This window comes from Streptomyces sp. NPDC002884 (genome assembly GCF_040295245.1).
In the GTDB taxonomy this organism is placed as follows: Bacteria; Actinomycetota; Actinomycetes; order Streptomycetales; family Streptomycetaceae; genus Streptomyces.
This window is the reverse complement of the sequence record NZ_JBEOVB010000038.1, coordinates 1-57,671: the sequence shown is the minus strand read 5'-3', so window position 1 is coordinate 57,671 and position 57,671 is coordinate 1. Positions and strand designations below refer to the sequence as shown.

Below are 57,671 nucleotides of genomic sequence, written 5' to 3'. Positions count from 1 at the left end.
TCCTGGTCTCCACCCTGATCAACGTCGCCAGCGTCAAGCTCAGCACCCGGTTCGTCAACGCGGGTGTGGTGGCCACCCTTATAGCGTGTGCGCTGGTCACCGTGGGTGTCGTGGCCGCGCTGGTCTTCGGCGACGATCCGGTGCACGGTGCCGGCTACCTCTTCACCAGCGACGGCACGGTCAAGGGCTCGATCATCATGCCCCTGCTGTACGCGGCGCTGCTGCCGTGCATCGTGCTCAACGGCTTCGACGTGAGCGGCAATGCCAGCGAGGAGACCAAGGACGCCGCCCGTGCCGTCCCCAAGGCGATGGTGCGGGCCAATCTCGGCTCCTACGGGTTCGGCACGGTGGTCATCCTGCTGCTGATCCTGGCGATGGGCCGGGTCACCGACACGCTCGCCAGCGTTCAGCCCGTCACCTTCATCCTCTCGCCGGTGCTCGGCCACGACCTCGCCAAGATCTTCGAAGCGCTGGCCGTGCTGGGGCTGTTCGTGAGCGCGGTGGTGCTCCAGCTGGCCGGAGCCCGGGTTCTGTGGGCTCAGGCCCGCGACAACAAACTTCCCTTGAGCTCGCGCTTCGCCGCACTCAACAAGGAGCACGTCCCGGCCTTCGCGGTGTGGATCACAGCCGGTGTGGCGGTGCTGTCCACCCTGTGGAGCTCCCTGTACGTGGTGCTCATCGCGATGACGGTGGTGCTGTGGGTGGCCGGCTACGGCGTCCTGCTCACCGTCATGTGGATCGGCAAGCTGCGGGGCACCGTACCCACCGCGGCCTACCGGGTCCGGGGCTGGCGGGTGATCTTCCCGCTCACCATCGTCTGGTCGCTGTCGCTGTGCGTCGTGCTCATCTACCAGAACCCCCGGCAGGTGGGGCTGGGACTGCTCATCGCCTTCGTCGCCGGACTGGTCGTCTACGCCGTGAGCCCGGCGCGCAACAGCGGCCGGCACCCCGTCAGGCCCGTGCCTGTCGAGACGGGCCCGCCCGCAGACCGCTCCTAGTGATCCAGCAATCAAGACATACGAATCAGGGAGTACATCCGTCATGAGCGTCCACACCAGTGACCTCACCTGGAACTTCGTCGGTGGCAAGCCGACGCGGGCAACCGCCGACGGCGTTCTGTCCGTGGTCAACCCCGCGACGGGCCGGCGGATCGGATCCGTGTCGGCGTCCGACGCCGCCGATGTCGCCCTCGCCGTCTCGGCGGCGCGGGACGCGTTCGAGGGCTGGGCGGCCACCAGCCCCGCAGAGCGCTACCAGGCTCTTCATCAGGTGGCGGACCTCGTGGTCGCCCACTTCGACGAGCTGGCCGAACTGGAGGCGGTCAACGCGGGCAAGCCGATCACGGCGGTCCGGGACGGGGAACTGACCGGCGTCGTCGATGCCATCCGGCTCTTCGCGGCGACCGCGCGCAGCCTGCCCGGCATCGCCGCCGGGGAGTACGTGCCGGGCAACACCTCGTTCATCCGGCGTGAGCCCATCGGAGTCATCGCCGCCATCACCCCGTGGAACTACCCGCTGCTGCAGGCGGTGGCCAAGCTGGTGCCGGCCATCGCCGTCGGCAACACCGTGGTCCTCAAGCCGGCCGAGGCCACCCCGCTGACGACGCTGCGGCTCGCGGAACTCGCCGGTCAGGTCCTTCCGCCCGGCGTCCTCAACGTGATCACCGGAACCGGACCGGAGGCCGGCCAGGCCCTGGTGACCGACCCCGCAGTGGGGCTCGTGTCCTTCACCGGATCGGTGGCAGGCGGCTCCGCCGTGGCCGCGGCGGCGGCAGCCAACCTGAAGAAGACCGTGCTCGAACTGGGCGGCAACGCGCCTGCCGTCGTGTTCGAGGACGCCGACCTCGACCAGGCACTGGACGCCCTGCTGGTCGGCGGCCTCTACAACGCGGGCCAGGAATGCATGGCCTCCAGCCGCATCCTGGTACACCGCTCCCGGTACGAATCCTTCGTGGAGGGTCTCGTCGAGCGAGCCCGCGCCACCGTCGTCGGCGACACCCTGGACCCGGCGACCCAGCTCGGTCCGCTGATCTCGCAGGCCCAGCGCGAGCGGGTGGAGGGTCTTCTCACCCGGCGCGGCGCCGGCGCGCGGATCGCGACAGGTGGGGACCGGACGGACGCACCGGGGTACTTCCTCAAGCCGACCGTGGTCGTCGGAGTGGAGCAGGGCGACGAACTGGTCCAGGAAGAGATCTTCGGCCCGGTGTTCACGGTGCAGGCCTTCGACGACGACGAAGGCGCGCTGCGCATGGCCAACGACACCCGCTACGGACTGGCGGCGTCGGTGTGGACCCGTGACGTCGGACGCGCGTTCCGCATCACCAACCGGCTCACCTCGGGAACGGTCTGGATCAACAACCACCTGGCCTTCGGCCCCGACCTGCCGGTGAGCGGCCACGGCGACTCCGGATACGGCGTGGAGAACAACCTCCTCGGCGTCACCGAGTTCACCCAGATCAAGCACGTCGCCGTCAACAACGTCTGACCAACGCGCCGCACCGCAGCAACGACGGTGCGACATCAGAAACGGATGGGATTCACATGGCTGTCTTCTCCGGCGTCCACGCCGCACTGCTGACCGCGTTCGACGCCGAGGGCGCGCTGGACACCACCGCCACAGCGGCCCTGGCCACCGATCTCATCGACCGCGGGGTGCACGGTCTGGTCGTCAACGGCTCGACCGGTGAATTCGCCTCGCTGAGCACCGAGGAGCGCCGGCTCAACCTGGAGACCGTCATAGCGGCGGTGGGGGACCGGACGCAGGTCACCGCCCAGGTCGGGGCCATGACCACTTCGGACGCGTTGGCCAGTTCCGAGCACGCCCTCAAGGCCGGCGCGGTCGCGGGCATGCTGGTGTGCCCGTACTACGAGGCCATCGACGAGCGCGAGGTGGAGGCGTACTTCCGGACCGTCGCGGAGGTCGGTCTGCCCCTGATGATCTACAACAACCCGAGCGCCACCGGCTGGTCGATGCGGCCGGAGTTCATCGCCAAGCTGGCGTCGATCGACGGCGTGCGGTTCCTGAAGGACACCACCCCCGAGGTGGGCCGCCTGTTCCGCATCCGTCAACTGTGCGGGGACAGCATCGAGATACTCAGCGGGCAGGACTCCGTCGCCCTCGCCGGCTTCCTGGCCGGCGGAGCACAGGCCACCGTGTGGGGCGCCGTCAACGCCGTGCCCGAGGCCTGCGTACGGCTGTGGGAGCTGGCGGTCCTGGACCAGGACGCCGAGCGGGCACGCGAGTTCTGGTCGTACCTCTACCCCCTCGCCCGGTTCTTCGAGACCCACGGCTACGCCCAGGCCGTCAAGACGGCGACCAACCTGCGCGGCATCGAAGTCGGTTCGCCGCGCCTCCCGGCCCTGCCGGTCGAGGAGTCCGACTTCGCCGAACTCCGGCAGCTCCTGACGGTCGCGAACGAGGCCGTCGCACAGTTCGAACGTTCGCCCGCCACGCAGAGCGTCTGACGACGAACGGGATCCCCGAGAGGGAGAGAAGTTCATGAATGAATCCCCCGCGGCCGAGAGCTGTACGAAGGAACCCGCCGACGTCCTCGTCATCGGCGCCGGCCCGTCCGGTGCCGTGGCGGCCCGGTACCTCACCGAACACGGCTTCCGGGTCGTCTGCCTGGAGCAGGGGGACTGGGTCAACCCGACCGAGTTCCCCGGCGACAAGCCCGAATGGGAGCTGCTGTCGCTACGCCGGTGGCACCACGACCCGAACGTCCGCCGACGCCCGGCCGACTACCCGTGCGAGGTCAGCGAATCCGACATCCACCCGGTGATGTTCTCCGGGGTCGGCGGCAGCTCCCTGCTGTACGGCGGGCACTGGATGCGCCTGTTGCCCTCCGACTTCCGCACCGCCACCCTCGACGGCGTAGGCGACGACTGGCCCTTCACCTACGAGGATCTCGCCCCGTACTACGACCGGGTCGACGCTCAGGTCGGCGCGGCGGGCATGGAAGGCGACCCTGCCTATCCGACAGGGTGGGCGCCGCCGCTGCCGCCCCATCCGATCGGCAAGATCGGCAAGCGCGCGGCACGCGGTATGAACAAGCTGGGCTGGCACTGGTGGCCGGCGGTCAACGCCATCGCCTCGCAGCGCCACGGAAACCTCGCCCAGTGCGCGCGGATCGGCTCGTGCGAGTCGGGCTGTCCGCAGGGCGCCAAGGCGTCCTTCGACCTCACCCACTGGCCGATCGCCCTGAACCGGGGCGCCCGGTTGATCACCGGGGCGCGGGTACGGGAGATCCGCACCAACCGCCAGGGACTGGCGGACGGGGCGGTCTACCTCGACCGCGAGGGAGCGGAGCACTTCCAGCCTGCGCGGACGGTGATCGTGGCCGCCAACGGCGTGGGCACCCCCCGGCTGCTCCTGCTCTCGGCCTCCGGCAGGTTCCCGAACGGTCTGGCCAACTCCTCCGGCCTGGTCGGCAAGCGCCTCATGCTGCACCCCAACGCCGAGGTCACCGGCGTCTACGACGAGGACATGGACAGCTGGCTCGGCCCGGCCGGCCAGGCGATCTACTCACTGGAGTTCTACGAGACCGACACCACGCGCGGTTTCGTCCGTGGAGCCAAGTGGCAGGTCATGCCCACCGGAGGGCCGCTGCGGGCCCTGTCGCTGCACGACGGTGCCTCCTTCGACGAACGCTGGGGCGCACCGGTCCACGAGCTCATGCGCTCGACCCTGGGGCGGACCCTGCAATGGGGCATCAACTCCGAGGACCTGCCCGAGGAGTCGAACACCGTCACGCTCGACGCGACGCTCACCGACTCCGACGGAATTCCCTCCCCCAAGATCAACTATTCGGTCTCCGACAACACCCGACGGCTGCTGCGCTACAACCTCGACCGCGCCCACGAGGCGCACCGGGCGGCCGGAGCCGTGCGGACCGTGGAGACGCCCCTGTGGAGCGACCAGCCCGGCCACCTGCTGGGCACCGCCCGCATGGGCGACGACCCCGCGACCTCCGTCGTCGACCAGTACGGCCGGGCGCACGACGTTCCCAACCTGTTCGTCGTCGACGGCAGCGTGTTCCCCACCGGGGGTGCGGTCAACCCCACCGCGACGATCTGCGCGATCGCGCTGCGCAGCGTCGAACACTTGGTACAGCAGGCCCGCGACCAGGAGGTACCACTGCGATGAGCCTCACCTCTGTACAGTCCGCGACGCTGCTCGCGCTCGCCGGAGCCATCATCCCCGCCGGAGCGCGGGAACCGGCAGCCGACGCAGTCCTCGCCAACGGTCACTGGCTCGGCCGCGGTTTCGCCGCCGAACCGCAGCTGGAAGCGGTGGTCGCGCAGGCCTGCGACCGCCTTCGCGACGAGGACCCGGTCACTGCCCTGCGCTCACTGGCCGCCGAGCACCCGACCGAGTTCTACGCGCTCACGACCGCGGTGGCGGGGTCCTACTACATGGCGCCCGAGGTGCGAGCCGCCATCGGCTACCCGGGCCAGATCCGCAGGCCGGCGGGCCTCACCGAAGCGGTCGACGACCTCGAGGACGACCTGATCGCTCCCATGCTGGCCGGCGAACCACGCTATCGGCCCACCCCCGGGGCCGCCGGAGGGCCCTCCGCATGAGTACTTTCCGTTGGACGGCGCCGGCCCAGTACATCGGCGGCCGTTATCAGGACGGCTCCTCCACGCAGGAACTGACGGTGGCCGAACCCGCCTCGGGCGCCGTTCTGACGGCCTTCCCGGCAGCCTCCGCCGAGGATGTGGACCGTGCGGTCCGTGCGGCGCGGCGCGCCTTTCCCGAGTGGGCCGGGGCCGGCCCGGCAGAGCGCGCGGGCGCGCTCGCACGGCTGGCGACCGAACTGCACCGAGTGGCCGAAGAGCTGGCGGTCACCGAGACCCGTCAGGCGGGAAAGCCGATCAAGCTGACCCGGGAGTTCGACGTCCCGGGCAGCATCGACAACGTCGAGTTCTTCGCCGCGACGGCACGGCATCTGGAGGGCAGGGCGGCGGGGGAGTACTCGCCGGATCACACCTCGTCGATCCGCCGGGAGCCCATCGGTGTGGTCGGGTCGATCGCGCCCTGGAACTACCCGCTGCAGATGGCCGTATGGAAGATCCTCCCGGCCGTCGCGGCGGGCAACACCATCGTCCTCAAACCCTCCGAACTCACCCCGCTCACCTCCCTGCTGTTCGCCGAGGCCGCCACCCGCGCGGACATCCCGGCAGGTGTGGTGAACATCGTCACCGGGCCGGGGACGACGGCGGGCGAGGCGCTCGTGAGCCATGACGACGTGGACATGGTGTCCTTCACCGGCTCCACCCCCGTCGGCCTGAGCATCGCTCGGGCGGCCGCCGGCAAGCGGCTGCACCTGGAACTCGGCGGCAAGGCGCCGTTCCTGGTGTTCGACGACGCCGACCTGGAGGCCGCCGTGCACGGCGCGGTCGCGGGCGCGCTGATCAACACCGGCCAGGACTGCACCGCCGCGACCCGCGCCTACATCCAGCGTCCCCTGTACGAACAGTTCCTCAGCCGTACGGCCGACCTCATGGCGAGTGTCCGTCTCGGCGACCCGTTGGACCCGAGTACCGACCAGGGCCCCCTGATCTCCACCACCCACCAGCGGCGCGTGGCCGGCTTCGTCGACCGCGCCCGCGCCGCGGGCGCCAAGATCCTCCACGGTGGATCCGCCCCGGGCGGTGGTTTGGCGCACGCCCCCTATTACCTGCCCACCCTGGTCACCGGTGTTGCGCAGGACAGCGAGATCGTCCAGTCCGAGATCTTCGGCCCGGTCCTCGTCGTTCTGCCCTTCGACACCGACGACGAGGGCATCGCCCTGGCCAACGACACGCCCTACGGGCTCGCCGCGTCGGCCTGGACCACGGACGTGTACCGCGCCCAGCGCGCCTCCCGCGACATCCGGGCGGGCTGCGTGTGGATCAACGACCACATCCCGATCATCAGCGAGATGCCCCATGGCGGGTACAAGGCGTCCGGCTACGGCAAGGACATGTCGGCGTACTCCTTCGACGAGTACACGAACGTCAAGCACGTGATGTCGGACATCACCGGCACCGTCCGCAAGGACTGGCACCGCACCGTCTTCGGCGACCGGCCCTCCTGACACCCCCCGCCCGACCCGTAGGACAAGGAAGACCCGCATGCGTTGGAAGAGAGTCCTGAACGTCGTCGACTGTCACGCCGAGGGCGAGGTGGGCAAGGTGGTCGTCGGAGGCATCGGCGACGTGCCCGGCGAGACCATGTTCGACAAGAGGGTCCACCTGGAGACCGAGGCGGACCACCTGCGCAAGCTGCTGCTGTTCGAGCCGCGCGGCGCCGCCGTGCACAACGCCAACATCGTCCTGCCCTCGCGTCACCCCGAGGCGGACATGGGATTCGTCATCCTCGAATCCACCGAGTATCCGGCGATGTCCGGCTCCAACACCATGTGCGTGGCGACCGTGCTCCTGGAGACCGGCATGCTGCCCATGACCGAGCCGGTCACCGAGCTCACCCTGGAGGCCCCGGCGGGACTCATCAGGGTGCGCTGCGAATGCCGGGACGGCAAGGTGGTCAACGTACGGCTGACCAACCAGCCCGCCTTCGTCTACCACCTGCAAGTCCCGGTCGAGGTACCTGAGTTGGGCACCCTCACCGTCGACATCGCCTACGGCGGCATGACCTACGTACTGGTCGACCACAAGGCCATCGGGCTGGCGCTCGTCCCCGACGAGGCACGCGACCTGTGCCGGCTCGGCCAGATCATCAAGCAGGCGGCCGCCGAGCAGTACACGGTGGAACACCCCGAGAACAGCGCCATCCCCGGCATCACACAGACGCTGTTCGCCGGCGATCTGCACGAGGAACCCGGCCAGGACGGCGGCCTTCCCGCCCTGCGGTCCCGCAACGCCGTGGTCGTCTCGCCCGGACGCATCGACCGGTCGCCCTGCGGCACCGGAACCTCGGCGCGGCTGGCCGTCCTCCACGCCAAGGGCCGGATCGCCGCCGGCCAGACGTTCCTGCACGAGTCGCTCATCGGCACCGTCTTCGACAGCCGGGTCGAGCGGACCACGACCATCGGCCCGTACGAGTCCGTCGTGCCGAGCATCGCCGGCGGTGCGTGGATCACCTCGCTCAGCCAGCTGGGCCTGGACCCCACCGACCCCTTCCCCGAGGGCTACACCCTCTCCGACACCTGGCTGCGCGCCCTGTGATTCCCGACGCCGAGGAGTGACCGTGAGCTTGAGGATCGTCGTCCTCGTGAAGTACGTACCCGATGCGGCCGGTGAGCGGGGTTTCGCGGAGGATGCGACGACCGACCGCGAGGCCGCGGACGGCCTGCTGTCGGAACTGGACGAGTACGCCGTGGAACAGGCGCTGCGGATCGCCGAAGCCCACGGTGACGCCGAGGTCATCGCGCTGACAGTGGGCCCCGACGACGCCGAGGCCGCGCTGCGCAAGGCGCTGTCCATGGGGGCGGACAAGGCGGTGCACATCACCGACCCGGCCATCCGCGGCAGCGACGCGGTGGCCACGTCGGCCATCCTCGCCAGGGCGGTCGAACAGACCGGCTACGACCTCGTCCTGCACGGCATGGCCTCTACCGACGGCGCCATGGGCGTCGTCCCCGCGCTGATCGCCGAGCGGCTGGGCATCCCCCAGGTGACCCTGCTCTCGCGGGTGTCGGTGGCCGACGGCAAGGTCGACGGCCGCCGCGACGGCGACAGCGCCACCGAGCACCTCCAGGCGTCCCTGCCGGCCGTGGTCTCGGTGACCGACCAGTCAGGCGAGGCCCGGTATCCGTCGTTCAAAGGCATCATGGCGGCCAAGAAGAAGCCGGTGCGGACCCTGGATCTCGCGGACCTCGACATCACCGCCGATCAGGTCGGCAGCGTCGGCGCCCGGACCGTGGTGGAGACCATTGCCGCCCGCCCGCCGCGCCGGGCCGGCACCGTCGTCGTGGACGACGGAGAAGGAAGCCGGCGGCTGGCCGAGTTCCTGAGCGCGAACAAGTTCATCTGACCCCGAGCCCGCGCCACCCTCCTGGAGACCAAGAGCAATGGGTGAAGTACTCGTCCTCATCGACCACGAAGACGGCCGGATCCGTAAACCGGCTCTCGAACTGCTGACCCTGGCCCGCCGCCTCGGCACCCCGGCCGCAGTCGTCCTGGGCGCCGGCGAGGATGCCGCCGCCATCGCCGCCGTGGCCGGTGAGTACGGCGCCGCCACCGTGTACGTCGCCGATGCCCCGGAGTTCACCGACTACCTGGTGGTACCCGAGGCCGACGCACTGACCCAGATCGCCAGGACCGCCGCCCCGGCCGCCGTCCTGGTCACCTCCTCCGGGCAGCGCAAGGAGATCGCCGCCCGGCTGGCGCTGCGCCTGGGTTCCGGTCTGATCACCGACGCCGTGGACCTGGAGACGGACGACAGAGGTCCCTTGGCGGTCCAGGCGGTCTTCGCCGCGTCCTTCGCGGTCACCTCCCGGGTGACCCGCGGCACCCCGGTGATCACCGTCAAGCCGAACGCGGCCACCGCCGAGCCCGCGCCCGCCGCCGGCCGGATCGAGAACGTGACCGTGGAGTTCTCCCCGGCTGCCACGGGCACCAAGGTCGTCTCCCGCACGCCGCGCACCGCTTCCGGACGCCCGGAGCTCACCGAAGCGGCCCTTGTCGTCTCCGGCGGCCGTGGGGTCGGCGGCCCCGAGGGCTTCAAGGTCGTCGAGGAGCTGGCCGATGCGCTCGGCGCCGCGGTGGGCGCCTCCCGCGCCGCCGTGGACGCCGGCTGGTATCCGCATGCCCACCAGGTCGGCCAGACCGGCAAGCAGGTCGCGCCGCAGCTCTATCTCGCGGCAGGCATCTCCGGTGCCGTCCAGCACCGGGCAGGCATGCAGACCTCCAAGGTCATCGTGGGGGTCAACAAGGACCCGGATGCGCCGATCTTCGACCTGGCCGACTATGGCGTGGTCGGAGACCTGTTCGACGTGCTGCCCGAGCTCACCGACGAAATCGTCTCCCGAAAGGGCTGACGATCCCGCCCCCGGCCGTGGACAAGGAAGCGACCCATTGTGAAGATCTTGCTCGTCGGCGCCACAGGTCGCCTCGGCGCCGCTCTCGGTACGACGCTCGCGGAGCGTGGACACGACGTTCTCGGAGCGAGCCGCTCCCTCGCCGCACATCCGGTCGACCTCACCGATCCGACCTCCATCGAGGCGCTCTACGAGCGGATCGGCCGTGTCGACGCGGTGGCCTGCGCGGCGGGCAGCACGCCCTACAAGCCGCTTGACCAGCTCACCCGCGACGACTATCTGTCCGGCTTCCTCAACAAGGCGCTCGGGCAGATCGAACTCGTCCGTCTCGGGCTGTCCGCGATCGCACCGCGCGGGTCCTTCACCCTCATCACCGGCATCCTGGCACGGCAGCCGATCGTGACCTCGGCGGCCGCCGCGACGGCCAACGGGGCGGTGGAGGCGTTCGTACGCGCGGCCGCTCTGGAAGCCGCGCCGGTGCGCGTGAACGCGGTGAGCCCCACCGTCATCACCGAGGCGCTGGACACGTACGCCGACTTCTTTCCCGGCTTCGAGCCAGTGCCCCTGGAGCGGGTGGTCCAGGCCTACGTCCGGTCGATCGAGGGCGCGGAAACCGGCCGCGTCTTCGAGCTCGGCTGATCGCTGCCGGATCGTTCCGCTCGTCGCGGAGCCGGGGTCCGGCGGCGAGTGCAGGGGCGCCGTCGCGGGCCGCTGCGGTCCCGGTCGGCCGCGTCCCGTGCCAGGTGGCCGGGACGGTGGCGCTTGTCGAGCGGGTCGCATCCGAAAGCCCAGGTGGGATCGAAGTGTCGGCAGCGGCAGCAGTGGGTGAAAGTCGGCGAAGGAGGAGACCTCATGGCCAGGTGGACCCTGCGCCCGGACGGTGGCCGGCCGGAAGGGCGCGGATGCGCACACATCGAAACACCCGAACCGGAGCACGCCCCGCAGGGCGACGTGTGCCGGCAGTGCGCCGCTCTCGGCCACGACTGGGTCGGCCTGCGGGTGTGCCTCACCTGCGGCCACGTGGGCTGCTGCGACAGCTCGCGCCACGGCCATGCCACCGCCCACTTCGAGTCCAGCGGACACCCGCTGATGCGCTTCACCGAGGACGGCGACGAATGGGCCTGGTGTTTTGTCGACGAGGTGTACCTCCAGCCGCGTGACGACGGCTGAGCACCCGCCCGCGCGGGCTGCCGCGCCCGCCGACCGGGGAAGTCCGTGCTCGGCCCGCGCCCATGCGCTCCGAGAGCCACCCGAGCCGGCGTGGCCGTGCAATGCGGTGGATCGTGCGGGCCGCCCGGGCACAGGCGACCCGCACCGACTACAGAACCTGGGTCATGCGTCCTTGCCGGCTTCCGCGGAGGTGAGGAGTGCGGCGCGACCGCGCAGGCGTTCGGAGACCTCGAGGGCGTCGCCTTCGGGTGCGGTGGAGTTGCGGTCCGGCTTTGCTGTCAGGAGGTAGGCGAGGCCGACGGCAGAGACGACGAGGAAGCCGATGAGCGCGATCCAGCGGTCCACGAACGGGGTGCCGGCGTCGCCGGTGGGCCAGGCCAGGAGCGCCATGCCGAGGATGCCGTAGGCGAGAGCCGCGGTGTTGACCAGCAGGCCCCAGCGGCCCAGGGTGAAGGCTCCGGCGGGGCGCCAGCCCTTGAGGCGTATGCGCAGCGCGGCCAGGACGACCATCACGAAGGCGGCGTATCCGGCGAGCATCTGGAAGGCCGCGATCTTGACGAGGGAGTCGGGCGAGTAGTACACGAAGCAGAAGATCAGGAGCGGGGCGACGTTCACGCCGAGCAGCGCGTTCATGGGGACGCGGTACCTGCGTGAGATCTTGGAGAAGACGCGGGCGCCGGGGAACATGTTGTCGCGCGCGAAGGAGAAGACGATCCGGCTTGCGGCGGCCTGCTGGCTCATGACACCGGCGATGAACGAGGTGAGGATGACGACGAGGACCAGCTTCGTGCCGAAGGTTCCGACCGCGTTCTGCAGGATCGCGGGGATGGGGTTGGTGTCCTCCCCGGAGAGGATCGAGGCGAGGTCCGGGGCGGCGAGGGCGTAGCCGACGAAGGCGAAGAGGGCTGCCAGGCCGCCCACGACCACGGTCATCTGCATCGCGCGGGGGATGCTGCGGGCGGGGTTCGGGACCTCTTCCGCGACCTCGCCGCACGCTTCGAAGCCGTAGAAGAGGAACAGCCCGACGATCGAGGCGGCGACGAACGCCGCGAGGTAGCTCTCGTGGGTGGCGCTGCTTGCCTGGAAGAAGACCGAGACGGAGTTGTGCCGTTCGAAGGCCAGGAGGTAGAAGCCCACGAGGACGATGCCGATCAGTTCGGCAGCGAGTCCGATCTTGGAGATCAGGGCCAGCGTCCTGGTGCCGAAGCAGTTGCAGAGCAGACAGAGGGCTGCGACGGCGGTGGCGATGTACAGGCGCTGCGCGGGGGTTGAGCTGACGCCCGGCTCGTCCGCGGTGCCGGTGAAGAGGCTGGCGACGAAGTCCGAGCTGAACAGGGCCGTGCTGGTGATGCCGATGGTGATGCAGCAGATGTAGGTCCAGGCGGTGAACCAGGCGTAGCGGCCGTTCCACAGCCGTCGGACCCATTGGTAGAGGCCTCCGGCGAGCGGGAACTGTGAGACGACCTCGCCGAAGACGAGGGAGATCAGGAACATTCCGATCCCGACGATGCCTATCCAGAAGATGGACGGGCCGCCGGCGGTGGACAGGCCGACCGCGAAGAGTGCCACGACGCCCACGAGGGGCGAGAGGTAGACGAAGCCGAGGGCGAAGTTCGCCCACAGGCTGACTTTCCGATCGAACTTCTGCTCGTAGCCGAGTGCTGCGAGCAGTTCGGCGTCTTCGGCCGAAGACGCCGGGCGGGCGGCCCGGCTCGGGGTTCTGCCGTGATCGGTTCTGGACACGTGTGCATCCTTCTCTGTTGTCGACATGATGATCTTTGTGAGGCGAGGAGGGCGTGCTGATGTGCAGGGCGCGTGGCGGACGTCTCCGGAGCGCGTTCGGCCTTCGAAGGTGTGGATGTCAGCCGCTCCGCCGCGGCTCGCGCCGAGCCGGCCGGCGGAGGTGGTGTGTTTGCTTGCCTGATGGGTCACCGAGACGGGGACGCAGGCGATCAGGGTGGCAAGCACGCCGACGTCGTCACCGGGCCGGCGCGCGGCCGGTGCGCCCTCACCGGTCACCTGCGCCGACGTGCGGCACTCGATCGACCTGTTGGGGTCGCACGGCGACGACCTGCTGAAGGCTTTACCGGCGGAAATGGAGAAGGTGTTCGGCGAAGCGGGAGGACCTCGTGGGAGCTCAATCCGTTGACGGGCCCCGGAAGATGAGCACTGGCAGAACGGGGTGCGGCGCTAGCGCCAGCATCGGGTTTGCCAGTTCGCGAATGCCTCGACCGGGTTGCGCTGGATATGCCACGGCCATGGCGTGACGAGCCCCTGCACTGCGCGAAACGCGGCTGCGGCCTCGGTGAAACGGCGTGATGCGACCAACGCGAAAGTCAGGACGTTCAGATCGGCGACGGCGGCGGCATACCGCAGAAACCCGGGCTGGAGCCAGTAGCTCTGAGCTTTGTCGAGTGCAGACGCGACATCCTGGGTGTTCCAGTGGGAGTCCGCAATGATTTCGTTCAATCCACCTCGCCTTACGTTTCGTTGATATTTCTGGACCTCGGCCGTCAGCCTCAATCCCGAGGGAGGAGCTCCGGCAGGCATCTGGGAAAGTCTGGAATCGATGAAGTCAAGCACCGCCATGTGGGAACCCTGTTCCGTGGGAGACAGATATCCCAGCATTTCCAGGTGCGCCTCGCGGTGCCATGGATCGCGAGCGACGATTTCCCGCCAGATGGTGCGGACCTGCTGGAGGGGGCGCTGTTGCATCCTCATGAGGCTGAGGATGAGAACCCAGGGAGCGGGATCCTGCGGCCGCAGTCTTACCGCCTGGTAACAGTCCTCCAGTATTCCTGACTCGTCCGGCGCGGTGCCTGTCACCGTGGCGTCGCGAAGAGCCATCCGGCTGTGGAGGATCAAGGCGTCAGCACTGTTCGGCGCGCGCGTCAGCCAAGAGGCGGCGAGAGATGCATTCGGCAGGCAGGTTGCGAGAACCGAGAGACGATGGGCTCGACGGTCCCAGTTTTCTCCGGATTCCGCTATCAGACCGGATATCACATGGACCTGGATTCCCGGCAGCGGAAGCCCGTGAGGATCTACGAGAGATCTCAGGACCCTCCCGAGCTCTTTGTCGTCGAGTTCTGGGGCCAGCCGCGGGCGCGGGGGACGGCGTCCAGTGAATATGGGCATGCCGGTAGCATAGGGGTTCGTGACGGAATGAGAGCGGTACCATAAACTGGCGTTGGTCACGAACTGGCAACGTCCCCATTAGTGGATGTTGGCATATGCGGTACGCGCTGATCTCGCGCATGTGGCGCCGGATTTCCACAGCAGTCGGTGCGGGTGGCCCGATGCACCCTTTCACCCCGCGCCGAATCTGCGTGCGACACCCGATGTGCCGGACGCGCACCATCCTTTGAAAATGCCAAGCACGCAAATGGGCCCGACTTCGGTGCAGTCGCTTGATGCCCGTTGCGCAAGGCCGTGCGCTCGCGGCCGGCGTGCGTCGCGGGGGTTGTGCCGCGGTACGGAGGCGATGGCCGTCCTGTCGGCCGGTCGGCCTGTCGGCCGGCCCGGGGCGGCCGGTGACCTTCGCCGTCCGGTCAGGCCGAGTCGCGCAGCACGAGCTCCGCGCACAGGAGGGAGTGGGGCGGCTGGGCGGAGGAAGGCGCGCCGATCTGCTGAAGCAGGATGCGGGCCATGGTCCGCCCCATTTCGGAGAGCGGCAGGCGAACGCTGGTAAGTGGGGGATCGGTGTGTCGGGCGATCACGGAGTCGTCGAACCCGATCACCGCCGCGTCTTCGGGCACCCGGCGCCCTGCTTCACGCAGGGCGCGCAGCGCACCGGCCGCCATGGCGTCGGACGCTGCCAGGATGCCGTCCACATCGGGAGACATGGCCAGGATCTCGCGCATGGCTCGCGCCCCGCCCTCCTCCGTCATGTCGCCGCATGCGATCAGCCGGCCGGTACCCCGCGTGCCTCCCGCCAGCTCGACTCCCTGCCGATATCCCTCCAGCCGGCGTCGTGCCGGGTGCGTGTCCAGAGGCCCGGTGATCGTGGCGACCACGCTTCGCCCTTGTCTGAGCAGGTACGTCGTCGCATTGCAGGCGGCGTCCACTTCGTCGACATCAACGCGCCCGGCGGAATCCCAGGCAGGGCCATGGCCGCTGAGCAGTGCGGGCATGCGCAGGCGTTCCACCATCGCGGGCAAGGGGTCATCGGCGAGGACGGAAACGAGAAGCACACCGTCCACGCGATGCCCCCGCAGCATCTGAGTGAGGCGCCCGGTGAGGCTTTCCTGCTCAGTGCCGGGTCGGTTCAGTGCCAGCATGAGGTGGGTGTCGAGGGGGGCGATGACGGTTTCGATGCCGCGCGTTATCTCGGTGAGGTAGTGCTCCCCGTAGATGCTGATGCCTGGTTCCGACAGGACCAGAGCGACGATGTCGTTGCGTTTGCCCGCGAGGGTCTGTGCGGCCCGGTTCGGTACGTATCCCGTCTCGGCGATGGCGCGTTCGACCAAAGCCCTGGTCCGAGGGCTGACCGAGGCCGCCGCGTTGATGACGCGGGAGACGGTCATGCGCGCGACGCCGGCTCTGGCGGCGACCTCGTCGAGGGTGGGCCGTCCCGTCCGCCGATTTCCGGGCGGCGGTATGTCCGCGTTGAAGCCTCCCCTCGCCTGGGGTGCTCCGGCTGTGTGGGTCGGGTCCGACGGATCGTGATGGGCGCCCTTGCCGCGTCTCGGTGAAGGCTCTGGCGTCATGTGCACACTCCATCGGCGGCGGAGAACCGCTTCGCACCAGCACTCGTCAGGTCGGTTCGGTCATGGCTCGCCCGTCACTGCCGGCATCGAGGGGGAGAGGGTGACGGGCGCCGGGTTCGCGGGCTGAGGCAAAGGGGCCGAACGGGGACGACTGAGGGAACCGTAGCCATACCGACCATTAATGGCAAGTGATTCTTACCAATATTGGAGCAGCGACAGCCGGGCTCCTTGTCAGTCAGCCGTGCGCATCATGTGTTGCCATGCAGGCCCAGCTTGCTCAGTTTGTGCATGTGTCTGGCCGACGTGGCTGTCTAGCCTTCAGAGACCAGGATGTTCCCGGGCGCTTCTTTCGTCCCGGCTCATGAGATCCCCTCACCAGGCCCGCTCTGGTGCAGTGCATGAGCGCCGAGCGCACCGGTCGTCGAAGTCCTGTCGCTAGAGGAGGCGCAATGGCGGTATCAAGGGAAACATATGACTACATTGTCGTAGGGGCCGGGTCTGCGGGCTGCGCGCTCGCCGGCAGGCTGTCGGAGGATCCTGACGTCGCCGTGGCTCTGATCGAGGCCGGGCCACCCGCGCAGGGCCGCCTGTTCGAGATCCCCTCGCTGTTCTCGCAGCAGCTCAAGACGACATTCGACTGGGACTTCGCGACGGAGCCGGAGTCTCAGCTCGGCGGCCGCCGCATCTACCTGCCCCGCGGACGGGCGATCGGCGGAACCAGTTCGATGAACACCATGCTCTACGTCCGTGGTCACCGGTACGACTACGACACATGGGAGCGGATGGGGAACACCGGCTGGAGCTACGACGACGTCCTGCCGTTCTTCAAGAAGTCGGAGGACAATCAGCGTGGAGCCGACCACTTCCACGGCACGGGCGGCCCTCTCACCGTCAGCGACCCGACCTCCGTCCACCCACTGCTGACAGCGTGGGTCGAGGCGGCCCAGGATGCCGGCCACAAGTCCAACCCGGATTTCAACGGGGCGGAACAGGAAGGGGTCGGTCACCACCAGGTGACCCAGCGGAACGGGCTGCGCTGGAGCAGCGCGTCCGCGTTCCTGACACCGGCGGCGGAGCGTCCCAACCTCACGGTCCTCCACTCGACGACCGCGCTTCGTCTCGTGTTCGACGGCACTCGGGCCCGCGGTCTGGAGGTCGACCACCTCGGTGCCGTGCGCACCCTGGGGGTCGACCGCGAGATCGTGCTGTCGCTGGGCGCCTACAACTCCCCCCACCTGCTGCTCCAGTCCGGTGTCGGGCCGGCCGACGAACTCACCCAGGGAGGTGTCGCCCCTCTGCACGACCTCCCGGACGTCGGCCGGAACATGCAGGACCACGCCGGCTGCTTCATCAGCTTCTTCAGCCATACCGAACCGCTGCTGGGTCCGGACACCTCACGTGAGGAACAACAGCTGCGCGAGCAGGGCAGCGGACCGATGGCCTGGAACGAGGTCGGTGGCTTCTTCCGCACCGACGACAGCCTTCCGGCCCCGGACATCCAGGTGCACGCCGCGCTGGGCATCGTCCGGGACGAAGGCCTGGCGGCCCCGCTCGAACCCGGAATGTCGTTCGGTCCGTACGTCGCCCGGCCGAGCAGCCGCGGTTCCGTACGGCTGCGGCACTCGCACCCCTACGCCAAGCCGCGCATTGTCCACAACTACCTGGACGACGAGGACGACCGCAGGCGACTGCGGGAGGGCCTGCGCCTGTGTATGCGCATCGCCCGCGAGTCCCGGCTGACCGATCTCCTGGAGTCCGATCTGAGCGCGGCCGCGGACGCGGGTCTGGCCCCCGTCTCGGACCGTGACGAGGACATCGACGACTTCATCCGCACCCAGTCGTTCTCCTTCTACCACCCCTCAGGCACCTGCATGATGGGCAAGGTCGTCGACTCCGAACTACGCGTGCTCGGCCTCGAGAACGTGCGGGTGGCGGACACCTCGATCATGCCGTCGCTGGTGACGGGGAACACGAATGCCCCGGCCATCATGATCGGGGAGAGGGCCGCCTCGTTCATCCGGTCGAGTTCGCGGCCGTAGTCGCAGCATCCCGAGATTCTCGTCTCAGCCCGAATCCACCGGCTGGTGTCCGAACGGGAGCCGGCTCCGGCCCGCAGAGCTGCCTGGGCTCGCCGTTCTCGGACACCGGGCCGGAACTCCCGGGCCGCTCACGAGCCCAGACGGGCGCGCAGTCCTGGCTGGAGGAGGTCGCCGTGGGCGGCGACCATGTCGTCGCACAGGCGCCAGATGTCCTCGACGGGCAGGGCCGCGGCCGTGGCCGGGTCGGTCATCGCCGCATGCCTGATGTGCCGCGGTTCGTCCTCGATCGCGGCCCGCACCACCAGGTCGTTCGCGCTCAGGTAGGTCCGGTTGAGCGCCGCCAGCTGGGGTGGCAGGGAGCCGACACGGGTGGGCTGGATGCCCGACGAGTCCACCAGGCACGGCACCTCGACGACGCCGTGCGCGGGCAGGTTGTCGATCAGAGCCCGGTTGGGGACGTTGCCGTAGACCGTGCGCGGGGTGCCGGTGACCATGCTGTGGATGATCTGGGGCGCGTACTCCATCGTCCCCTCGACGGTGATCGGCGCCCCGGCGGTCAGCGCGTCGCGGGTCTTCTCGTAGGCGGCCACGTTCTCGTCGACGATCTTGAGGTACTTGCCGATCGGCAGCCGCAGCCGCTCGATCTCGCTGTCGTGGTGCAGGTACCAGGGAACGTACTCGGAGGAGTGCTCGCTGGTCTCGGTCGGGTAGTAGCCGAGCCTTCGGTACATGTCGACGCGGACCCTGCGGCGCAACTGGTCGTCGGAGGCAATCAGTTCGTCCAGCTTCGGGTAGAGGCTGCGTCCCTGGTGTTCGAAGCGCAGCACCCACGCCTGGTGGTTGACGCCCGCAGCGTGGTAACTGATCTCCTCGTAGGGGACCTTGACCAGTTCGGCGAGGTCGCGCAGTGTCCAGTACACGGAGTGGCACAGGCCCACCACCCGGGTCAGGCCGGTGGCCTGGGTCAGGTACTGGACGTTCATGGCCATGGGGTTGGTGTAGTTCAGCAGCCAGGCCCGAGGGCAGACCTCGGCGATGTCCCGCCCCAGCTCCTTCAGGAACGGGAAGGTGCGCAGGGCGCGGAAGATGCCGCCGATGCCCAGGGTGTCGCCGATGGTCTGGCGTACGCCGTGCCGGGCCGGTACCTCGAAGTCGGTACGCGTGGCCTCGCCCATGCCGATCTGCACGATGTTGATGACGAAGTCCGCGTCCGCCAGGGCTTCGCGGCGGTCGGTGTGCGCGGTGACCGTGGGACCGGCGCCGAGGACGTCGGCGATACGGACGGCGGCGGCGTACGCGGTGGCCAGACGCTCGGTGTCGATGTCGTGCAACGCGATGCGCGCGGACTTCAGTTCGCCGAACGCGAGGAGGTCGGCCAGCAGTCCCTGGGTGAAGACGACACTGCCGGCGCCGATGAGAACGATTTTGGGGGTGGTCATACCGGGGTTTCCTCGGTCTTGAGAAGGCGGGTGCGGACTTCGTCCCGCGTGGGCTGTGCGGTGGTACCACCGGGGGCACGGGGTTCCTGCCCGGGTGGTGTGTCGAGGGGGCGGCCGGGGTCAGCCCTTGATGCCGGTGGAGGTGATGGACTGGATGAACGCCTTCTGCGCGCCGAGGAAGGCGAGCAGGACCGGCAGCACGGTGATGATGTTCCCGGCCATCACGGCGGCCCACTGGGTGTGGTGCTGTCCCTGGAAGGTCGTCAGGCCGAGCTGGAGCGTGTACTGGGTGTCGTGGTTGATGGCGATCAGGGGCCAGGTCAGGTCGTTCCAGGTGCTCAGGAACGTCAGGACGGCGACCGTGCTGAGGGCCGGCCGGGACAGCGGCAGCACGATCCGCCACAGCACACGCAACCGTGAGCAGCCGTCGATCCAGGCGGCCTCCTCCAGCTCGCGGGGCAGCGAGAGGAAGAACTGCCGCAGGAGGAACACCGAGAAAGGCGTGACCAGCGACGGCACGATGAGGGCGCCGAGGCTGTCGATGAGGCCGAGCTGCTTCATCACCAGGAACGTGGGGATCATCGTCAGCTGGAACGGGATCGCCATCGTGGCCAGCATCAGGCCGAGCAGCAGCCGGGAGCCGGCGAACCGCATCCGGGCGAACGCGTAGCCGCCGAGGGTGCCGAGCACGAGGTTCGCGCTGACCGTGACCAGGCTGACGAGGAACGAGTTGGCGAACCACCGGGGGAACATCGCGTTGCCCAGCACATAGCGATAGCCGCCCAGATCCAGATGGGAGGGCCACAACGCCGGCGGGAAACGGTTGATCTCCGCGTTGCTCATCACCGAGCTGAGTGCCAGCCAGATCAGCGGCACCGCGAAGAGCAGGGCCATCGGCGCGAGCAGCAGGTGCCAGAGACTGAACGACAGCTGCGGGCGCCGTCGCCGCGTGCCGGTCCGGGGGGACGAGGCCGCCTGCGCGGCGTCGGGCGGGGCGGAGACGGCGGTCATACGGCGGCTCCCTGGAGTCGGCGGCGGCGGACGATCTGGAGGATCAGGCCGATCAGGCCCAGGGCCACGGCCAGCACATAGGCCGAGGCGGCCCCGTATCCGGCGGTGGCGTTCTTGAAGGCCTGCTCCCAGATGAAGTAGACGATCACCGTGGTGGAGCCGAGGGGCCCGCCCTTGGTGGTGACGTACACGAGGTCGAACGCCTGGAGGGACTGGATGGTCTGCCACAGCAGCAGGAAGACCGAGACCGGCCTGAGCGCGGGCAGGGTGACATGACGCAGGAGCTGGATGCGGTCGGCGCCGTCCAGCCGGGCCGCCTCGATCAGCGAGGCCGGCACGTCCTGCAGCGCCGCGAGGTAGATGACCAGGCAGAAGCCCGTACCGCTCCACAGGCTGATCGCGACCAGCACGGGCAGTGCCTGGGACGGATCGGTGAGGAAGCCCTGCGAGGGGATGCCGAGGTGGTGCAGTACGGCGTTGGCCGCGCCGAACTCCGGGTCCAGGATGAACGAGAACAGCACGCCCTGCGCGGTGGCGGAGACCACGAACGGGACGAAGAACAGGGTGCGGTAGAGCCCGACGAAGCGGATGCGCCGGTTCAGGGCGATGGCGAGCAGCAGCCCCACCACCATGCTCGCCGGCACGTACAGCGCGGTGTAGAGCACGGTGTTGCGCAGCGCCTGGCTGAAACGGGGGTCCTGGGCGAGGGCGCGGTAGTTGTCCAGGCCCACCCAACGGCTCGGTGTGACGAGGTCGTCGGCCTGGAAGGACAGCAGCAGCGACCAGATGATGGGCACCACGCTGAGGCCGAGGATGATCAGGACGGCGGGGGAGACGAACGTCCAGGCCATGGTGGCCTCACCGGCTCGTCTGCGGCGCAGGGCACGCCGGTTGTCCGGGGGCCGGGACACGGTGATCGGGGTGGGCACTCGAGACACGACGGGTTCTCCTCAGCGCGGTATGAGCAGTGCGGCGTTGGCGTCGGCGGCGCAGGCGCGCAGTGCCTGGGCGGGACTGCTCCGCCCCAGCAGCACGGCGACAACGGCCTGTCCGAGGGCTTGGGAGATCTGCGGATAGGCGGCGTGCACGGGGCGTACGCGGGCCGAGTCCAGGGTCTTGGTGAACACCCCCAGACCCTCGGTGCCGCTCTCCTCGTGCCGCCAGGCGGGCAGGTCGCGGGTCCGGCGGCTGAGCGGCAGGCTGCCCGCGTCGATGTCCCAGCGCACGTCCTGCGCGGGCTGCATGAGCCAGCTCACGAAGGTCTTGGCGGCCCGTTTGCGGGCGGCGCCGTTGTCGAACACCGTCCAGGTGTCGGGTCCGCTGATGGTCATCGGCCGGCCGGAGAAGCTGGGCAGCGGGACGACGTGGTAGTCGATCTTCGCCTGCCGGATGTCGGGCAGCTGCCAGGGGCCGGTGACGGCCATGCCCATCCGGCCGGACATGAAGACCTGGTACATCTGCTCACTGCCCGGCTTCGGATCGACGTAGACGCTCCTGTCCCGGGCCAGGGCCGCCACCACCTCCAGGGCGCGGGTCCCGGTGTCGCCGAACCCGATGTGCTTGCCGTCGTCGGCGACGACGTCCCCGCCGAGGTCCCAGATCATCGGCCACACGCGCCAGACGGTGTCCTCGTCGCCGACACCGGGCCAGCCGGTGCCGAAGCGGCCGCCGCTGGCGTCGGTGAGCGCCTCGGCGGTGGCGACGAAGTCGTCCCAGCGCCAGCCCGCCTCGGGCAGCGGCAGGCCGGCCTGCCGGAAGAGCTTCTTGTTGCAGACCACCGCGAGCGAGTCCAGCAGCGCGGGCGCGGCGCGTACCTGGCCGTTGACGGTCACGGCCTGGCGCGCCGGCGCCCAGTAGTTCGTCCAGGGCGTGACGGAGTGTTCGACCATGCCGGTCAGATCGACGACCTGGGGGCTGCGGGCGACGCTCGCGAGGTCGGAGCCGAAGATGTAGGCGATGTCCGGGTAGGAGCCGGCGGCGAGGGCGGCCGTCACCTTCTGGAGCATCGCGTCGGCGAGCACTCCGCCGCCCAGCTCGACCCGGATGCGGGGATGTCCGCGCATGAAGGAGGCGACCAACGATTCCAGGGCCTTCTTGCCGGTGTCGGTCTGGCCGTGCCACATCTCGATGGTCACGGTGCCGTCGGCGCCGACGCCGTCGGCACTGCCCGCCGCGCAGCCGGAGGCCGTCAGGCCCGCGGCCGCCGCGGTGGCCAGACCTGTGCCGACGCGCAGCACATCGCGGCGTGCGGGCTGCGCGCTGCGGGGGACCGCATGCATGGATACCTCCGGTCGGAGCTGTGGGACACGTGTTGTCTGTGCGAGGGCGCGCCCGGTGTACGCGGTACGGCGTGCCGCCCGCGACGAGGTCACAGCGGTCCCGGTGGGATGGTGTGCGCCGCTCAGCGCCGGGCGGGCCGGTCCGCACGGGAAGGATGTTCGGGAGGCGGCGTCAAGCCGGGCCGTCCGCCGGGAGTCGCGCGGATACGGATCATGTCCGAGCTCCACAATGTGGTGGGCACGTCCCCGCCTCGGACGCCGACGCGGTCCTGGCGACTCAGGCCGGACTTCTGGCGCGTGGTCAGCTACCGGCTGGGCGTACCTCTGCCGCCGAGTGCTGCGACTGCGGCGATGACCAGGAGTCAAGCGACGGGACCGGGCCGCCGTCAAGAGGCGGGGCTGTTCGGATCTGCGCGAAACACCTGTGAAACCTGCATGATCGAGCATCGGGGCTTCGGCCCGCGACGGCTTTCCCGGCCGCCGCGGGCCGACTCCCCTCCGGGCCGCTGCGCTAACAGGTCTTGCGCACGTACCCGCTGCTGCCGGCCGGTGAGACGCCCAGGTCGCGCTGGACGATGCTCAGCGTGCCGCCCCACCCCCTGCACGCCTTCGTCCTGCCGGTGGCGGTGTACTCGATCACGATCACGTTGTTGCCGAAGGCGCTGGTGTAGTCGCCGCACTCGTCGTACTGGCCGCACTCCTCGGCCACGGCGAAGTCGAGGCCGTTGGCGGTGCGGTTGCCGGCCAGCTCCGAGGTGTTCTTCTGGGCGATGGCCAGCCCGTCCGCGTGCGCGCGGGTGGAGAGCAGCTTGATGAACGCCTGTGCGTGGTTCGCCGTCAGGCGATTCCCGGAACGGGTGTAGCTGTCGTAGTTGTCGGGCTCGACGGCCTGGAAGCCCTTGTCCCGGCAGCCGTCGATCTGGGCTCCGATCCGGTCGGCGATCCGCTGGCGCTTGGCGGCGGTGCCGATGTCGAGGAGGGCCTCGCCCCAGCCCTCGTCGTAGACGACGTTGCCCGCGGAGTCGCGCAGCAGCAGGTCCGAGGCCCATTCGCCCTCGGCCCCCGGCTGTGCCTGGAAGGCGTTGATGTAGCAGATGTTGTACAGGCCCGCCGCGGGGGAGGCGGTGTGGTCGCGGGTGACGACCTTCACGCCGGCCGGCGGGGTGTAGGCGCCGCCGATCTGGTAGTCGAAGCCCGCGTGCGTCGGCGGCAGGGCCACGGCCGCCGCCTGCGTCGAAGGCGCCTGCACGAGCAGGGCGCCGGCCAGGGCCGCCACGCCGACGGCCACGCCGGTGATCCTGCGCAAGGTGGTGTGGAGATGGCTCATGGAGTGAACTCCAGAGGGGAGAGGGTACGTCCCCGCCTCGGACGCTGCCGTCCTGGCGACTCGGTCCGGATTCGCGGCGCGGGGCCTGCATACCGGCTGGGCGTACCTCTGAACGCGGAGCCCGGCTCCGGCGTTTGTCCGGGAGTAAAGCGACCCCCGGTGTGAATGTCAACGAGACGACGGAGGCTCTCGTCGGCGCTGTGCGGGCCGGCGGTCTCCCGGCCGGGGGTCGGCCTCGGGGCGTCGGCTGGGCCGGGCGCGCGGTATGTCGCACCATGAGCGCCCGGGAGGCCGGACACCACGGAGTAGCGTCCGACCGGAGTGAAAAATGCTCGAAGATGCTTTAATCAAGCGCCGATAGAGCGTTTTCGAGCATCAATGTCATGGGTGCCACGATCGGGCCCGGCTGAGCCGCCGCCCGCCCCCGCCACGTACCGCTGCCGACCGGCCCACGGCGCCCAGGCGTTCGCCATGTCTCCCTGTCCTTGCCGAAGGGGTGCCCCATGACCGACCGGCCCACCGCGCCGGAACTGCGGATCGGTGTCGTCGGCGCGGGCCAGCGCGCCGGGCTGGCCGCCCTGGCCGACCGACCCGGCACGTCCCGTGTGGTCTCCTGCGCAGATCCGGCCGAACGCGGCCGCGCCGACGCCCGCGCGGTGTTCGGCGCCGAGGTTCACGTCCACGAGCGCTACGAGGACATGCTCACGGACGGCCTGGACGCCGTCTTCGTCCTCACCCCCGACGACATCCACGCCGCTCCGACCCTGTACTTCCTCGAAGCGGGCGTCGCCGTGTTCGTCGAGAAGCCGCTGGCCGTCGACCTCGACGACTGCGACCGTGTCCTGGCCGCCGCGGCCCGCACCGGCACCCGGCTGTACGTCGGGCACAACCTGCGCCATCTGCCGGTGCTGCGGGCCATGCGCCGGCTCGTCGACGAGGGCGCGATCGGAACCGTGCGGGCCGTGTGGTGCCGGCATTTCGTCGGCCATGGCGGCGACTACTACTTCAAGGACTGGCACGCGGAACGCGCCCGCACCACCGGCCTCTTGCTGCAGAAGGGCGCGCACGACCTGGACGCGATCCACTGGCTGGCGGGCGGCAGCGCCCGCACGGTGACCGCCCTGGGCGACCTGGCCGTCTACGGGAGCAGTCCGCACCGCCGTACCGGGCCGCAGGGTTCGCAGCGGGTCCAGGACTGGTTCGACGAGGGTGTCTGGCCGCCGTCCGCGCTGCGCGACCTCAACCCCGTCGTCGACGTGGAGGACATCAGCATGATGCTGACCCGCCTCGACAACGGGGTGCTCACCAGCTACCAGCAGTGCCACTTCACCCCCGACTACTGGCGCAACTACACCGTCATCGGTGACGAGGGCCGCATGGAGAACCTCGGGGACGGCATCCAGGGCGAAGCTCCGCTGATCAAGGTCTGGAACCAGCGGCGTTCCGGTTACCGCCCCGAGGCCGATGTGACCCTGACCGTCGACGAATCGACCGATGGCCGGCACGGGGGCGCGGATCAGGCCCTCGTCGACGAGTTCCTGCGTTTCGTCCGGTACGGCGGCTCCACCGACACCTCGCCCGTCGCCGCCCGCGAAGCCGTGGCGACCGGCATCGCGGCCACGACGTCTCTGCGTTCGGGCGGTACCCCGGTCGAGGTGCCCGCCCCGGCCCCGTACCTCGCCGACTACTTCGCCCGCCACCAGCCCGGCTCACGGGACCCGGCCTCCCGGTAGGCAGGCTCCGGCCAGGTGGTGTGGCTCGCGGCGGCGAAGCGTGTTCGTCCGTGGGAGGGGCGAGTTCACCCGGTGATCGAGGCCCGGAAGTGGTACCTGTCGCCGCGGAACACCGCGGCGGTGAGTTCCAGGGGTTGGGCGTTCTGGTTGAACGCGAGCTGGGTGGCGACCAGGACGGGGGTCGCGTCGGTGATCTCCAGAAGCTTGCGTTCCTCCTCGGTCGGGTGCCGGGCCTCCACGGAGTAGTCGGCGACCTTGGGCAGTTGGGGCGGGTCGGCGCGGCGGAGCGTGGCGAAGAGGGTGTCCTTGGTGAAGTCGGCTTCCGCCAGCTGCGGACACAGCCCGAGGGGCAGCCGGTTGTGCTCAAGGACGACGACGATGTCGTCCAGGAAACGCAGCCTGCGCATCTCGAAGAGCGCCGCCCCCGGGCCGACGCGCAGTTGTTCGGACTCCTGGACCGTGGCCGCCCGAACCCTGGATTCCAGGACCTCGTCCCGGAGTCGGAAACCGTGCTGCGCGGCGTAGTCGGCGAAGCCCTGCACCGACTGGCCGCCCCCGGCGGCCGACGAGGGCCGGGAGGAGGGGACCGCGCGCTCGTAGCCCTGGGCGAGGAACCATCCGCGGGCCGGCGAGGACTCGATGACGTCGCGTTCGGCCAGTTCGTTCAGCGCGCTGCGCAGGGTGACGCGTGAGACGCCGTACCGGACGGCCAGTGCCCGTTCGGACGGCAGGCGGTCCCCGGGCCGCGCGCTGTCGGTGGCGATGTCGTCCAGAAGGCGTCCGGCGACCTGGGAGTACAGCGGCAGTGAGTCGGAGCCGAGCAGGCCCTGGGGGAGAGCGTTATCGGATTGCATACCAGATGTATACCAGTTTGAGTAATACCAGTTCAATACCAGCTAGAGACCATTGACGGCCAGATCCCATACCAATAGCATTCCGGAGACATGGCCGGAGGCATTGCGTACCGGTTTGCCCGCGCTCTCCGGCGACCCTTGGAGCGGATCATGTGGAATCCCCTGGACGCAGTGGTGCGAGGCCAGAAGACGGGTGAGCCGTACGGCATCACCTCCGTGTGCTCGGCCCATCCGCTGGTCATCGAGGCAGCCGTACACCAGGCACTCGCCTCGGGAGGCACCCTCCTGGTGGAGGCGACCTCCAACCAGGTCGATCAGTACGGCGGCTACACCGGCATGCGGCCGGAGGGCTTCCGTGAGCTGGTACACGGCACGGCCACCGAGCACGGCCTGCCACTGGACCGTGTCGTCCTCGGCGGAGACCACCTCGGCCCCAACCGGTGGCGCTCGCTGCCGCCGCGGCAGGCCATGGCCGAGGCGGAAGACCTCGTCACGGCCTATGTCCGGGCGGGCTTCACGAAAATCCACCTCGACTGCAGCTTCTCCTGCGCCGGCGACCCCGCACCGCTGACCGACGACGTGGTCGCCGAGCGCACCGCCCGCCTGGTGCGTGTGGCCGAGGAGACCGCGGGCGACTCCGCCGCCGCCCTGCGCTACGTCATCGGTACCGAAGTGCCGGTGCCGGGAGGGGCGCACGAGACGCTGGCGGGAACGGCCGCCACCAGCCCCCAGGCCGCCCGCCTGACCCTGGAGCGCAACCGGAACGCCTTCACGGAGCATCAGGTCACCCAGGCCTGGCCCCGCGTGATGGCCCTGGTCGTGCAGCCGGGTGTCGAATTCGACCACCTTCAGGTGTTCGACTACCGGCGCGAGCTGACGGCCGAGCTGCGTGAGGTCCTGACCGACGAGCCGGGCATGGTCTTCGAGGCCCACTCCACGGACTACCAGACCGTCGACGGGCTGACCGCCCTGGTGGAAGACCACTGGGCCGTGCTCAAGGTCGGCCCCGGTCTGACGTTCGCGCTGCGCGAGGCCCTGTTCGCACTGGCTGCCGTCGAGGACGAACTCGTAGCTCCCCGGACGCGCTCCGGGATCACCGAGGTGGTCGACCGCCGCATGCGCGAGGAGCCCTCCCGGTGGTCGGGGTACTACGAAGGGGCCGCCGCCGAACAGCGGCTGGCCCGGCGCTACAGCTACAGCGACCGCATGCGCTACTACTGGCCCGACCCCGAGATCACCGCCGCGCAGGACCTCCTGTTCGCCAACCTCTCGGCCCTCGACATCCCCCTTCCCCTTCTGAGCGCCCACCTGCCCGACCAGTACCGGAGGGTCCGGAGCGGTGTCCTGACCGCGACGCCCCGGGACCTGGTCGTCGACCGGATCAGAGACGTCCTGCGCGACTACGACCGCGCATGCCGTGTCCGAGACAAGGAGTACGCGTGACCACCTCTCCCCACGACGCGACGCCCCAGGGCGGCGGGGCCGACCACACGCTCGCGGAGATCGCCCAGCAGCCCGCCGTGTGGCGTGAGGTCGGCGGGATCGTCGCCGACGCACGGGACAGCCTGGACCCGTTCCTCGAACCGCTGCTCGCCGAGAAGGATCTGCGGATCGTCCTGACCGGAGCGGGTACTTCGGCCTTCGCCGGGGAGGTCGTCCGGGCGGCGGTGGCACGGGCCACCGGCCGACGGGTGGATGCGGTCTCCACCACCGACATCGTCGCGGACCCCCACGCGTCCTTCCCGGACGACGCTCCCACGCTGCTCGTGTCCTTCGCGCGTTCCGGGGACAGCCCGGAGAGCGTCGCGGCCACCCGCCTCGCCGAGCAGGTCCTGACCCGCGTGAACCACCTGGTCATCACCTGCAACAGCGCCGGACGCCTGGCCCGGACGCACGACGAGAACGCCGCGTCCTACGTCCTGCTCATGCCGGCCGCGGCCGATGACCAGGGCTTCGCCATGACGTCGAGCTTCACCGGCATGCTGCTGGCGTCCCTGCTCGCCCTCGGCGCGCTCGACACCGACGGCATCGAGGCACCGGCCGCGGCGGCCGAGCACATCACGGCGGGGGGCCTGGACCGGGCCATCGACACCCTGGTGGCCCGCGGTTCCGAACGGCTGGTCTACCTCGGCAGCAGCAGCGCGCTGAAGGGCCTGGCCCAGGAGTCCGCGCTGAAGCTGCTGGAGCTGACCGGCGGCGCGGTCGTCGCCTCCTCGGAGACCTCGCTCGGCTTTCGCCACGGCCCCAAATCGGTGCTGAACGACCGCACGGCCGTGGTCGTGTACGTCTCCAACGACCCCTACACGCGCCGCTACGACCTCGACATCATCACCGAGCTGCGCGCGGGCCTCGCGCCCGTCGCCGTCGTGGCCGTCACCGCGTCCCCCGACGGACTGCCCGAGGACGGCACCTGGCTGCTCCCCGGACTCGCCGGCGCCGACGACGCCGTCCTCGCCCTGCCCGCCGTGGTCACCGCGCAGCTCATCGCACTGCGTTCCTCCATGGCCCGCGGCATCCGGTCCGACAACCCGTTCCCCTCGGGAGAGGTGAACCGCGTGGTGCGGGGCGTGACCGTGCACCCCCTGCCCGAGCGACGCGACGACATCGCGTAACAACGTCCAGAGAAGGCCGAGCGGAGGAACAACGATGTTTCTGGGTGTGGACGGCGGAGGCACGAAGACAGCTTTCTGTCTGATCGACAGCGCGGGCACCATCCTGGCCCGAGCCCTCGGGGAGGGCGCCTACTACTTCGCGGACAACGCCACCGGTGGCGTCGACCACGTGGCGCGGGTCCTCGAACAGGGGATCGGGGCCGTGACCGAGGCCGCGGGCATCACTCCCGCCGACATCGATCACGCGTTCCTGGGCCTGCCCGGCTACGGAGAGGTCCCCGGTGACGTCGCCGCGCTGGACGCCGCTCCCGGCCGGGTACTGGGGCACCGGCGTTACGCGAGCGACAACGACATGATCTGCGGCTGGGCAGGCTCGCTCGGCGCGGCGGACGGCATCAACGTCATCAGCGGCACCGGCTCGATGACCTACGGCGAGCGACAGGGCCGAGGCGTCCGCACGGGCGGCTGGAGCGAACTCTTCAGCGACGAGGGCTCGGCGTACTGGATCGCCGCCCGGGCACTCAACCTCTTCTCCCGGATGAGCGACGGCCGGCTGCCCGAAGGCCCGCTCGCGGAACTGCTGCGCCGGCACCTGAAGCTGACCTCGGACCTCGAGGTGATCGACGTCGTACTCAACCGCTGGCAGGGATACCGCAGCGAGATCGCCTCGCTGACCCCTCTCGTGGTCGAGGCGGCCCGAGCGGGAGACACGGAGGCCGACGTCGTCCTCACCGAGGCCGGCCGGGAACTGGCCCTGCTCGTGGACAGTGCCCGACGCCGACTGGGCTTCACCCTCGACGAGACGGTCCTCGTCTCCTACTCCGGGGGCGTCTTCCGCTCGGCCCGCGTGCTCGAGGCGTTCACCGCCGCACTTCGGAGCGGCGCGGCCGGGTACGAGCTGCGGCAGCCCCTGTTCGAACCGGTGGTGGGCGCCGCGATCTACGCGGCCAAGCTCGCCGGCACCCCGCTCGGCACCGAGGCACTGGCCGCCCTGCGCACCAGCTCGGACATCACCACGACGGAGAGCAGTGACGGCGATGCGTGAAAAGCGAACCTGGATCCTCTACGCGGGCTTGCTGGTGCTGTTCTGGGGGGTCTGGGGGGCGTTCTCCAGTCAGCCGACCGAGCGCTACGGCTATCCGGACGAGATGATCTACGTCATCTGGGCCTTCACCATGCTCGTCCCGGCCGGGGTTGCGCTGCGCCGGGAGCGATTCGACCGCCGTCCCGTCGCCGCGGTGTACGGGCTCGCGGCCGGACTCACCGGAGCGGGCGGTCAACTGCTGCTGTTCCAGGCGCTGTCCGACGGTCCCGCGTACCTGATCTTCCCCGTGGTCTCCCTGTCCCCGGTGATCACCGTCCTGATGGCCGTGGCCCTGCTCCGGGAGCGGATCGGGAAGCTCGCTGTCATCGGGGTGATCGCCGCGCTGATCGCCATCGTGCTGATCAGCATCCCCGCGGGCGCCGGTGGCTCGGTCAGCACGGGGTCCTGGCTGGTGTTGGCCATACTCATCTGTGCGGCCTGGGGAGCGCAGGCGTTCTTCATGCGCAAGGCCGCCCTCGCCGGGGTCAACGACGCGACGACCTTCGGCTGGATGACCTTCAGCGGCCTGCTTCTCGTGCCCGTCGCCGTCCTCATGATGGGCGGGCTGCCCGACGCCCCCTGGCAGGCCCCCACGCTCACCGCCGGCACACAGATCCTGAACTCCGTGGGTGCGCTGTTCCTCGTCATGGCGCTCAGCCGGGGCAAGGCCAGTGTCGTCGCACCGGTCACCAACGCCCTGGCACCCGTACTCACGATCGTGCTGTCACTGGTGGTCTATCGGACACTGCCGACCCTTTGGGCGACGATCGGCATCGTGCTCGCCCTCGGCGGATCGACATTGATGGTCTACGCGGACGAGAAGCGCGAAGAGCTCCCCGAGCCCGTGGAGCCGTCCACCGTCGGCTCGTGAGCCACCGCACGCCGACAGTCCGGTCCCGGCCGGCCCGCCACAGACGGGCCGGGTTCCCTGCCAGCCGAACCTCTCCCGTTCGAGGAGTACGTACATGCCCATGGTCCCCACCGGAGACCTTGTCACCCGGGCCGCCGCCGAGCGCAGTTGCGTCACCGCCTTCAACGTCATCACCCTGGAGCACGCGGAAGGCATCGTGACGGGCGCCGAGTCCGCCGGCCGGCCGGTGATCCTGCAGATCAGCGAAAACGCCGTGCGATACCACGGTGGACGGCTCACTCCCCTCGCGCTGGCGGCGTCCTCGATAGCCCGGACGGCAACGGTCGACGTCGCTCTGCACCTCGACCACGTCACCGACGTCGAGCTGCTGCACCAAGCGGCCGACGCGGGCTTCTCCTCGGTGATGTTCGACGCCGGGTCCCTGACCTACGCCGACAACCTCACCGCGACCGCGTCGGCGGCACGTTGGGCACACGAAGCCGGCCTCTGGATCGAGGCCGAACTCGGATACGTCGGCGGCAAGCCCGATTCCCCCGCGAGCGCGCACGCCGCCGGCGTACGCACGGACCCGGCGGAAGCCGTCGACTACGTGGCGCGTACGCGCGTGGACGCCTTGGCGGTCGCGGTGGGCAGCAGCCACGCCATGACCGAACGGGTGGCGGCCCTGGACCACGCGCTCATCGCACGTCTCAGGGAAGCCGTCCCGGTCCCGCTGGTGTTGCACGGATCGTCCGGGGTCCCCGATGCGGAACTCCACGCCGCGGTCCTGGCAGGCATGATAAAGATCAATATCGGGACGGCGCTCAACGTCTCGCTGACCCACACGGTGCGCGACGTGTTGTTCAGGGAGCCGGCGCTGACGGACCCGCGCAAGTACCTCGGCCCGGCCCGCGACGCCATGGCGACCACCGTGCGAGACGTCCTGACCCTGCTGGCGGCCTGACGCCGTGACAGCCGGTCGCCGCTCGACATCCGGAGTCAGCGGGGGACCGAGCCCTTCCGGGCCGACGGTTCGGTCCCGCCCCTCTGAGCCCGAGGCGGGAAGCGGCAGCCGGTGTTCTCGACCGTCGCCGCCATGGCATGGCATGGCACAGCAGCGCAAGGCGGCGTGGTGTGCCTGACGTTCCGGTCACGGGCAGGTGGCGTTCAGCCGGAGTACACGCCGTTTCAAGATCGTCTTACCAGAGTTCCGCCTCGTGCCTACCTCACACTCGCGTGCCGGCGTCGCCTCTGCGTACGCCTTGGCTCTGACGCTTTCAGGACTGCTTGTCACCGGGACGGTGGCCGCTCAGCCCGCGGCCGCCGCGGACCCGGTCGGCTATCAGAACGTTCGGATCAACGAAGTCACCTCGTCGAACAACGACACGGTGGAGCTGTACAACACCGGCTCGACGGCAGTGAGTGTCAGCGGCTGGAAGATGTCCGACGACAGCTTCTCGCCGCAGTCGTTCAGCCCGTCCGCCGGCACGATCCCGGCGGGCGGCTTCGTCACCTTCAACTCGCCCAAGGGGCTGGGCGATGCGGACAAGCTGGTGATCTACACGTCCGGCGGCACGGTGGCCGACCGCGTCGAATGGGCGACCGGCAAGGCGAAGCCGGCGATGGCCCGTTGCGGCGGCGACGGCACCGGGGCGTGGGTGACCGCGACCTCCGCGTCCACGTTCGGCGCCGCGAACGCCTCGGGCTGCCCGTCGTCGATCCCGGCGGCGAGCCGGGTGCGGATCAACGAGGTCACCTCGAACGGCTCCGACACCGTGGAGCTGTACAACGGCGGAACGAGCGCGGTCGGCGTCGGATCGTGGAAGTACGTCGACAACGACACCTCCCACTCCGCGGCGTCGATCTCGTCCTCCTCGCCGAGCGCGAGCAGCATCCCCGCGGGCGGCTACATCACGTTCAACTCCACCATCGGCCTCGGTGACAACGACTCGGTCTTCCTCGTCGACAGCAGCGGCAACACCATCGACTCGGTGACCTGGACGACCGACGCCGCCGATCCGTCGGACGAACGCTGCGTCAACGGCACCGGCTGGTTCCGGACCGCCACGACCGCGACGCTCGGCAGCGCGAACTCCTGCTCGGGCGGCACCGGTGGCGGCGGCGGTTCGCCGACCGGCCAACTGCTGGGCGGCGGCGGCTCGCTGACCAGCGGCTGCGAGCCCGAGGCGCCCTCCGGCACGGGTTCCACCCCGACGGGCACCACGGCATGGCCGGGCGGGCTGGACGTCACGATCGTGGACAACGTCTGCGCGTTCACCACGTCCACCGGCCCGGAAGGCCGGGACCTGAGCGGCCTGGCGTTCGACCCGGCGAACCCGACGGTGCTGTGGGCCGCCAAGAACAAGAACTGGCTGTACAAGCTGGTCAAGAGCAACGGCAAGTGGATCCCGGACGCGACCTGGAGCGCGACCGGCAAGCAGATCCGCTTCGCGGGCGGCTCCGGCGAACCGGACTCCGAGGGCCTGACGGTCGGCGGCAACGGCCACATCTACGTGACCTCCGAGCGCGACAACGTCGACAACACGAAGCCCAAGGACACGATCCTGGAGTTCGACCCGGCCGCGACCGGATCGACTCTGACGCCGGTCCACCAGTGGGACATGACCTCGCAGTTCCCGCAGCTCGACACCGGTGACAAGGACGACGCCAACCTGGGCTTCGAGGGCGTCGGATACGTGCCGGACAGCTGGCTGACCGCGAACGGCTGGGTCGACCCGCTCACCGGCGCCGCCTACAACCCGGCGAACCACCCGCTGCACGGGTCGGGCCTGTTCTTCGCCGGCCTGGAGTGGGACGGCTCGCTGCACGTCTACGGTCTGAACTCCGACGGCACGTTCACCACGTTCGGCACGATCACGACCGGCAAGGCCTCCGTGATGGACGTGACGTTCGACGCCGGCACCCAGCGTCTCGTCGCGACCTGCGACAACACCTGCGGTGAGACCCACACCTTCATGAAGGTCAACGCCTCCGGCGCGATCGTGCCGGACGTGACCTACACCAACCCGGCCGTCATGCCGACCGACAACCTGGAGGGCTTCGCGATGGCGCCGACCTCCACCTGCGTCAACGGCTTCCGCGAAGCGGTCTGGAGCGACGACGGCGTCTACGGTTTCGGCTCCGCGAGCTCATCCTACGGACACGCCCTGTACAGCGGCACCTTCCCCTGCTGATCCTGCCGACCGCCGGAGAAGGCCTACCCACGGGGCCTCCTCCCAGGTAAGGCGCCCATGCCGTACGCAGTGATGAGGCTCCTGACAGACGGGGTGACGAGCAAGACCACCCGCCGACTGTCAGGAGCTTCTTCGTACCGGTCCCCGGACCGTCTCCAGCCTGCGGACGTCGGACGCGGCTCATGGTCCATCGCAGCGCGGCCCCATCCTCTTCGTCCTGAAGATCACGGACAATGCGCAAGAGTCCGATCCCTCCTGCAGCCCGTTCAGAGCCCGTTCAGGAAAGATGCTGGATCGCTGGGCACATCCCGCCTTACGGTGGCGCCATGAGCGATCACTCGGAAGCTCCTGTCGCGCCCGTCGAGGCCTATGAACCCCCCTACTACGTGGCTGTCTTCACCACGGTGCGAACCGAGGAGCAGAGCGGCTACAGCGAGACCAACGCGCGCATGGAAGACCTGGTGAAGGACGTTCCCGGGTTCCTGGGGATGGACCACGCGCAGACTCCTGGCGGGTTGGGAATCACCGTCGGGTACTTCCGCGACGCCGACGCCCTGACGGAGTGGCGGTGCAACGCCGAGCACCGCGCGGCGCAGAAGCGTGGGCAAGCCGAGTGGTACCAGAGCTACACGCTGCATGTGGCGAAAGTGGAGCGGAGCCACGGGTTCACGCGATAATTCACAGTCGCTCTCCGCGCCCGCGGTGATGGCCTCTGGGCCTGTCCCCGCAGCAGGTGATGATGGCCGGCCGCTCGTCCGGGTGCTCCCCGGTCAGCGGCGGCCGGCGGTCAGGATGACGAGGAACTGGCCGCCGCCCGCCTCGACGCCGGCGGTCACCGGCAGCCCCGGTGTCAGTCGGGAGAACCGGTCCACCAGCCAATCCGCCGCTTCCTGGGCGTCCTGCCTGGTCGGACAACGGCCCACCATCTCGCGGCCCCCCTTGCGTTCCAGCCTCGTGGCAACGGTGATCAGCGGCGCGGGCTCGACCACGTACAGGCGCTCCGGCCAGGCGATGACCACCTTGACCGCACCCTTGCGGCTGTTGCACCCGCGGTGCGCGAGCCGCTCGGCGACCTTGGCCTTCCGGTCGGCGGTCCGGCTGTCGACGCTGGGCCCCTGCGGGTCGTTCACCGACTTGTCGGGGTCGACCGGCTCGTCGCACACCCAGCAGCGCCAGCCGTCGCGCTCAGCTACATCATCAAGGAGACTCACCCGAGCAAACTAGCCTGCCCGGCCGCCACTCCGCGCACCGGGCCCCGGCAATCAGGTGAGTCGTGATCCCTCAGCTGTTTGATCCGTCCTGAGGATCCCGAGGCATCGACTGTGTCGTGCCGTGCTGGTGCTCACCGGGCACGGGAGAGCGGGCGCGAATTGCCGCAAGCAGGTTTTTGGTCCGCTGGCGGCACAGGCGTCACGCGTCGCCGACCTGCGTAAAACGTGGCCGTGTATGGCTCGTTGGAGCCGTCGGGCCGGGAATGGTCCGGATCTTGCCCTCGGCTACGGGCCTGGTCATCTGCCGAGGCCGCACCCCTCGGCTCGTGGACTGCTCCAAGCGGATATGTCGGCCCGCCCGGTGCTACGGCGAGGTGGGCAGGTGCGGGGAGCACGGGGAGCGGAGCTCGAGCAGGGTGATCTCGCTGGGGGGGGGAAGACGCGGAACGGCGGGCCCCAGAAGCCGGTGCCGCGGCTGGTGCAGAGGAGGGTGCGGGTGCCGTGGTGGCTGAGGCGGGCGAGGTGGCCGCGCACCATCGCGAGCGGCATACCGACCAGGCCGAGGGCTGACAGGGCGGTGCCGACCAGCGGCCAGTGCTGGCCGGTTTGCAGGAGCACGGGCAGGAGCACGGGCCGGCGTTCGCTCCGTCGCCGTGTGAGCGCTGACGTGGTCGCGTGACCCAGGCGGGCTCGGCCTTCCGCCGAGCCCGCCACGCCGGCTCCATGCCGGAGCCGGGCTCGTGTCACGCTGTCACCGCTGCAGTGTCAGCAGACCCGGACGGTAGGGCAGGAGGCCGTAGTCGCCGCCGGAGTTTGGGCTGCGCCCCTGGTAGAGCAACTGCAGATTGCAGGGATCGATGGTCATGGTCTGATCGGGGCTGGTGCGGATCAGTTCGCCATGGCTGATGTCGTTGGTCCACGTGGCGCCACTGTTGGCCTTGCCGGCGAAGGGATTGCTCTCGGTCGCGGCCTGGGGTGTCCATGAGCCGTTCAGACTGGTGGCCGTGAACGAGCGGAAGTAGCGGCCCTGGGAGCCGATCGCCTCGACGATCATCAGGTAGCGGTTCTGGCCCTGGAGCTTGTAGACCTGCGGGGCTTCGAACAGGTTGTTCGTCGTATCGCTCATGATCACTGTCGAGGTCGTGCCGAAGCTGCCCGGGAAGTTCCCGATCGGCATACTGGCCCGGTAGATCTTGCCGTTGTCACCGGCGAAGAACAGGTACATGTTCGTTCCGTCACCGATGAGTGTCTGGTCGATGGGGCCTGTTCCGGAGCCGGGGATACTTCCGGAGAAGAGCACCTGCTGGGCCGACCAGCCATTCGGGTTGGTGGGGTCGCTCGACGTCCGGTAGGAGAAGGCGGTCCCGCCCCACTGGTAGGCGAGCACCCAGATGTTCTTCGGCGCGAAGTAGAGGAGCGTGGGCGCGACGGTGGAAGCTGACATCGTGTTCTGGCCGGCCGAGGCCATCTCCGACCAATTGGTGAACAGGCCGAAGTTCATCGAACCCCAGCTCGTCCCCGTGTCGTGCGTCGTCGCATAGACGAGTTGCTTGCCGTTGTAAGGGACGACGGTGAAGTCCTTGAGCGAGACCCACCCCGGCTTGGGCTGCGCCAGCGCGCCCGTTGATGTCCAGCGGTAGGTCGACGGAAGATCGCACGGGCCGGAGGTGTCGCCCCCGACCTTGACGAGCTGCCACTGCTGGTTGGTGCCGCCCCAGTCGTCGTACTGGACGACGTTTGCGCTGTCGGCGGTGGAGGCGCCTTGCACTTCGAGAGCCTTGTTGCTGTGGCGCGAGATGAGCCTCACGTAGCCGTCCGAGCTGTCGGCCAGCCGCCACTGCTGGTTGGTGGCGTTCAGGTCGGTCCACTGGACGATCGCGCCGCCGTTCGCGGTGGACCAGTTGTAGACGTCCAGCACCTTGCCCGAGTGGCGGGACTTGATGCGGTAGTAGCCGCCCCCCGAATCGACGAACTGCCACTGCTGCTGGGTCTGATCGTTCCTGGACCACTGAGTGATGCGAGCGCCGTCGTCGGTCGCCAGGTTGTAGACGTCCAGGGCCTTGCCGCTGTTGCGGTTGACCAGCACATACGAGGCGTTGGGGTCTACGGTCGCGGCGTCGGCGGGCTGGGCGCCGAGGAAGGTGGCCACGAGCAGCAAGGGCGCAAGGACGGCGAGTAAGCGTCCTGGACGGACCGGGGACGGGCGGCGGAACCACATCAGAAAGCCTCCTTTGGGGACGGGTGAGGTGACCCCGATGAACCACGGAGCGGACGTGTCGGCGGACAGGGTCAACCTCGAAAGTTTCGAAGAATTCCCGGATGCTTCGACGCCACAAGCTAGGAATGTGGGGCTCTCCGGTCAAGGCCTGTCGCCGATCTGTCCACAAACAGAGCCTCCCCTTGGGCTGACAAGCTGTCGCGCCGACCCGAACCGCTCCGGAGTATGTGGATAGAGCTCGCCGGTCAAGGCGTCCGTGCAAAGGGGAGAAGCCGAGCAAGCAGCGTACGCACACTTGTCCCGGCCCCGGCCCTACGGCATCCGCCGACGGCGGCGCCGGGGGTTCGTCGTCCGCCTCGCCGGGATTCCGGAAGTTTCGGACGAGGGGCCGAAACTTATTCGGTGGGGAGTATTGACGACCATCGTCAAAACCTCAATCATCCCTGTCTGAGAACCTGACCATAGTTCGAGATATCGAACCATGTCGTCCCTGGGAAATCTGTGCTGCACGGCAGATCCACGCACAGCTGCACGACAGTTCCGCGCACAGCTGCACGGCCGATCCGGGCACCGAAGCACCTGCGCCACCCCGTCTTGTTCCTGTCGTGCTGCCCGGGTTCCGGCCCGCCCCGTCCATCTGTCGAGCGGGAGCGGACGACGCATTCCCCGCGCTTGGTCCTTCCGTGATTTCTACCTTGGAGGCACAGTCATGGGCTCGTATGCCCTTCCCGGACCCTTCGTCCGCCGGAAGATCCGCAGCCTGCTGTTGGCGCTGGTCGTCGGCGTACTCGGTGCGGCCGCCGTACTGGTCGCGCCGCCGACCGCACACGCCGCCGAGAACACGCTCGGCGCCGCGGCGGCGCAGAGCGGCCGCTACTTCGGCACCGCCATCGCCTCGGGCAGGCTGAGCGACTCGGCGTACACGACGATCGCGGGCCGTGAGTTCAACTCGGTGACGGCCGAGAACGAGATGAAGATCGACGCCACCGAACCGCAGCGGGGCCAGTTCAGCTTCACCGCCGGTGACCGTGTCTACAGCTGGGCGGTGCAGAACGGCAAGCAGGTGCGCGGCCACACCCTGGCCTGGCACTCCCAGCAGCCCGGCTGGATGCAGAGCCTCAGCGGCAGCACGCTGCGCCAGGCGATGATCGGCCACATCAACGGCGTGATGGCCCACTACAAGGGCAAGATCGCCCAGTGGGACGTCGTGAACGAGGCCTTCGCCGACGGCAGTTCGGGAGCCCGGCGCGACTCCAACCTGCAACGCACAGGCAACGACTGGATCGAGGTCGCCTTCCGCACCGCGCGCGCCGCCGATCCGGCCGCCAAGCTCTGCTACAACGACTACAACGTAGAGGACTGGACCTGGGCCAAGACCCAGGCCATGTACGCCATGGTCCGAGACTTCAAGCAGCGCGGCGTGCCGATCGACTGCGTCGGCTTCCAGTCGCACTTCAACAGCGGCAGCCCCTACAACAGCAACTTCCGTACCACCCTGCAGAACTTCGCCGCCCTCGGAGTCGACGTGGCCATCACCGAACTCGATATCCAGGGCGCCCCAGCCACGACCTACGCCAACGTGACCAACGACTGCCTGGCCGTCCCGCGCTGCCTCGGCATCACCGTCTGGGGTGTGCGCGACACCGACTCCTGGCGATCGGAGCAAACGCCGCTGCTGTTCAACGGCGACGGGAGCAAGAAGCCCGCCTACACCGCCGTCCTCAACGCACTCAACGGCGGCACCTCCACGCCCCCTTCGGATTCCGGACCGATCAAGGGTGTCGGGTCGGGCCGCTACATGGACGTGCCCAGCAGCAGTACCACCGACGGCACCCAGCTCCAACTGTGGGACTGCAACAACGGCACCAACCAGCAGTGGACGTACACCGCCGCCGGTGAGCTCAGGGTCTACGGCAACAAGTGCCTGGACGCCGGAGGCACCGGCAACGGAACCAAAGTCCAGATCTACAGCTGCTGGGGCGCCGACAACCAGAAATGGCGCCTCAACTCCGACGGATCCATCGTCGGCGTCCAGTCCGGCCTCTGCCTCGACGCCGTCGCGGGCGGCACCGTCAACGGCACCCTGATCCAGCTCTACTCCTGCTCGAACGGCAGCAACCAACGATGGACCCGCACCTGATGGGACCTGCCGCAAACGAAAGGGATGAGTCGATGAAGACCTACGGTGCGGCTTCCCCCGCCCCTCCACGAAAACATCGCTGGTGATCCCGTGTCGCCGCCGTGGTGGCGGCGACCCTCGCGATCGGCATGCTCGCCGCGGTGACTCCGGCGCCCGCCGAGGCGGCGACGGTGGACACCAATGCCTGGTATGTCCTGGCCAATCGCAACAGCGGCAAAGCGCTGGACGTCTCTGGCGCGTCCACCGCCGACGGCGCGCGGGCCGGCCAGTGGACGCGCAACGACGGAGCCAACCAGCAGTGGCAGTTCGTGGACTCCGGCGACGGCTTCTACCGCCTCAAGGCCAGGCGTTCGGACAAGGTTCTCGACGTGGCCGGCGCCTCGACCGCAGACGGTGCCGCGATGTTCCAGTGACACGCCCGCACCACTGAGTGGAGTCAGGACGATCCTGGCTCCACTCCGTCGAGGCCTGTCCCGGATTGAAGGATGGAGAGGTCGGACTTGCGCCAGACGTGGGCGTCAGCCTCGTTCTCCGGCGCCGGCCGGGCTGATGCGATGACGGGCGGGTATCGGCATCGATGTTCTTCGGGCTGTAGGAAACAGGAAGGTTCTTCGTCTGCTGGTGTGTTGGCCTGCCCGGTGCTACGGCGAGGTGGGCAGGTGTGGGGAGCGGAGTACGAGCAGGGTGATCTCGCTGGGGGCGAAGACGCGGAAGGGCGGGCCCCAGAAGCCGGTGCCGCGGCTGGTGTAGAGGAGGGTGCGGGGGCCGTGGTGGCTGAGGCCGGCGACGGCCGGCTGGTCGATGCGGACCAGGTGGTGGAAGGGCCAGATCTGGCCGCCGTGGGTGTGGCCGGAGAGCTGGAGGTCGATGCCGGCGGCCGCTGCCCGGTCGATGAACTTGGGCTGGTGTGCCAGGAGCAGGACAGGCAGGTCCGGGTCGGCGCCGTTCAAGGCTCCGGCGAGGTGGGCGCGGTGGCCCGGCAGGCCGGAGGATTCGGCGGTGACGTCGTCCACGCCGGCGACCACGAGGGTGTCGCCTCCGCGTTCGAGCAGGAGATGGCGGTTGCGCAGCGGTTCCCAGCCCAGCTCGTCCATCAGGTCGACCCAGCCCTGGGCCTCGCTGTAGTACTCGTGGTTGCCGGTGACGTACACACGGGCCCGGGTGGCCCGCACGGTTCCGAGTGGGGCGGCCTGGGCGCGGCGGCGTTCGGCCGTGCCGTCGGCGATGTCGCCGGCGTGGCAGACCAGGTCGGCTTCCAGGGTGTTGACCGTCTCGCACACCCGGGCCGACCAGCGGGCGCGATCGAGCGGGCCGTAGTGGGTGTCGGTGATGAGGGCGACGCGGGTGCCGTCCAACCCGGCTCCCAGCCGCGGGAGTTGCACGTCGAGTCGGCGTACGCGCGGCACGCGGCGGGCCTCGGCGTAACCCCAGGCGAGCAGCACGGCGGCTGTGCCGAGGACGGCCCACGTGACGATTCGGGCCCGGTCCTGACTCTCGCCGACGCCGGCCACGGTCAGGACGAGCCGCAAGAAGATGCCGAGCAGCACGGACCAGGTGAACAGAACCCAGCTCGTGCCCAGCAGGGTGTCACCGACGATCGCCGCCCGGTCCTGCTGGCGTCGGCCGTGGCCGCGCATCATCGCGAGCGGCATACCGGCGAGGCCGAGGACGAACAGGGCGGTGCCGACGAGCGCGACGGGCAGGGGCCAGTGCTGGCCGGTGTACAGGAGCACCCAGCAGGGCACGGCCCACAGAAGCACGGGGGCGATCAGGGGGATGTAGCGCATCAGGCGGTGCAGTCGGCTCTGCCGCGGAGCTCGCGCTTCGCTGTCGGCGGATCGGGTGTTGCTGGTGTCGGTCACGCTTCCCCTCTCTGACCGGGCTGCCGTCTCGCGCACTGTATCCGGTCGCCCTCGGGCCGACCGGACCGGCGTTCAGGGGTGCGGCCCCTTGGAGCGAAGGGCCCTTTCGGGGGATGGCAAGCCGCCCTCGCGGGCCCCGGGTACGGTCGCCTACCGCCTACCGCCTACCGCCTACCGCCTACCGCCTACCGCCTACCGCCTACCGCCTACCGGCTGCTGGGTCAGCGGCACCCCACCAACTGCAGCCCGGACCTGTGTGTCAGTGCCCTCGCGTAGCGTGCATGCCGAAGGCGTGGGCGGTGACCTGCGCGGATGGGTGGGGGACGGAATGAGTGAGCGGATCGAGTGGCCGGCAGGGCGTGACAAGGAGGCCGCGCTGATCATCAGGACCGACTACGAGGATGAGCAAGCGTGGTCGGCCGTGAAAGCGGAGCTGCTGACGACCTGGGGCGAGGAGGACGACTTCGAGCCGTACGTCCATGTCGTCGACGCTCCGCAGTGGGCGGGTATCACACCCGCTCAGGCACTCTCCGAGGCTTCCGCGCACGCAGAGGGCCGCGGCGTCGCCTACCTCGCCGACCGCGTCTCCATGCGGGACACCCCTGTCACGCTGCTCGCGTTGTCCCTGCTGACCAGGGATCAGTGCGAGAGCGACGAGGAGTTCGAGGCGTACGGCGGCGCGTTCCGCGTGGTCCCGCACGGGATCCACGAGATGAACGCGAACCTGATGATCGCCAACCTGGACTTCGGCGATTTCGCGGACGTGGCCAGGGCTGATCCCAAGGGCGTCTTCCGAGGGTTTGCCGGCTGAACTACTCGGCCGCGCCCGGCCTCCAGGAGCGGCGAGCGAGGCCGACAACCACTCGGCTTCCGTCTCCTGGCCGTCATAGCCGTTGGCCGTCATGACAGTCCTGCCGTGTAGCCGGAGCGTGGAGAGTGCGCGTAGGTCGATGTGCTCGCGGATGTTCATGAGCGAGTGTCAGGTCCATCATCGCTGTTCGGAGGCGGTTTCGGTAGGACCCAGCGCACGTCCGTTCGACCTTGTGGCAGGCGGTGTCGCGCGTCAGACTCGTCGTCATCCACTCTCCGGCCAACGTGTCGGCAGCCTCTACCGGCTGCCGGCGCGTCCGCCGTGCTGTCTCGCCGTGTGACGTGCACCGGCCGGGGGGTGGCGGGACGAAGGGGGATCGATGGATCAGGACATGGTGGTGCTGGCGCGGGTCAGGCTGCTCAGTGCCAACCGGCGGGTGGTGCGCGGTGCGGAGGGGCTGTGGATCTACCGCGTTTTGGCACGGGTCGAGCCGGAGGCGTACGGGTCGAAGCTGGCGTACGTCTTGGTGGAGGCGAGCGCGTCGCCCCTGGTACGGGAGTTGCCCGAGCGACGGCTGGCCCTGTTGGACGAGGCTGTGGAGGTGGCCAAGGCCCTCGATACGGCGAACCCCTATCGGGAGAAGATGCTGGTGAGGGCCCTGGTCGCCAGGCAGCGGGAGTTGGAGGGTCACCCGGCGGAGCCGCTCGCGTCTGACGAGGGGGAGGATCGGGCGGCCCTCCAGGAAGAGCCGCAGGGACACCCGTGACCCTGCGGGTGCTGGGCGTCGGCTCCCTGGACGGCGACGAAGGTGAATGCCCGGTGCAGACGGAGAAGGCCTGAGACAGCGGGGGCCGACGACCGCGCAGGATTCGTCGGCGCCCGCTGACCCGGCTACCGAGGCCCAGGTGGACCTGGCCACCAACCACGTGGCGGGCAGCCGTGCGATGCCGGTGGGCGCCCACCGGCTGACCACGGCCGCCCGCGCCGACCGGGTGGTGGGGATGGCCTGACCCCGGGCCGCCGAGGACGGGATCGCACCGTCCGGGCGGTCGGGCGTGGGGTGCGTCGCGTCCTGGTTGCGCGCGGCGACCCACGTCTCCCGGCGTTTCACGGCCCGTGCGGCAGCCGGGTCCCGATCGAGGACGGCGATGCCGGGTCCAGACCGAGGACGGCGATGCCGGGTCCTTCGCGCACCGTCCCCGTCAGCAGCCCCCAGGTTCGTGCGTGACCCGCTCGTGCGCGCGGTGCGGTCGATGTGCTTTACCGGCCCGGTCGGACACGCGGATCAGCGCAGTCCGGCGAAGAGATCGTTCTCGGGTACGGCCGCGCCGGTGGTGTCCTGGACGCGTACGAAGGTCTCCGTGCCCATGAACTCGCCGAACCTCTCCTTGCCCATTTTGAGGAAGAAGATGTTCTCGCCCTGACTGGCGTGCGCGGCCAACGAGTCGAACTTCTGACCGCTGAACGCAGTGGTGTCCACCCACGTGGTGATCTCATCGTCGGGGAGGCCGATCTTTGCCATCGCGGCGGCCTCGGCAGGGTCCGGCTCCGGCATGTCCTCATGGAACTCGCGCATGAGCTCGCCGAACCGCTGCATCATCGAACGGGGCATCGTGGTCCAGTACACCTTCGGCGCCAGCCCCGTCATCTCCAGCGCCGCCATCGTGATGCGGTGGGCCTGGATGTGATCAGGGTGGCCGTAGAAGCCGTTCTCGTCGTAGGTGACGACCACATCGGGTCGGTAGTGCCGCATGAGTTCCGCGAGCCGGGCCGCGCCCTCCTGCACGGGGGTCTGCCAGAAGGATCCGGGAGCGTCGTTGCTCGGCCAGCCCATCATCCCGGAGTCGGCATAGCCCAGCATTTCCAGATCGCCGACCTTCAGGACGTCACAGCTCGCCTCGAGTTCTTCCTGGCGCATCAAGGCCACCGCCGCCGGATCGTGCCCGGGATCGCCGGGCTTGACACCCCCCGGTCCGTCACCGCAACCGCCGTCGGTACAGGTCACGAGAACCGTGCGGATGCCTTCCGCCGCATACCGCGCGAGGACCCCTCCGGTTCCGGTGGCCTCGTCGTCGGGATGGGCGTGTACAGCCATGAGCGTCAAGGGCCGGTCAGTCATGAAGCAGTCCTCCAGAAGAAATACGTCTTGGTCCGAGCGCGCGGCGGGCGTACCGCGATCCCGGGGCCCGGATCCTGGCGGGGCGGACGACCGTGTGGTCTCCGTTTTCCCCGCGCGTGCGGTGCCGGTCCCTCGGTCGATGCAACCGTGTCGACCGGACCGGGTGTTCCCGGCGCGGCCGCCTTTCCCGTGCAGCCGACGCCACCACCCTTCCCAACACGCAGCGACAGACCGCCGACGCCTTCGGAGCGGCCCCGGCCGGAACACTCACGGCGGCAGACCGGGTTCGTCAGTCCTTCTCCGGTGGCGGACCCTGCCGCATCGCGTACCAAGGGTTGGTTCCCGGTTCGATTCGGTGCCGGGCCTGCCGCGGATCGACGTACATGCGCACCCGTTCTGTCACCGCCGACCACGAGGTCAGCCGGCCGGGACAGGTCAGAGGCCGCCGGTGTTGAGGAGTCGGTTGGGGGTGTCGGAGCGGACGCCGCGCACGACACCGGGGGTGGCCGTGTGGTCGAGCCAGACGTGGACCGCGTTGGCCGTGGCATGGGGGTGTGCGGACAGGTAGAGCGCGATCACGCCGGTCGCATGCGGCGCGGCCCAGGACGTGGCGCCGACGTTCTCCGTGAACGTACCGCCGCCGGCGAGGGCGGCGGTCACCTTCTGGCCGGGGGCGTACAGGTCCACGCACCGTCCGTACCCGGAGCCGTAGGAGCCGCCGTCGCTCCACACGCGGTCGTTCGAGGTGGAGGCCGCCACCACGATGGTGCCGGGGACACCGGCCGGGGAGTGCTTGCAGGCGTCGTCATGGAAGTTGCCTGCCGACACCACCGTCGGGATCCCCGCGTCGACCATCTTCTTCACGGCGGACTCCAGAGCCGGCGACCGGTGGTCGAGGTTGAGCGACATATTCACCACCGCGGGCTTCTGCGCATGCGCGGTGACCCACTTGACCGAGTTCACCAAGGCCGCCTCGGCCGCCGCCGGGGAGCCGCCGCCCCCGCTCTCGCACAGGATGCCCTGGACCCGTACGAGCTCTGCCTTGGGCGCTACCCCGTACTTCGCGCCGCCGATGATGCCCGCGACGAACGTGCCGTGGCCGGTGCCTTCCTCACTGAAGCAGTCACCGGAGTCCTTCGGGCCCACGAAGTCGGCGCCGAGGTGAGCGCGTCCGCCGAACTCCTTGTGTGCGATGTCCATCCCGGTGTCGATCACATAGACGTGAACACCCTTGCCCGTGGCGGTGGTGGTGAACTTGCCGTTCAGGGGCCGCGACCGCTGGTCCAGGATGTCCAGGTTCCACGGCACGCGCCGTGTGACGGGCGGTGCCGCGGCCTGCGCGACCCCGGACAGCTTCCCCACGGCGCCGGGAGTTGTCGTCACCGAGCCGGACGACACCCCGTCCTCGGCCGACACCCCGGCCTCCCGGTTCCCGTGCGAGGAGCGCGTCTCGGCGCTCTGCCCCGCCGCAGCGCCGGACTCCCCGCCGCAGGCCGAGACCCCGAGCATCGTCACCATGGCCACCACCATGAGACCGGCCCTCGTCACGTTCCGAGTCACAACGTCCCCCACATCCCGCTTTTGCACACAGTCAGCGCACAAGACGACCACGGAGGGCGGGCGGTTCCGGCGGGGCGAGGGGGACTGTTCCCGCCCTGGACACACTCCTGCCTTACCCCGCACCAGCAAAGGGAGTCGCCGGACACCAGCTCTGCCGCTCCTGCAGGCGTTTGCGGCCAGCCGTGCGCGGTCGACTGCCACAGCTGGCGGTCAGCCTCGGCGATGGTGCCGTAGTGGTCGACGAACATCGCCATGGGGTCCGCGTTGTCGGGTTCCCTCACCAACGACGATCCCACGGTGAGCTGACCGCAGACACGCCGTAGCGCAGGACACGGACCCCGTGCCGCCTTTCCGGGCCGGAGCGAGGCCGTGCCGCGATTTCATCGGTCTGTCGACCCGTTGTGGCAGGACACGTAACCCGGGATGTGCAGGGCGGGCGATCGCGGATCTACCGGGCACGCCCGCCCGACGCCCGTCTCCTCGGACCGAGTCCCCGGCCGCGAGCACACCGGGAGCCGGCCCCGCGGGCGGCGGCACCGTCCCCGTCCCGGCACGGCCCCTCGGCGTGTCGGCGGCGTTCGGTTCCGGTCGGGCGGTACAGGTTGCGGGCGGGGTCCGTGCCGGACGGAGGAGAGCGGGAGTCGGGTGTGACGATGGTCGGACTGTTCTGGATCACTTCGGACGCGGTGTACGTGGGGTCGCCGCCGACCCCCGTCGGGGGTGCTGTCCGGCTGACCGCCGACGGGCTGGAAGCCCTGGACCCCGACGGCTCACGGACGTGGACGTGGGCGGACCTGCGTTCCGTGGTCGTCGAGGACGTGCCCATCGAGAACCCGTCGGGCCGCGCGGCGAAACTCCTCGGCTCGGTGGTCGCGGCCGCGGTCGGCGCCTTCGTCGGCGAGGGGCCGACCGCGATGACGCTGCGGCTGGAAACGGGGTACGGGCCGCAGCAGATGACGGTGTATTCGGCGGCGGCCGGAGGCTACGGCGCCCAGGAGGCAGCGCTCTCCCAGGACCTGCTCGCCCGCTTCGTGGCGGGAACCGCGGACGTGCGAGCCCTCGAAGCCTGGGGCTGTGAGCACGGCCAGGAGGCGACACCGAAGCCGCACGCGCGGGAGACCCTGCTCCAGACCTGGACGCGGGCCTGAACCGACCCGCCGCCGCCCCACGGCCTCGCCTGCCACGGTAGTGCCGGCCTCGTCGGCCACGGCCGTCCCACGGCCTCGCCGGCCGCGGCCCGCGAGGCGGCCGAGGTCTCCTGACGCACCGGCAGGGGCGTTGCGCGGGAGGGCCTGCCGACACCGGGTCGCTGCGGTGCTCGGCCGCCGGCGCGGGCATGACGGTCACCCCGTGAGTGGTGAAGACTGGACAGATGCCTCACGACCCCGGCGGACTCCTGTTCGTAGCGCTCGGTCTCCTGCTTGTCGCCGCCGGCTGCGTCTGGAAGGGGAGTGTCCTGCGCCCCCTGTCGGTGGAACGGGCCCGGGCGGCCGTGACCCGGGACCGTTCCAGGAGCCTGCTGCGTTCCGCGGACATGGCGATCGCCGAAGCGCGCCGCCGGGCCGCACGCGGTGAACCGGCGATCGTCACGGTCGGGGACGTGACCAGGGTGGCGTGCCGGCACTACGGGCACGTCTTCGTGGAGCGCGAAGAGGCGGCCGCCGCCCTGCGCCGGCGCTATGAGTCCGCCGGCTGCCGGGCGGACTGCATGACCGACGCTTTCGACTGACTGCGCCCCGCCGCCGTACCCGTGAAGGCCGTCCGGCGCCTTCATGACCGCCTTCATGACCGCCTTCACGACCCTGATACTCGCTGATGTGATTAGTCACTTTCTTGAGTATGATGCGGTGGCGGACCAGGGAAGGCGGACGGCTCATGCCCAGCGGTGAATACGTGCGCTACGTCGCCCTCGGCGACAGCCAGACCGAAGGGCTGGGCGACGGGGACGACACCGTCGGCCTGCGCGGCTTCGCCGACCGGTTCGCCGAGCACCTCGCAGCCCTCAACCCCGGGCTTCGGTACGCCAATCTGGCCGTACGCGGACGCACCGCCGGCCAGATCCGCGCCGAACAGCTCGGGCCTGCCCTGGCCCTGCGCCCCGACCTGGCCACCGTCGTCGCCGGGGTCAACGACCTGCTCCGGCCCCGGTACGACGCCGCGGAGGTGGCCGGGCAGGTGGAAGAGATGTTCGCCGCGCTCACGGATGCCGGGACCCAGGTGGTGACCCTGACCTTCCCCGACGTCGGAAAGATCGCACCCCTGGCCCGGCCCGTCAGGTCCCGCGTGGTCGACCTCAACACCCGTATCCGCGCCGCGGCCGCCCGGCACGGGGTCGCGGTCGCCGAAACCGGCCGGCAGGCCGTCACCACCGACCCGCGGATGTGGACCGCCGACCGCCTCCACGCAAGCCCCCTGGGCCACGAACGGATCGCCGCGGCCCTCGCCCAGGCCGTCCACCTGCCCGGAAGCGACGACACCTGGACGCTTCCCCTCCCGCCGCACAGGGTTCCCGCGGGCCGGCACGCCGCAGCAGCCGAACTGCGCTGGGCCGCCGGATACCTCGGCCCCTGGCTCGTACGCCGTCTGCGCGGTCGGTCCTCCGGCGACGGCCGCACCGCGAAACGCCCCCGGCTCCTGCCCGTGAGCGCCACGCCCGGCACCGGTCAGGGGAAGCCGGCCTAGGGCCGGCCCCGGCCCCGGGCGCTCTCCTGCCGGACGGCCCGCCGGGGCGCGGTCATGGACGAGGCCGGGGTGCCCGTACGACGGCGGGCATCCCGGCGCGCGATGCGGCCGGGATGCCCGGGGACCGGCCTCAGGAGGTGGTGGCGCCGAGGCGGTGGATGGTGATGGGGACCGTGGTGCGGTTTCCGGTGCTGTCGATGCCGAAGCGCCCGGTGGCGGCGGGGACGGCGCCGTCGGTGAGGGCGTAGAGGTGGTTGAGGACGGCGTACCGGTTGGGGCGTGGGGTGGTGGGGGTGGTGGCGTTGCGGACGGCGGTGGTGGCGGTGAGGACGGCGTCGTGGGCCAGGACGGGCCAGTAGCCGCGGGTGGCGTGGCCGGCGGGGAACTTCTGCCCGTGGTGCTCGCCGGTGAAGGCCTCGAGGAACTTCTCGTACAGGTTGTGGTCGCTGTTGCCGGGGTCGCGCAGTCTCGTGGCGCTGGGCAGGGAGGCGTACAGGACGGCGATGGGCGCCTCGCCCTCCTGGTTCAGGGCGGTGAGCGTCTTGGGATCCAGGGCCGCCGTGTCGGACCCTGAGACGACGGTGATGGGCAGGCGGTGGCAGCTGCGCCGGCTGAGGGCCTGGAGGAAGTCGGGCAGGTACTTCTCGCGGGCCGCGAAGTACACGGTGTCGATGGGGCGCCCGGCGTTGCAGAGGTTCTGGCCGATGGTGTCCAGGATCGAGTCCGCTCCGCCGCGGGGGTCGAAGAGGAAGTCCGCCGCGGGGTCGAGATGCTTCTTCAGCCCGCTGACCGTGCGGAAGTCCTGGTAGAGGGAGTCGGTGTAGAAGTCGCGGGTTCCGTTCGGGGTCACGCCGGTGCGCACCAGCGCGGCGGTGCGCGTGTCGCCGTCCAGTTCCGCGCCGAGCGCCTTGAGCTGGGCGGCGTTGGTCAGGGTGACGCGGACCAGCCCGTTGATGCGTTCCGGCGCGGTCTTCGGGCTGTCGATGGCGCCGGTGGTGTCGAATCCGTCGGCGGTGATGAGGTCGGCGACCATGGGGATGTCCTTCTTGCTGAGCGCGCGGGCGGCGTCGACGGACTCCTGCTGGCTCAGCCCCATGCCCGTGACGGCGACCAGGTTCTGGACCTTGTCCAGCGCGGCGACGGTGTCCTTCCAGTGCACTTCGCCGCTGCCCATGTTGGCCAGCACCAGACGGATCTTCAGCGGACCGTCGTCGGTGTTGGCCCGTTCGACGGCCGTGTAGGCGCCCTCGACCTCCCCGACGAACTGGTCGAGCGTCAGGTCCTTGGCCTTGCCGGCCTTGCCCACCGAGGTCAGCGGCGCGAGGAACGCGATGGTGACGTACTGGCCGGCGCGGGTCGCCCGGTTGTTCTCCGCGCCGATGGCCGTCAGCACCGGCTCCAGGGCCGAGCCGAACACGTCGGAGCGCTCGCTCCCGTCGGTCACTCCCGTGCATTCCCCGCCGGCCTCGGTCACAAGCGCCGGGTTCAGGGTCCCGCAGTGCTCCTTGCGGAACTCCTCCTGCCGCTGCCTCTCCTCTTCCAGCTGCTTGCCGTGCCGCACGTTCTGATCGTGCTGGTCGAAGGCGTACACGCCGGTGCCCGCGGCCGTGAGCGCGAGGACGGCGCAGACCGCCGCGGCGGCGCGGTGCCGCGCGAGGCCGGCACGCCATGCCTTCCACCGGCCGCCGTCCGCAGGCGGGGTGACGGCCCGGGACTCCGCCGGCGGCTTGCCGGGGTATGCGGCCGACGGAGAGGGAACCGGCGGCGGGGTGACGGCCGGGGGAGGGGAGGGGGCAGGGACCGGGGCAGGGGGCGCGGCCGCGGCGTCGGGGCCACCGGCGGCCGGGGACACCGCGGCCAGTTCCCGCCAGGCCTGCTGCCAGGGCCCGCGCTGCGCCTCGTTCAGACCGCACGCGGCCAGGAAGTCGGCGACGAACTCCCACTCCGGCAGCCTGTCCCGCGACAGCACATTGGAGACGGTGGCCGGCGGCAGCCTCTTGCCCTGCCGCTGGCTGGCCTGCTCGAGGTGGGCGAGCGACACGCCGAGCCGGGTGCGCAGCCTCGTCAGTTCCTCACGGAACTGCTGCTGGCTGCCGATCCGCGGCGGCGCGGTGTCGTGCTCCGCCCGCCTGCCGGGCACCTGATCGAACACCATCAGACACCTCCCGCGGCGAGGGCCGTCAGGATGCCGGGCGCACCGGCCGGGGACTGCCGCCGGAGGCGAGGACGATATCGATGCAGCATGAGCGGATTCCTGTCTTCCCGGGCGCGGCGCCGATGCGCCGCCTGGAGCACCCCGTGCCCGGTTACCGGCCGGAACGCGAGGGTGCGGGATTCCCCGTTCCTGTATTCGACGACGTTCCGCGGTATGGCTGTTTCGCGAGCGGAACTCGATAAGGGGCGAGGAATGTCCTGCCGGATCAGCATTCCGCTTTTCCGTTATCCGCCGACGGGTATTCCGATTTATTTCTGAATTCTTCGGTCCGTGTCGCATGCCGACCGGCTTTTTGTCGCGGCCGTCGGCGCACCCGGCCGCAGCGCCGGCCCTCGATCCCGACCCGCACCACTGTGACCTGCGCATACGGTGTTCCGAAGCCTCGGCGTCCCTTCCGAAGGCTCCCGAAGAGGCGAACGATCTTGTGGTGACGGCGGTTCGGTGCTGAGCTGGGAGACGGCGGCCCGGCCGCACCCCGTGGCAACTGTCCTGTCTTCCTGGGATCGGCAGCACGACCCATCGGGGAACGAGGGGGTTCCTGTTACCGGCGGGGACCCCCTCCGCATGTTCTTGCTTGCGGCGCGCGACAGGACGAGACCCCGAATGCAATCGCCGTCCGTGCGCGCGGCGCGGCCGCGGCCTGGGGACCGTCCGCAAAAGCGCCTGGCCGGCGCGGATTTCCGGTCCCGCCCAAGCGCTGGGCCGTTGAGCGGCCGGTGCACAGCCCCGTGGCAGACGACAGGCGCCTGCACCGCGTCAGGAGTTCCGGACGGCGCCCAGGAACCGCTCGACCTCGCTTCGCAGGTCCGGCGAGAGGCCGGAGAGGCCGCCGACGACGGAAGCCAGCTGCCTTGCGGAGTCCGGGTAGACGCTCCAGACCGCCGAGGCCCTGGTCAGGACCGCACGCAGCAGGTCACCCTCGCCCATGTGGCCTTCGGCCGTCGGGTTGTCACCGAGCACCTCCACCGCGAGCGGAAGAAGCACCGACAGCCCGATGTCCTGCCTGATCAGCAGGCGCAGGTCCTCAACGGTCAGCGTCCCGACCGGCCGGCTCCGCAGGGCGTGCGCCGTCGCGACGAGCCGGGTGGCGTCGGGCGGGGGCGCCCCCCCAGCGATCACGTTCGAGCTCCTCGAGCGACCGCCTGCGGTCGATGGAAACAGTCACCAGGTGATCCTCTCGCAGATGCGAGATCTCAGACGCGGTCTGAAAGCGCCTCGGGACGGTCGGTGTCGCCGTGCCAGGTGGGCCAGCCGAGCAGGCGGGGACGCTCTGTCACCCAGGCCCGGGTGTCCGTGCCGATCTCGGTGTCGATGAGGTCCTCCAGCCGGGCCCGGTAGCGGTCGACGAGGTCGCGGTGGGCCGGGTCGGCGGCCAGGTTCCGCATCTCCGCGGGATCCTGCTCGCGGTCGTAGAGGACGACGTCGTTGTTCTCCAGCAGCGCCTCGGTGCTGGAGGGGCGGTTGGGGTTCAGCGGGGAGAAGTAGCGGCCGAAGGTGTAGCGGGCGTCGGTGTAGCCCCGCAGGAAGCCGCGCTTGTTCCAGTCCGGGCGCAGGTCGCCGGAGGCGATGCGCCGGGGGGCCTGGGGGTCGGCGAACTCGAACCAGAACGAGGCGTCCAGGGTGGTGATCGACTCGACGGCGGTCAGGACCCCGTCGCGCACGGGCTGTCCGTGCAGCACGGGCATCAGCGACCGGCCCTTCAGTCCCGGGTGGAGGTCGGCGGTCCGGGCGGTCTCGAGTCCGGCGATGGACAGCAGGGTGGGCGCGAGGTCGACGGCGGACGCGAGGGCATCGGTCGTGGAGCCGCCGGGGACGTCGGGGTGGGTGATCATGAAAGGGACGTGGAAGTTCTCGTCGTAGGCGAGGTTGCCCTTCTGGCGCAGGCCGTGGGAGCCGGCCATCTCGCCGTGGTCGGAGGTGAAGACGACCACGGTGCGGTCCGCCTGGCCGGACGCTTCCAGGGCGTCGAGCACGAACTCGACGCTGCGGTCCACGTCGCGGATGGCGTTGAGGTAGAAGTTCAGGCCGTCGTACCAGCGCTGGTCGTCGGCGACGGGACCGAAGACGGTGTCGAGCATCCGCGCGTACTCCGCGACGGCGGGTGCGGCGCCGGAAAGATCGTCGTGCAGGCTGGCGGGCAGGTCGAAGTTCCAGCGGCGCCGGTAGACGGGGATGTCCGCCGCGGCCCGGGCGACGACGGCGTGGGCGAGCCCGAACGGGAGCTGGACCTGGGGGCTGCCGCCGTAGTCGAAGCTCATGATGTCGTGCGGGTTGACGAAGTTGACGGCCATGAACCAGGGCTTGTCCCGAGCGACGACCGGCGCCCGGTTGCGCAGCCAGCGCACGGCCTGTCCGGCGATGACCGGGTCCAGCTTCAGTCCGGCCCACGCGCCGCCGTCGATGTCGCCCCAGTCGTTGAACTCGCTGAACCCGTACGGTTCCAGCGCGTCGGTGGTGGGGCCGGGGTTCTCCGGCGTGACGTACGCGTTGGAGAGGTGCCACTTGCCCTGGTAGGAGGTGTGGTAGCCGGCGGACCGCAGCATCGTCCCGAGCGTGCCCAGCGCGGGGTCGAGCGGACGGATGTACGGCATGTTGTCGTTGTCGTAGATCTCGGTGAGGGGCAGGTGCTGCCCGGTGTAGAGGACCGACCGGGCCGAACTGCACATCGCCGAGGCGGTGTAGTAGCGCTCGAAGCTGGTCCCGCGGGCGGCGATCCGCTCCCGCGCGGGCAGGCGGAACCCCTGCGGCCGGGGGAGGGAGAAACGCTCCTCGTCGGTGACGATCAGCAAGATGTTGGGACTACCGGTCATGACCTGCCCTTTCGCTCGCCACGCGCCGCCTGGGGACCGTGCGGATCGTGGCCGTCTGCGCGCGGACCGCTCTGTGCTCCGAATCTAGGTCGCCGTCCGCGGACACCCCGTCAGGGCGCGGCCGGACACCCGCCGGACGGGTGACCGGCACCGGGGAGGAGGAGGGGGGCCGGCACCGGAACGTGGCCCCGCGTGCAGCGGCGGATGCCTTGGCGGTGCGGCCGGTGCACCGAAAGCACCCGTCGTCGTACCCGCTGAGCCGCGGACCGCGGGGGAACGGCCACCGGGCCGGTGACCGCGTCCGACGGCCGCCCGCACCGTCTCTCGCCCGGAGTACGGGCTGCTCAAGGCGGTGCACCGGGGCGCCGATGCATGTCACAGGAGTGTTGTGGGCGAGATGAGGGGCAGGTTTCTGTGACGTCTGTTTCGGTGCCGCGGTCGGGCATGACCACCCTGGACACGGTGGCGGTCGCGGTCGAGGAACTGCGGGCCGGGCGGCCTGTGATCGTCGTGGACGACGCGGACCGTGAGGACGAGGGCGACCTCGTCATGGCGGCCGAGTTCGCGACCGCCGAGGCGCTGGCCTTCTTCGTGCGCTGGACCGGCGGTCTGATCTGTGCGCCGATGGCGCCGGAGGTCGCCGACCGGCTGGAGCTGCCGCTGATGGTGCCGTGTCCTCCCGGCGCGGACACGACCGCGTACACGGTCTCGGTGGACGCCGTCGGGGTCGGCTCCGGGATCTCGGCCGCGGACCGGGCGCTGACCGTACGGACGCTGGCCGATCCCGCCGCCGGTCCGGAGCGGGTGATCCGTCCCGGGCATGTGCTGCCGCTGCGGGCCCGCGCCGGAGGGATCGCCGAGCGGCGCGGTCACACCGAGGCGACGGTCGATCTGCTGCGCCTCGCCGGGCTGTCCCCGGTCGGCGTGATCAGCGAGGTGTGCGAGGACGACGGCTCCCTCGCGCGCTCCGGCAGGCTGCGGGCCTTCGCGGACGAACACCGGCTGACACTGGTCTCGATCGAGCAGCTGTCGCAGCGGCTGGGGCTTACGGCCCCGGCCCAGGTGTGACGCCGGTGCACCGGGCGACGGTCTTCGACCTGGACGACACCCTGGTCGACAGCGGCGCGGCGTGGGGGCGGGTGTGCGCCGCCTTCACCGCCCGCCACGGACACCGCTGGCGGGCCGAGGACGACACCGCGCTGCACGGCAACGGCGGCTGGCCCTCCTATGTCGCCGGACTGTGCGACGGCGCGGTGAGCACCGCCGAGGTCATCGACCGGTGCACGGCGGCGATGGCGAAGGAGTGCGCCGCGGGCCGGGTCCCGGCGCTGCCCGGGGCACTGGACCTCGTCCGCGAGGCCGAACGGCACGGTCTTGTCGCCGTGGCCACGGCCAGCCCGCGCCGCTACGTCCTGGCGGTCCTGAAGGAGCTGGGCCTGGCAGCACGCTTGCGGACGGTCGTCTGCGGCGAGGACGTCACCCGCGGCAAACCCGCCCCGGACGCCTACCTGCGCGCCGTCGCCGGGCTCGGTCTCCCGCCCGGCGACTGCGTGGCCGTGGAGGACTCACCGAACGGAATCCGGGCCGCGGCCGCCGCGGGCCTGCGCGTCCTCGCCGTCCCCCGTGCGGGCATGACGCTTCCCGCCGACGTGGCCCGCCTGTCCACGGCCCGGGCCCGCACCGCCACCGACGCGCTTCCCCTGCTGACCCGCCTGCACACCCAGACGCCGTCCCTGGCCTGATCCACCCGTCCTCCGGGGAGCCAGGTCGCCGCCCTGCGGGTCGTCAGGAGTTCAGTGGCGGCCCGGGGCCAGTACCCCGTGCGGGTCCATGGCGTGTCCGAGCAGATCGCGGAGCACCGTGTCCGGCCCCGGACCCCTTGCCGTCAGGGGGTGGTCGATGTCCGTGCGGTAGACGGCGAAGCCTTCGCGGGCGAAGGCCTCGTGCAGCCGGTCGAGGGTGCGGTGGGCGTCCCGTACCGCTGTGGGGTTCTCGGGAGGGAACCCGAGGGTGACGACGTGGTCCAGGGCTTCGGAGTCGAGCACGTTCATCGTGATCCCCGGCGCTGTCGTCGCTCCCGCGAGGCACTCGCGGGTCAGCGCGGCCGCCCGGCGCACCGCTGTGCCCTCGAAGGGCACGATGGGCAGGAACAGCAGCAGTCCGCGGGCCCGGTCCAGGCAGTGCGCGCAGTGGCCGGTCTTGCGCAGGAAGAGCGTGTCGTGCGGGTCGGCGTCGCCCGCGTAGGCCTGCTGCACCCATCGGTCGGCGGCCTTGTCCGGGCCGAGGACGAGCCCCGTCTGCGGGTTCTGCAGCCGGCCGGCGATGATCTCTGCCGTTGCCTGCACGAGGTCCTGGTCCCCGGCGAGGCAGACGTGGGCGAGGTACCGGCCCGGTGTCCCGTAGGTCCGGGCGGCCACCGGGTCGTAGATCTTCGCGTTCGCGGGGATCAGGCCCTGCTCGGTCCACCTGCGCAGGGTGTCCACCCCGCGTTCCGGTCCCCGCTCCTCCAGGAGCAGCGGCAGTACGCGGACGGCGGCCGGGCGGGGCAGGAGGCGGACGGCCGCGGCGGTGACGACCGCCCAGGCGGACTGGGTGAACAGATGGTTCAGGGAGGGGCCCCGTCCGTGCGGGCGCACCACCGTGCCCGCGGCCCCCGGCCACCAGCCCGTGCGGGCGGTCGTGCCGTCGGCGAGGACGAGCTCGAGGCCGGCCAGGTCCTCCGTGCGTCCGCGCTGCAGACCGACGCCCCGCTCCAGCAGGCCGCCGATCACCGCCGTCTGCTGGGAGGCGCCGGTGAGATTGACGATCCGGGAGGTCCCTGCGAGATGAGCGGCGAGCCGGCCCTGGGTGACGCCCGGCTCCACGATCGCGTACCCACGACGGACATCGGTCTCCCGGATCCGGTCCAGTCCCGAGAGGTCCAGCACGGTGGCGCCGTCGCGAACCGGAGTGCGCGAGCCGAGCCCCCAGTTCCGGCCGGTCGAGACAGGGTGCAGCGCGCAGTCGCCGGCCCCGGCCGCCCGCACCGCCGCCACCACCTGCGCGACGGTCGTGGGCCGGAGCACCCCGGCCACGTCGCGGGTCCTGAACCGTCCCGCCTCCACACCGGACCCCGGCTGCGGCGGGACCGTGTCCCCGCGGCCGTCTTCGGCGGCGGGGACGCAGGACGCGCACGCCGCGGTGGCGGGCAGCGCGGGCGGGCGCGCCTGCGGCATGTCCCGCGCGACGGTGGCACACGGCTTGTCCGTGACGCGGCTGCCGGGGTCGGGCTCGGGGGAGGGCACCGGGGTCTCCTGGATCGTGACGAAAGGCGTGCACCCGCCCGCCCGCCCGCGGGAGGGCGTGAGGGTGGGAGGGCGGACGGGACGGGGCTCGGGCAAGGACGACGCACGCACGGGAAGGGGCAGCCGGAGCCTGGCCGGTTCCGTCTGCCGAGCCGCCCTCCCGGTCCGTACGCCGAGCCGTGTGTCCGGCTGTTCGGCGTACGAGGACCGGTCCGGGACGAGGGTCAGCGCTCGCGGTCCTGCCCGGGCACGAGCTGCCGCAGCCGCTGATCGGCGAGTTTGCGCGCCGCCACGACACCGCTCTCGGGCGCCGCGCCGTCCTCGGCCTCCGCGCGCGACCCGGCATGCTCGGCCTGCGGGAGCGGTACGGCCGTCCGTGCGCGCGAGTGCGGCGCCGCGGGCTCCCGGCCGGGGGGGGGGGGGGGCCCGCCCGGGCCGCGGGGGGGGCGGGGGTCGCGGGGGGGTGGGGTGACGGG

46 protein-coding genes and 3 pseudogenes (1 of these 49 running past the window's edge) are annotated in these 57,671 nt (G+C 70.1%); 29 read left to right on the top strand and 20 right to left on the bottom strand.

What is annotated here, in order from left to right; all coding sequences use genetic code 11:
- The 11 genes from ABT070_RS39900 to ABT070_RS39850 all read left to right on the top strand — a co-directional run.
- A protein-coding gene (locus ABT070_RS39900) for an APC family permease (protein ID WP_351767841.1) crosses the window boundary here: on the top strand, nucleotides 1-998 show its 3' portion. The gene continues 517 nt to the left of window position 1, outside the view; the window shows 998 of its 1,515 coding nt (coding positions 518-1,515); the start codon falls outside the window, past its left edge; it ends in the stop codon at nucleotides 996-998.
- 43 nt (nucleotides 999-1,041) lie between these two features.
- On the top strand, nucleotides 1,042-2,484 hold the full coding sequence (locus tag ABT070_RS39895) for an aldehyde dehydrogenase family protein (protein WP_351767840.1): 1,443 nt from the start codon (nucleotides 1,042-1,044) through the stop codon (nucleotides 2,482-2,484).
- Between the two features lie 56 nt (nucleotides 2,485-2,540).
- Nucleotides 2,541-3,464, top strand: a complete 924-nt coding sequence (locus ABT070_RS39890; protein WP_351767839.1) for a dihydrodipicolinate synthase family protein — start codon at nucleotides 2,541-2,543, stop codon at nucleotides 3,462-3,464.
- 34 nt (nucleotides 3,465-3,498) lie between these two features.
- The gene (locus tag ABT070_RS39885; RefSeq protein WP_351767838.1) at nucleotides 3,499-5,145 is read left to right on the top strand and encodes a GMC family oxidoreductase; all 1,647 of its coding nucleotides are present in this window, start codon (nucleotides 3,499-3,501) and stop codon (nucleotides 5,143-5,145) included.
- A complete protein-coding gene (locus ABT070_RS39880) occupies nucleotides 5,142-5,582 on the top strand; it encodes a hypothetical protein (RefSeq protein ID WP_351767837.1) in 441 nt (146 codons plus the stop codon). The genes ABT070_RS39885 and ABT070_RS39880 overlap by 4 nt, the downstream gene beginning before the upstream one ends.
- A complete protein-coding gene (locus ABT070_RS39875) occupies nucleotides 5,579-7,081 on the top strand; it encodes a gamma-aminobutyraldehyde dehydrogenase (RefSeq protein ID WP_351767836.1) in 1,503 nt (500 codons plus the stop codon). The genes ABT070_RS39880 and ABT070_RS39875 overlap by 4 nt, the downstream gene beginning before the upstream one ends.
- Before the next feature lie 37 nt (nucleotides 7,082-7,118).
- Entirely contained in the window at nucleotides 7,119-8,171 is a 1,053-nt protein-coding gene (locus tag ABT070_RS39870) for a proline racemase family protein (RefSeq protein WP_351767835.1), read from the top strand.
- A gap of 22 nt (nucleotides 8,172-8,193) precedes the next feature.
- Nucleotides 8,194-8,979, top strand: coding sequence for an electron transfer flavoprotein subunit beta/FixA family protein (locus ABT070_RS39865; protein WP_351767834.1), 786 nt, complete (start codon nucleotides 8,194-8,196; stop codon nucleotides 8,977-8,979).
- Between the two features lie 37 nt (nucleotides 8,980-9,016).
- A complete protein-coding gene (locus tag ABT070_RS39860) occupies nucleotides 9,017-9,985 on the top strand; it encodes an electron transfer flavoprotein subunit alpha/FixB family protein (RefSeq protein WP_351767833.1) in 969 nt (322 codons plus the stop codon).
- Nucleotides 9,986-10,024: 39 nt separating this feature from the next.
- On the top strand, nucleotides 10,025-10,624 hold the full coding sequence (locus tag ABT070_RS39855; RefSeq protein WP_351767832.1) for a short chain dehydrogenase: 600 nt from the start codon (nucleotides 10,025-10,027) through the stop codon (nucleotides 10,622-10,624).
- A gap of 213 nt (nucleotides 10,625-10,837) precedes the next feature.
- Nucleotides 10,838-11,155, top strand: coding sequence for a UBP-type zinc finger domain-containing protein (locus tag ABT070_RS39850; protein WP_351767831.1), 318 nt, complete (start codon nucleotides 10,838-10,840; stop codon nucleotides 11,153-11,155).
- A gap of 162 nt (nucleotides 11,156-11,317) precedes the next feature.
- On the opposite strand, the gene ABT070_RS39845 is transcribed toward ABT070_RS39850, so the two are convergent.
- From ABT070_RS39845 to ABT070_RS39835, 3 genes are all read right to left on the bottom strand, one after another.
- Complete coding sequence (locus ABT070_RS39845; RefSeq protein WP_351767830.1) at nucleotides 11,318-12,898, bottom strand: APC family permease; 1,581 nt, start codon at nucleotides 12,896-12,898, stop codon at nucleotides 11,318-11,320.
- Nucleotides 12,899-13,345: 447 nt separating this feature from the next.
- Nucleotides 13,346-13,876 carry a hypothetical protein gene (locus ABT070_RS39840; protein ID WP_351767829.1) on the bottom strand — a complete coding sequence of 177 codons (531 nt, stop codon included), beginning with the start codon at nucleotides 13,874-13,876 and terminating at the stop codon, nucleotides 13,346-13,348.
- Nucleotides 13,877-14,703: 827 nt separating this feature from the next.
- Nucleotides 14,704-15,861, bottom strand: coding sequence for a LacI family DNA-binding transcriptional regulator (locus ABT070_RS39835; RefSeq protein ID WP_451102693.1), 1,158 nt, complete (start codon nucleotides 15,859-15,861; stop codon nucleotides 14,704-14,706).
- 449 nt (nucleotides 15,862-16,310) lie between these two features.
- Between ABT070_RS39835 and ABT070_RS39830 the strand changes: the two genes are divergently transcribed.
- Nucleotides 16,311-17,900: a GMC family oxidoreductase gene (locus tag ABT070_RS39830; RefSeq protein WP_451102691.1), complete on the top strand. Its 1,590-nt coding sequence runs from the start codon at nucleotides 16,311-16,313 to the stop codon at nucleotides 17,898-17,900.
- A 128-nt stretch (nucleotides 17,901-18,028) separates the two neighbouring features.
- Here the strand turns inward: ABT070_RS39830 and ABT070_RS39825 are convergent, their stop codons facing one another.
- The 5 genes from ABT070_RS39825 to ABT070_RS39805 all read right to left on the bottom strand — a co-directional run bounded on the left by ABT070_RS39825 (nucleotide 18,029) and on the right by ABT070_RS39805 (nucleotide 23,956).
- A complete protein-coding gene (locus ABT070_RS39825) occupies nucleotides 18,029-19,339 on the bottom strand; it encodes an alpha-glucosidase/alpha-galactosidase (protein ID WP_351767827.1) in 1,311 nt (436 codons plus the stop codon).
- A gap of 120 nt (nucleotides 19,340-19,459) precedes the next feature.
- A complete protein-coding gene (locus ABT070_RS39820) occupies nucleotides 19,460-20,350 on the bottom strand; it encodes a carbohydrate ABC transporter permease (protein WP_351767826.1) in 891 nt (296 codons plus the stop codon).
- On the bottom strand, nucleotides 20,347-21,288 hold the full coding sequence (locus ABT070_RS39815; protein WP_351767825.1) for a carbohydrate ABC transporter permease: 942 nt from the start codon (nucleotides 21,286-21,288) through the stop codon (nucleotides 20,347-20,349). The genes ABT070_RS39820 and ABT070_RS39815 overlap by 4 nt, the downstream gene beginning before the upstream one ends.
- 12 nt (nucleotides 21,289-21,300) lie before the next feature.
- Complete coding sequence (locus tag ABT070_RS39810) at nucleotides 21,301-22,629, bottom strand: ABC transporter substrate-binding protein (protein ID WP_351767824.1); 1,329 nt, start codon at nucleotides 22,627-22,629, stop codon at nucleotides 21,301-21,303.
- A gap of 511 nt (nucleotides 22,630-23,140) precedes the next feature.
- Nucleotides 23,141-23,956: an endo alpha-1,4 polygalactosaminidase gene (locus tag ABT070_RS39805; RefSeq protein ID WP_351767823.1), complete on the bottom strand. Its 816-nt coding sequence runs from the start codon at nucleotides 23,954-23,956 to the stop codon at nucleotides 23,141-23,143.
- A gap of 503 nt (nucleotides 23,957-24,459) precedes the next feature.
- Between ABT070_RS39805 and ABT070_RS39800 the strand changes: the two genes are divergently transcribed.
- Nucleotides 24,460-25,689, top strand: a complete 1,230-nt coding sequence (locus tag ABT070_RS39800; protein WP_351767822.1) for a Gfo/Idh/MocA family protein — start codon at nucleotides 24,460-24,462, stop codon at nucleotides 25,687-25,689.
- A 65-nt stretch (nucleotides 25,690-25,754) separates the two neighbouring features.
- Here ABT070_RS39800 and ABT070_RS39795 read toward each other — a convergent pair whose 3' ends face one another.
- On the bottom strand, nucleotides 25,755-26,543 hold the full coding sequence (locus ABT070_RS39795) for a GntR family transcriptional regulator (protein ID WP_351767821.1): 789 nt from the start codon (nucleotides 26,541-26,543) through the stop codon (nucleotides 25,755-25,757).
- 150 nt (nucleotides 26,544-26,693) lie between these two features.
- Between ABT070_RS39795 and ABT070_RS39790 the strand changes: the two genes are divergently transcribed.
- The 7 genes from ABT070_RS39790 to ABT070_RS39760 all read left to right on the top strand — a co-directional run bounded on the left by ABT070_RS39790 (nucleotide 26,694) and on the right by ABT070_RS39760 (nucleotide 34,960).
- Nucleotides 26,694-27,986, top strand: coding sequence for a D-tagatose-bisphosphate aldolase, class II, non-catalytic subunit (locus ABT070_RS39790; RefSeq protein WP_351767820.1), 1,293 nt, complete (start codon nucleotides 26,694-26,696; stop codon nucleotides 27,984-27,986).
- Nucleotides 27,983-29,155, top strand: a complete 1,173-nt coding sequence (locus tag ABT070_RS39785) for an SIS domain-containing protein (protein ID WP_351767819.1) — start codon at nucleotides 27,983-27,985, stop codon at nucleotides 29,153-29,155. Before ABT070_RS39790 ends, ABT070_RS39785 begins: the two co-directional genes overlap by 4 nt.
- A gap of 34 nt (nucleotides 29,156-29,189) precedes the next feature.
- A complete protein-coding gene (locus ABT070_RS39780; protein ID WP_351767818.1) occupies nucleotides 29,190-30,200 on the top strand; it encodes an N-acetylglucosamine kinase in 1,011 nt (336 codons plus the stop codon).
- Nucleotides 30,193-31,110, top strand: a complete 918-nt coding sequence (locus ABT070_RS39775) for a DMT family transporter (protein ID WP_351767817.1) — start codon at nucleotides 30,193-30,195, stop codon at nucleotides 31,108-31,110. Before ABT070_RS39780 ends, ABT070_RS39775 begins: the two co-directional genes overlap by 8 nt.
- Nucleotides 31,111-31,204: 94 nt before the next feature.
- On the top strand, nucleotides 31,205-32,053 hold the full coding sequence (locus ABT070_RS39770; RefSeq protein ID WP_351767816.1) for a class II fructose-bisphosphate aldolase: 849 nt from the start codon (nucleotides 31,205-31,207) through the stop codon (nucleotides 32,051-32,053).
- A 337-nt stretch (nucleotides 32,054-32,390) separates the two neighbouring features.
- Nucleotides 32,391-34,283: a lamin tail domain-containing protein gene (locus tag ABT070_RS39765; RefSeq protein WP_351767815.1), complete on the top strand. Its 1,893-nt coding sequence runs from the start codon at nucleotides 32,391-32,393 to the stop codon at nucleotides 34,281-34,283.
- 326 nt (nucleotides 34,284-34,609) lie between these two features.
- Nucleotides 34,610-34,960: an antibiotic biosynthesis monooxygenase family protein gene (locus ABT070_RS39760; protein WP_351767814.1), complete on the top strand. Its 351-nt coding sequence runs from the start codon at nucleotides 34,610-34,612 to the stop codon at nucleotides 34,958-34,960.
- A 93-nt stretch (nucleotides 34,961-35,053) separates the two neighbouring features.
- Here the strand turns inward: ABT070_RS39760 and ABT070_RS39755 are convergent, their stop codons facing one another.
- The 3 genes and pseudogenes from ABT070_RS39755 to ABT070_RS39745 all read right to left on the bottom strand — a co-directional run bounded on the left by ABT070_RS39755 (nucleotide 35,054) and on the right by ABT070_RS39745 (nucleotide 37,712).
- Entirely contained in the window at nucleotides 35,054-35,494 is a 441-nt protein-coding gene (locus ABT070_RS39755) for a hypothetical protein (protein ID WP_351767813.1), read from the bottom strand.
- Nucleotides 35,495-35,858: 364 nt separating this feature from the next.
- A pseudogene (locus ABT070_RS39750) lies at nucleotides 35,859-36,016 on the bottom strand (metallophosphoesterase); the annotation flags it as partial.
- Between the two features lie 229 nt (nucleotides 36,017-36,245).
- The gene (locus tag ABT070_RS39745) at nucleotides 36,246-37,712 is read right to left on the bottom strand and encodes a non-reducing end alpha-L-arabinofuranosidase family hydrolase (protein WP_351767812.1); all 1,467 of its coding nucleotides are present in this window, start codon (nucleotides 37,710-37,712) and stop codon (nucleotides 36,246-36,248) included.
- 709 nt (nucleotides 37,713-38,421) lie between these two features.
- Here ABT070_RS39745 and ABT070_RS39740 point away from each other — a divergent pair.
- Complete coding sequence (locus tag ABT070_RS39740; RefSeq protein ID WP_351767811.1) at nucleotides 38,422-39,852, top strand: endo-1,4-beta-xylanase; 1,431 nt, start codon at nucleotides 38,422-38,424, stop codon at nucleotides 39,850-39,852.
- A 101-nt stretch (nucleotides 39,853-39,953) separates the two neighbouring features.
- Nucleotides 39,954-40,262: pseudogene (locus tag ABT070_RS39735) on the top strand (RICIN domain-containing protein); the annotation flags it as partial.
- 80 nt (nucleotides 40,263-40,342) lie between these two features.
- Here ABT070_RS39735 and ABT070_RS39730 read toward each other — a convergent pair.
- Together ABT070_RS39730 and ABT070_RS39725 are read right to left on the bottom strand one after the other, a co-directional pair.
- Nucleotides 40,343-40,431, bottom strand: a pseudogene (locus tag ABT070_RS39730) (IS5/IS1182 family transposase); the annotation flags it as partial.
- A gap of 62 nt (nucleotides 40,432-40,493) precedes the next feature.
- Nucleotides 40,494-41,714 carry a metallophosphoesterase gene (locus ABT070_RS39725; protein WP_351767809.1) on the bottom strand — a complete coding sequence of 407 codons (1,221 nt, stop codon included), beginning with the start codon at nucleotides 41,712-41,714 and terminating at the stop codon, nucleotides 40,494-40,496.
- Nucleotides 41,715-42,042: 328 nt separating this feature from the next.
- On the opposite strand from ABT070_RS39725, the gene ABT070_RS39720 reads away from it, so the two are divergent.
- Both ABT070_RS39720 and ABT070_RS39715 read left to right on the top strand, forming a co-directional pair.
- On the top strand, nucleotides 42,043-42,525 hold the full coding sequence (locus tag ABT070_RS39720) for a DUF6924 domain-containing protein (RefSeq protein ID WP_351767808.1): 483 nt from the start codon (nucleotides 42,043-42,045) through the stop codon (nucleotides 42,523-42,525).
- Nucleotides 42,526-42,904: 379 nt separating this feature from the next.
- Nucleotides 42,905-43,291, top strand: coding sequence for a hypothetical protein (locus ABT070_RS39715; RefSeq protein WP_351767807.1), 387 nt, complete (start codon nucleotides 42,905-42,907; stop codon nucleotides 43,289-43,291).
- Nucleotides 43,292-43,810: 519 nt separating this feature from the next.
- Here ABT070_RS39715 and ABT070_RS39710 read toward each other — a convergent pair.
- Nucleotides 43,811-44,644 carry a PIG-L family deacetylase gene (locus ABT070_RS39710; protein ID WP_351767806.1) on the bottom strand — a complete coding sequence of 278 codons (834 nt, stop codon included), beginning with the start codon at nucleotides 44,642-44,644 and terminating at the stop codon, nucleotides 43,811-43,813.
- A 435-nt stretch (nucleotides 44,645-45,079) separates the two neighbouring features.
- Entirely contained in the window at nucleotides 45,080-46,192 is a 1,113-nt protein-coding gene (locus ABT070_RS39705; protein WP_351767805.1) for a S8 family peptidase, read from the bottom strand.
- Between the two features lie 659 nt (nucleotides 46,193-46,851).
- Between ABT070_RS39705 and ABT070_RS39700 the strand changes: the two genes are divergently transcribed.
- From ABT070_RS39700 to ABT070_RS39690, 3 genes are all read left to right on the top strand, one after another.
- On the top strand, nucleotides 46,852-47,352 hold the full coding sequence (locus tag ABT070_RS39700) for a hypothetical protein (protein ID WP_351767804.1): 501 nt from the start codon (nucleotides 46,852-46,854) through the stop codon (nucleotides 47,350-47,352).
- A 224-nt stretch (nucleotides 47,353-47,576) separates the two neighbouring features.
- A complete protein-coding gene (locus tag ABT070_RS39695) occupies nucleotides 47,577-47,933 on the top strand; it encodes a hypothetical protein (protein WP_351767803.1) in 357 nt (118 codons plus the stop codon).
- A gap of 146 nt (nucleotides 47,934-48,079) precedes the next feature.
- Nucleotides 48,080-48,886, top strand: coding sequence for an SGNH/GDSL hydrolase family protein (locus tag ABT070_RS39690; protein WP_351767802.1), 807 nt, complete (start codon nucleotides 48,080-48,082; stop codon nucleotides 48,884-48,886).
- A 130-nt stretch (nucleotides 48,887-49,016) separates the two neighbouring features.
- On the opposite strand, the gene ABT070_RS39685 is transcribed toward ABT070_RS39690, so the two are convergent.
- From ABT070_RS39685 to ABT070_RS39675, 3 genes are all read right to left on the bottom strand, one after another.
- Entirely contained in the window at nucleotides 49,017-51,041 is a 2,025-nt protein-coding gene (locus ABT070_RS39685) for a helix-turn-helix domain-containing protein (RefSeq protein WP_351767801.1), read from the bottom strand.
- Nucleotides 51,042-51,857: 816 nt separating this feature from the next.
- Nucleotides 51,858-52,220, bottom strand: a complete 363-nt coding sequence (locus tag ABT070_RS39680; RefSeq protein ID WP_351767800.1) for a contact-dependent growth inhibition system immunity protein — start codon at nucleotides 52,218-52,220, stop codon at nucleotides 51,858-51,860.
- A 74-nt stretch (nucleotides 52,221-52,294) separates the two neighbouring features.
- Nucleotides 52,295-53,911 carry a sulfatase family protein gene (locus ABT070_RS39675; RefSeq protein WP_351767799.1) on the bottom strand — a complete coding sequence of 539 codons (1,617 nt, stop codon included), beginning with the start codon at nucleotides 53,909-53,911 and terminating at the stop codon, nucleotides 52,295-52,297.
- 444 nt (nucleotides 53,912-54,355) lie between these two features.
- Here ABT070_RS39675 and ribB point away from each other — a divergent pair, with 444 nt between their 5' ends.
- Both ribB and ABT070_RS39665 read left to right on the top strand, forming a co-directional pair.
- Complete coding sequence (gene ribB, locus ABT070_RS39670) at nucleotides 54,356-54,979, top strand: 3,4-dihydroxy-2-butanone-4-phosphate synthase (RefSeq protein WP_351767798.1); 624 nt, start codon at nucleotides 54,356-54,358, stop codon at nucleotides 54,977-54,979.
- Nucleotides 54,980-54,984: 5 nt separating this feature from the next.
- Nucleotides 54,985-55,653 (top strand): HAD family hydrolase, encoded by a 669-nt coding sequence (locus tag ABT070_RS39665; RefSeq protein WP_351767797.1) that lies wholly within the window; start codon nucleotides 54,985-54,987, stop codon nucleotides 55,651-55,653.
- 51 nt (nucleotides 55,654-55,704) lie between these two features.
- On the opposite strand, the gene ABT070_RS39660 is transcribed toward ABT070_RS39665, so the two are convergent.
- On the bottom strand, nucleotides 55,705-57,195 hold the full coding sequence (locus ABT070_RS39660) for an FAD-binding oxidoreductase (RefSeq protein WP_351767796.1): 1,491 nt from the start codon (nucleotides 57,193-57,195) through the stop codon (nucleotides 55,705-55,707).
- Nucleotides 57,196-57,671: the final 476 nt, after the last annotated feature.

Excerpts from the sequence above, each read along its gene's own strand:
- ABT070_RS39760 (WP_351767814.1), top strand. The coding sequence starts at position 34,610 with ATGAGCGATCACTCGGAAGCTCCTGTCGCGCCCGTCGAGGCCTATGAA.
- ABT070_RS39715 (WP_351767807.1), top strand. The coding sequence starts at position 42,905 with ATGGATCAGGACATGGTGGTGCTGGCGCGGGTCAGGCTGCTCAGTGCC.
- ABT070_RS39875 (WP_351767836.1), top strand. The coding sequence starts at position 5,579 with ATGAGTACTTTCCGTTGGACGGCGCCGGCCCAGTACATCGGCGGCCGT.
- ABT070_RS39795 (WP_351767821.1), bottom strand. The coding sequence starts at position 26,543 with ATGCAATCCGATAACGCTCTCCCCCAGGGCCTGCTCGGCTCCGACTCA.
- ABT070_RS39880 (WP_351767837.1), top strand. The coding sequence starts at position 5,142 with ATGAGCCTCACCTCTGTACAGTCCGCGACGCTGCTCGCGCTCGCCGGA.
- ABT070_RS39775 (WP_351767817.1), top strand. The coding sequence starts at position 30,193 with ATGCGTGAAAAGCGAACCTGGATCCTCTACGCGGGCTTGCTGGTGCTG.
- ABT070_RS39800 (WP_351767822.1), top strand. The coding sequence starts at position 24,460 with ATGACCGACCGGCCCACCGCGCCGGAACTGCGGATCGGTGTCGTCGGC.
- ABT070_RS39820 (WP_351767826.1), bottom strand. The coding sequence starts at position 20,350 with ATGACCGCCGTCTCCGCCCCGCCCGACGCCGCGCAGGCGGCCTCGTCC.
- ABT070_RS39840 (WP_351767829.1), bottom strand. The coding sequence starts at position 13,876 with ATGAGGATGCAACAGCGCCCCCTCCAGCAGGTCCGCACCATCTGGCGG.
- ABT070_RS39860 (WP_351767833.1), top strand. The coding sequence starts at position 9,017 with ATGGGTGAAGTACTCGTCCTCATCGACCACGAAGACGGCCGGATCCGT.
- ABT070_RS39675 (WP_351767799.1), bottom strand. The coding sequence starts at position 53,911 with ATGACCGGTAGTCCCAACATCTTGCTGATCGTCACCGACGAGGAGCGT.
- ABT070_RS39790 (WP_351767820.1), top strand. The coding sequence starts at position 26,694 with ATGTGGAATCCCCTGGACGCAGTGGTGCGAGGCCAGAAGACGGGTGAG.
- ABT070_RS39885 (WP_351767838.1), top strand. The coding sequence starts at position 3,499 with ATGAATGAATCCCCCGCGGCCGAGAGCTGTACGAAGGAACCCGCCGAC.
- ABT070_RS39695 (WP_351767803.1), top strand. The coding sequence starts at position 47,577 with ATGCCTCACGACCCCGGCGGACTCCTGTTCGTAGCGCTCGGTCTCCTG.
- ABT070_RS39745 (WP_351767812.1), bottom strand. The coding sequence starts at position 37,712 with ATGTGGTTCCGCCGCCCGTCCCCGGTCCGTCCAGGACGCTTACTCGCC.
- ABT070_RS39850 (WP_351767831.1), top strand. The coding sequence starts at position 10,838 with ATGGCCAGGTGGACCCTGCGCCCGGACGGTGGCCGGCCGGAAGGGCGC.
- ABT070_RS39810 (WP_351767824.1), bottom strand. The coding sequence starts at position 22,629 with ATGCATGCGGTCCCCCGCAGCGCGCAGCCCGCACGCCGCGATGTGCTG.
- ABT070_RS39780 (WP_351767818.1), top strand. The coding sequence starts at position 29,190 with ATGTTTCTGGGTGTGGACGGCGGAGGCACGAAGACAGCTTTCTGTCTG.
- ABT070_RS39870 (WP_351767835.1), top strand. The coding sequence starts at position 7,119 with ATGCGTTGGAAGAGAGTCCTGAACGTCGTCGACTGTCACGCCGAGGGC.
- ABT070_RS39835 (WP_451102693.1), bottom strand. The coding sequence starts at position 15,861 with ATGACGCCAGAGCCTTCACCGAGACGCGGCAAGGGCGCCCATCACGAT.
- ABT070_RS39720 (WP_351767808.1), top strand. The coding sequence starts at position 42,043 with ATGAGTGAGCGGATCGAGTGGCCGGCAGGGCGTGACAAGGAGGCCGCG.
- ABT070_RS39685 (WP_351767801.1), bottom strand. The coding sequence starts at position 51,041 with ATGGTGTTCGATCAGGTGCCCGGCAGGCGGGCGGAGCACGACACCGCG.
- ABT070_RS39805 (WP_351767823.1), bottom strand. The coding sequence starts at position 23,956 with ATGAGCCATCTCCACACCACCTTGCGCAGGATCACCGGCGTGGCCGTC.
- ABT070_RS39740 (WP_351767811.1), top strand. The coding sequence starts at position 38,422 with ATGGGCTCGTATGCCCTTCCCGGACCCTTCGTCCGCCGGAAGATCCGC.
- ABT070_RS39830 (WP_451102691.1), top strand. The coding sequence starts at position 16,311 with ATGGCGGTATCAAGGGAAACATATGACTACATTGTCGTAGGGGCCGGG.
- ABT070_RS39770 (WP_351767816.1), top strand. The coding sequence starts at position 31,205 with ATGCCCATGGTCCCCACCGGAGACCTTGTCACCCGGGCCGCCGCCGAG.
- ribB (WP_351767798.1), top strand. The coding sequence starts at position 54,356 with ATGACCACCCTGGACACGGTGGCGGTCGCGGTCGAGGAACTGCGGGCC.
- ABT070_RS39825 (WP_351767827.1), bottom strand. The coding sequence starts at position 19,339 with ATGACCACCCCCAAAATCGTTCTCATCGGCGCCGGCAGTGTCGTCTTC.
- ABT070_RS39710 (WP_351767806.1), bottom strand. The coding sequence starts at position 44,644 with ATGACTGACCGGCCCTTGACGCTCATGGCTGTACACGCCCATCCCGAC.
- ABT070_RS39890 (WP_351767839.1), top strand. The coding sequence starts at position 2,541 with ATGGCTGTCTTCTCCGGCGTCCACGCCGCACTGCTGACCGCGTTCGAC.
- ABT070_RS39895 (WP_351767840.1), top strand. The coding sequence starts at position 1,042 with ATGAGCGTCCACACCAGTGACCTCACCTGGAACTTCGTCGGTGGCAAG.
- ABT070_RS39690 (WP_351767802.1), top strand. The coding sequence starts at position 48,080 with ATGCCCAGCGGTGAATACGTGCGCTACGTCGCCCTCGGCGACAGCCAG.